Genomic DNA, 57,671 nt, shown 5'->3' on the forward strand with positions numbered 1-57,671 from the left:
GGGCGCATGAGCGAGCGGAGTGAGCGAGTCATCGAGGGGTGTGCGTTGCGCGAAGCGCCTGCCGAGCGTAGCGAGGTGGGCGCATGAGCGGCCTGCTGCCGGGTGACCCCGCCGCCGTCGTCGGCGGCGAGGCCACCGCCCGGGCGCTGTGCGTGCTGGCGCCGAACCCGTCGCCGATGACGCTGGACGGCACCAACACCTGGCTGCTCTCCGAGCCCGGCTCGGACCTGGCCGTGGTGATCGACCCCGGCCCGCTGCACGAGGAGCACCTGCGCCGGGTGATCGACCTGGCCGAGGAGCGCGGCAAGCGGATCGCGCTGACCCTGCTCACCCACGGCCACGCCGACCACTCCGAGGGTGCGGCCCGGTTCGCCGAACTCACCGGCACCGAGGTCCGGGCCCTGGACCCGGCGCACCGGCTGGGCTCCGAGGGCCTGGTCGGCGGCCAGCGCCTGGACGTCGGCGGCCTGGACCTGCGGGTGGTGGCCACCCCCGGCCACACCTCGGACTCCCTGACCTTCCACCTGCCGGCGGACGGCTCGATCCTCACCGGCGACACCGTGCTGGGCCGCGGCACCACGATGGTCGCCCACCCCGACGGGCGGCTCGGCGACTACCTGGACTCGCTGCGCCGGCTGCACACGATGGCCTCCCACCACGGCGTGCGGACCGTGCTGCCGGGCCACGGCCCGGTGCTCGCGGACGCGCTCGGCGCGGTCGACTACTACCTGGCGCACCGGGCCACCCGGCTCGCCCAGGTGGAGACCGCGGTCGAGTCGGGCTGCCGGACCGCCCCCGAGGTGGTGGCGCGGGTCTACGCCGACGTGGACCGGGCGCTCTGGCCGGCCGCGGAGCTGTCCGTCCGGGCCCAGCTGGACTACCTGGCGGAGCACGGGCTGATCCCGGACGGCGACTGATCCGGGCCGCCCTCCGCGACCGGGCCGCCCCCCCGCGACCGGGGGCGTCGACGCCGAAGGGCCCGTCCGTACGGACGGGCCCTTCGGCGTGGTGCGCGGTGCGGCCGCGCGGCGCGTCAGCGCGAGCGGCGGGACAGCCGCTCGACGTCCAGCAGGACCACCGCCCGCGCCTCCAGCTTCAGCCAGCCGCGGCCGGCGAAGTCGGCGAGCGCCTTGTTGACCGTCTCGCGGGAGGCGCCGACCAGCTGGGCCAGCTCCTCCTGGGTGAGGTCGTGGGCGACGTGGATGCCCTCCTCGGACTGCACGCCGAAGCGGCGGGAGAGGTCCAGCAGGGCCTTGGCGACGCGGCCGGGCACGTCGGAGAAGACCAGGTCGGACATCACGTCGTTGGTCCGGCGCAGGCGGCGGGCGATGGCCCGCAGCAGCGCGATGGAGACCTCGGGGCGGGCGTGCAGCCAGGGCTGCAGGTCGCCGTGGCCCAGGCCGAGCAGCTTGACCTCGGTCAGCGCGCTGGCGGTCGCGGTGCGCGGGCCCGGGTCGAACAGCGACAGCTCGCCGATCATCTCGCTGGGGCCGAGGACGGCCAGCATGTTCTCGCGGCCGTCCGGGGAGGCGCGGTGCAGCTTGACCTTGCCCTCCGCGACGACGTACAGCCGGTCGCCCGGGTCGCCCTCGTGGAACAGCGACTCCCCACGGGCGAGGGTGACCTCGGTCATGGAAGCGCGCAGCTCGCCGGCCTGTTCGTCGTCGAGTGCCGCGAAGAGTGCGGCGCGCCGCAGAACGTCGTCCACGTGCTTCCTCCTTCTCGGCCGTCCGGCGGGTGGGCCGTCCGGCGCAAGTTCCGTTCAGTGTTCTGCATCACCAAGCATGGCGCATGTCGCTCCGATCATATGAGGAGGGGGTGTGCCGAGGTGTGCCGTGCGGGGCCATTCGTACCGGCGGGTCATCGGGCGGGGCGCTCGCCGGGAGCCCCCGGGCAGGTCCTACTCGAACGGCTGTCCGTCCTGGTCGAACAGGGAATCGCCGACCGCCGTACGGGCGTGGACGACGGCGTGTCCCGCGCGGTGTGCGCTGGTCAGGCCCGCCGTGCGCAGGGCGGTGAGGTGCTGCGACACGCCGGCCGGGGACAGTCCGGTGCGGTGAGCCAGCTCGGTGGTGGAGCCGGGGGAGTCCAGCTCGGCCAGCAGCCGGGCGCGGGAGCGCCCGAGGACGCCGCCCAGCGCGTCGATCCGGTCCGTTGCGCCCGGCCGGCGCTCCCACAGGGTGGCCGTGCCGCGCGCCGGGTAGATCAGCTGCGGCGGATCGGGCGACAGCACCCGGGTGAGCACCTTCGGCCAGGCGAAGGCCGAGGGCAGGAGCAGCAGCCCGGCCCCGGCGGTCAGCCGGGTGACCGCGCAGTGCCGCTGCTCCAGCCGCAGCGCGGAGCCGTCCCAGCGGACGGTGTCGTGCAGCCCGTCCAGCATCCGCGCGGTGCCGTGCTCGGCGGCCTGCCGGGAGCGGTGCAGGACGTCCGCGGCGAGCAGCGCGCGGATCCGGGCCCAGTACGGGGCGAGCGCCGGCTCCCAGTAGGCCCGGAGGTCGGCGGCCAGCCGGGGCAGCTGCGCGGCCGGGTCGCGGTACAGCGGGTCGAGGACGGCCGGCAGCCGGCCGCCGGCCTCGGCGGCCAGGATGTCGAGGTCGGCCCGGACCTGATCGGCGCCGGTGGCGGTGATCGCGGCCAGCTCCTCGGTGAGGGTCGGGGCGAAGCCGGCCGGGGCGGGGTTGAGGAAGTCCGGCAGGTGGCCGGTGGGCGGCACCAGGGCGGTCAGCCGCTCCAGGGCCGGACCGGCGGCGGCCAGCCGCTCGCGGACCTGCCCGGCCCAGGGCCGGTGCAGCGCCGGGACGGGGGAGTGGGCCAGGGCGCGCAGGCTGGTCACCACCTCCTGCATCGGCGAGACGGCGAACCGGGTCAGCGCCAAGTCCTGGGTGGAGAAGTTCAGTTCGGTCCGCATCCGGCCCCCTCCGCGGAAGATTCGGCCTCAGCTTAATCACTGGTGGGGCGGCGGACCGGCGCGCAGGATGCCTGCGTCCCCACCGATCCGTACGAAAGCCGGTGACACCCATGTCCACCACTCCCGAGTCCCGTGCGCGGGCGCTGCGGCTGCGCGAGCTGGTCGCGGACGGCGTGCTCGTCCTGCCCAACGCCTGGGACGCGGGCAGCGCAGCCGTGATCGCCTCGGCCGGCGCCCCGGCGGTCGCCACCACCAGCGGCGGCGTCTCCTGGTCGCTCGGGCACGGGGACGGCCAGCGGCTCGACCGGGCGGCGGCGGTCGAGGCGGCCCGTCGGATCGTCGCGGCGGTGGATCTGCCGGTCACCGTCGACGCCGAGGGCGGCTACGGGCCGCTGCCCGCCGACGTGGCCGGGACGGTGACCGCCCTGGTCGGCGTCGGTGCGGCCGGCGTCAACCTGGAGGACTCCACGGCCGTCGGCGGTCCGCTGTTCCCGGTGGCCGAGCAGGCCGAGCGGCTGCGCGCGGCCCGTACCGCGGCGGACGCGGCCGGGCTGCCCGAGCTGGTGGTCAACGCCCGCACGGATGTCGTCCTGTTCGGGCTGGGCGGGCTGGACGAGGTCCTGGTCCGGGCCGAGGCCTACGCCGAGGCGGGTGCCGACGGCCTGTTCGTCCCCGGGCTGCTGGACCTCGACGCCCTCACCGAGCTGTGCGAGCGCTCGACGCTGCCGGTCAACGCGATGGCCGTCCCCGGCGGGCCGACCGTCGCCGAACTCGCCGCCACGGGGGTGCGGCGCGTCAGCATCGGCACCGGCCTCGCCCAGCTCGCGTACACCGCGGCCCGCCGCGCCGCCGCCGAGCTGCTCGGCGCCGGAACGCTGACGGAGCTCGACGGGGCGCTCGGCTACGGCGAGCTGGACGGGCTGTACCGGGGCTGACCGGCCGGCGAGGAGGCGCCCGTCAGCCCTGGAAGCCCACCTCGGCGAGGGCCCGCTCGATCCGCTCGCGGTGCTCCGCCTCCCACGCGTCCAGGCTCTGGGCGGCCTCCTTGGCCAGCTTCGCCCGGGCCGCCTCCAGCACCCGGTCGCGCTCGGCGGCGGGCACCACCACGACGCCCTCCTCGTCGGCCACCACGATGTCGCCGGCCGCCACCAGCACGCCGCCGCAGCGCACCACGGCGCCGTGCGTGCCCAGCGCCTTCTTCGCCCCGGGAATCGGGATCACCCCGCGGGCGAAGACCGGGAAGCCCAGCTCCCGCACCTCACCGAGGTCCCGGATCAGGCCGTCGGCCACGAAGGCCGCCACGCCCCGGCGCTGCGCCACGGCGCACACGTTGCCGCCGGCCAGCGCGTAGTCCAGGTCGCCGGACTCGACCACGATCACCGAGCCGGGCTCGGCCCGGTGGATCGCGGCGTGCAGCATCAGGTTGTCGCCGGGCGGGCACTGCACGGTGAACGCCGGGCCGGCCACCCGGGGCATCCCGGTCCAGAGCGGGCGCAGTCCGGTGTCCATGACCTGCGCCCGGCCCAGGACGTCGGCCAGGGTGGTGGTGGGAATGTCCGTGAAGTCCGTGTCCATGCTTCCTCGTTCTCCGTTCCTCCGTTCCCGGAAGACTAGGACTCGCCTTCGGCCTGCCCGCACCGGGGGAGTCAGGCGAAGAACGTCACCAGCTGCGGGACCAGCGCCTCGGCCGCCACGTCGTGGGTCTGGTCGGCCAGCGTCCGGTACTCGGCGCCCGGCACGGCCTCGGCCACCGCGGCGGAGGGCGCCCGCAGCAGCTCCGGGCTGGCGCCGCCGTCCAGCACCAGGGTCGGCACGGTGATCCCGGCCAGCAGGTCGACCGGGACGGGCGCGCCGGTCCGCGCGCCGAGCGCCGCCGCGTCGTACGCCAGGCTCGGCGCGACCGCCTCGAACAGCGGCCACACCGGGGCGGCGCGCATCCCGTCCACCGCCTCCGCGGGCATTCCGACGAAGGTCATGAAGGCCTCGACGGCGTCCCCGCGACGCCCTTCGGCGAGCGCCGCCTCCAACTCGGCGACGTACCCGACGAAGCGGGCGCGCTGCCCGTCCCCGGTGCTGAACGGCGGCTCGTAGACGGCGAGTCGGCTGATGTCGGTGCCCGCGGCGGCGGCCCGCAGCGCGAGCGCGGCGCCCGAGGAGATGCCGAAGACGGCGGCGGAGCCACCGGCGGCCGCGATCACGGCGGCCAGGTCCTCGATCTCGCGCTCCACCGCGAACGGCGCGGTGTCCCCGCTGCCGCCGCGGCCGCGCCGGTCGTAGGCCCACACGGTGTGGTGCGCCGAGAGCTGCTCGGCGATCGCGACGCCGGGGTCGAAGGCGCGGTGGGTGATCGCCCCGTCCACCAGGACGACCGCCGGGCCGGAGCCGGTCACGGTGCAGGCGAGGGTGGTGCCGTCGGTGGAGACCACGGTGCTCATGGGAGTTCCTTCTGTCGTCGGTCGGGCCGGTCACAGGGGTAGACCGGGGCCCGCCGCGGAACTCATCGCTCCCGTCGGGGATTTTTTCCACCGCACCGCCCGTGGATCACCCACGATCCCGCCGCGGGGCCGTGACCTCCGCCCGCTCGAACCGGATCACGAGGCGCGAGGAGCCCTCGACGACAAGGGGAGAGCGTGGACGTGGGAACGGATCCGACACATCGTCGCACCGCCTCTTGGCGCCGGACCGCCGTCATATTCCCGGTGCTCTGCGGAATTCTGCTCGGTGCGGCCCGGCCCGGTTCGGCCGCGACACGGGAGGATTCCGCGACGGCCGGACCGGCGCGGGAGCCGTCCGTCGAGGTGCCGTACAAGGCCGCGGAACTGTGGCAGCGCGGAATCACCGGAAAAGGCGTGAGGGTCGGCGTCCTGGTTTCCTTCGGAGATCCCGGACTGCCGGAATTCATCGAGCAGTACGACCGGGCCTACGGATTGCCGGCGGCGGACATCCGGACGTACGAGCCGCTGGGGAAGGCGTCGTCCTGCACGGACCCCGGCGTGAACGCCGAGCACTGCCGCGGGCCGGGGCGGCAGCGTTCGGTGCCGGGCGGCGGGCGGCGGGCGGCGGGCGGCGGGCGGCGGGCGGGGAGAGCGCGAGGGGCGGCGGCGGTGCGACGGGTGGCGGCCGGTCGATCCCCGACATCACCATGCAGGGCTCCCGCGGCAGCTCCCAGTCCGCGGCCCTGTTCGCGGGGGTGGCGGCCCTCGCGGTCCAGCGGCACGGCGGCCGGCTCGGCTCCCTCGACCCCGGCTGTACCGGATCGGTCCGCGCGGTGCGGCGGCCGGAATCACCGATGTCACGGAGGGCCGCAATGACTGCGGCGGAGTTCCCGGATGCGGCGCCGGTGTGGGATTCGACACGGCGAGTGGTTGGGGCACGGTGGATGTTCCCGCCTTCGTCCTGGACCTGGCCGAATCCGATCGCTGAACCGTGTCCGCGGCCGCTCCGGCGGATTGCCCGGCGAGGTGCAGTGCGCCGGGCAATTCCGCAAGTTCGGGAAATGGACGGCGATTGCGATCGGTCCGGTGGCGGTCGACGGGCGGGTGAACTCCACCGATTCCGGTCAATGACGGATTGTCAACGGAGGATTGCCGACGGGAACTATGCTCTGGATGAGGCGCACGGGGGTCGCGCCGCGTGCGCGTCGGCTCCCGCAGGCCGACGACGGGTCACATCGTCCACCGGGAGCTCACCTTGGGGCACAGCGCGTACCGACTCGACGGTGATCGTCACCCGTGGCGGCCGGGCGGGCTCCGGGCGCCCCTGGCGGGCGGCGACCCCCTGTCGAGACTCACCCGGGGCATCGTGGTCATGGTGGCCGTCGGCTTCTTCGTCGCCTCGGTGGTGGCCACCGTCCGCAACCACGACGGCCTGGCGTACCAACTGTCCGCCGTGGTCGTCCTGTTGCTGCTGCTCGGCTTCCAGATCGCGCACACCGTCGCGTGGCGGCCGGAGCGGCTCTGGTGGCCGTGGAGCCTGTACGCCCACGGGATGCTCACCTACCTGCCGTTCCTGGTGTTCGACGGCTCCTGGGTCGGCATCCCCGGGTCCTTCGCCGGGTCGGTGCTGCTGACCGTCGCCGCGCCCCGCTCCTGGATCCTCTTCGCCGTCCTGGTGGCGGGCCAGTGGCCGGTCTGCGCGGCCCTGGACGGGAACTTCGGCCAGTGCGTCAACGCCGTCGTCTCCGCCGCCGTGGGCGGCATCGTGGTGTACGGCGTGGCCCGACTCGCCGATCTGACCGCCGAGTTGCGGGCGGCCCGGACGGAGCTGGCGGAGCGAGCGGTGGACCAGGAGCGGCTGCGCTTCGCGCGCGACCTGCACGACCTGCTCGGCTACAGCCTCTCGGTGGCCGCGCTGAAGTGCCAACTGGCCGAGCGGCTGGCCCTGGAGGACCCGAAGCGGGCCCGCGCGGAGATCTCCGAGGTGCTGGTGATGGTGCGTCAGGCGATGTCGGACACCCGGTGGATCTCCAGCGGCGACCACCAGATGTCCCTGGCCCGGGAGTCCCGTTCGGCCGTTTCGGCGCTGCGGGCGGCCGGGATCAGCGCCGAGGTCGACCTGGACTGCGGGGTGCTCCGCCCGGAACTGGACACGGTGCTGGCCACCGTGGTGCGGGAGGCGGTCACCAACATGCTGCGGCACAGCGTGCCCCGGCACTGCGAGATCCGGGCCCGACGGGACGCCCTGGGCACGGTGAGCCTGGTGGTCTCCAACGACGGAGCCCCGGCGGAGGGCGAACAGCCCGCGCCGGACGGCGAAGCGGCCGCGGGTGGCGGCGAAGTGGCCGCGGGTGGCGGCCACGGCATCGAGAACCTCACCGAACGGCTGCTGGCCGTCGGCGGCCGCCTGACCGCGGAGCGGGACGGCTCCGGCTGGTTCCACCTCGCGGCGGTCGTCGAGGCCTCGGCCGCCCGGGGGGCGAAGGCCCGGGCGGCGCGGGTCGCGAGGGCCTCCAACGCCGCCTGAGGAGGCCCGACACCGTCGGGGCGCACGGCCCGCCCGCCGTCCCCGCTCCCCGCTACTCGCGCACCCCCATCGCCTCGACCGGTTCCCTGCGCAGCGCCAGCCGGGTGGTCAGCAGTACGGTGCCCACCCCCAGCAACGCCGCCCCGCCCAGCACCGCGGCCTCCCAACTCCCGGGCAGCGAGGGCCAGGCCGTGCCGGTGAGCGCCAGGCTGACCGGGACCAGCACGGCGGCGGTGACGGCCGCGCCGAGGGCGAGCGCCACGGCGACGGTGATCCCGCCCTCCCAGGCCATCATCCGCAGCACCTGCCGGTCGGTGGTGCCCACCAGCCGCAGCAGCGCGAACTCGCGCAGCCGCTCGCTGGTGGCCATCACCAGGGTGTTGACCACGGCGATGGCGGTGAACAGGCTGATCATGCCGAGCAGCAGCCGGCCGACCGCGGTGGCCGCCTCCTGCTGGTGCCGGCGGGCCTCGTCGTAGTCGGCCCGGGTGGCCGGGCGGGCCATCGGATAGGCCGCGGTGAGGCCCCGGAGCCCCTGGTCCACCTGCCGGGGGTCGGCGCCGGGGGCGGAGCGGACCAGCACGGTCGACGCGAGCGGGTCCGGTGCGTGGGCGGCGGCGAAGCCGGTGGGCAGCAGCGCGTCGGCGAACCGGGCGTCGCGGTCGTAGACGGCCGTGACCGTGGCGGTGCCCTCGCTGCCGTCCTCCCAGTGGATCCGGACGGTGGCGCCGACGTCGACCTTGAGGCGGGAGGCCGTCCGCTGCCCGAGCGCGATGCTCGCGCCCCGCAGCCGGTCCAGCGAGCCGGCCGTCACCCCGGGGTCGACCAGCCGCTCCAGACCCTGCGGGTCGACGATCCGGGCGTCCACCCCGTGCTCGCCGCCGGTGTCCGAGGAGCCGCCGGACACCGTGATGAAGCTGGACACCAGCGCGCCGGCCGCCTCGACACCCGGCAACTTCCGTACCGAGTCGGCGAATTCCGGCGGCAGGCCGATGCCGCGAGCCTGGACCACGTGGTCGGCCAGCAGCCGCCGGCCGTCCTCGGCCACGTTGGCCTGCGCCTTGACGACCGGGACGAACAGCACCGTGCCGGTGAAGGACACCGCCAGCACCAGCGGGGTGACGGCGGCGGCGAAGCGCCGGGGCTGGGCCCGCAGGGCGGCGGAGGCGAGGAACCCGGCGATCGGGAAGAGCCGCCCCACCGGCCCGCCGATCGCCGTACTGGCGACCCGGCCGATCAGCGGCCCGATCAGCGCGACCCCGAGCAGCAGCACCAACACCATGCCCTCGGCCGTACCGACCCCGCTGCGGCTGTCCGTCGAGCCGGCCAGCACCACGCCGCACACGGCGAGCGTCACCAGGCCGAGGCCGGTCCGGATCCACCCGATGCCGGGCGGCGGCGCGGCCGAGTCGCGCAGCGCCTGGGTGGGCTCGACCCGGGAGGCCCGGCGCGCGGCGGCCCAGACGGCCAGCTGTGCGGTGACGAGGACACCGCCGAGGACGATCAGCGGGGCGGTCGGTCCGATGTGCAGCGGTACGTCCGAGCTGACCACCCCGCGGTCCACCAGTGCCCCGCGCAGCACCGCCGCGAGGCCGATCCCGAGCGGGACGCCGACGACCGCCGCGGCGAGGGCCAGCACCAGCGTCTCGGCCGCGACCATCCGCCGCACCTGCCCGGTGGTGGCGCCGATCGCCCGCAGCAGGGCCATCTCGCGCATCCGTTGCTGGACGGAGAGCGCGAGCGCACCGGCCACCACGAAGACCGAGACGAACAGCGAGAGCACGCCCATCGTCCCGGCGAGTGAGGAGAGTCCGTCGCCGGGCCCGGGCGTGCCGGAGAACTCCAGCTCGCCGCGCTCGTCCCCGGTGCGCGCCCGGGGTCCGGACGCGTACTCCGCGCCGGTCTGCGGCCCGGCCGCGGCCAGCGCCTGCCGGGCCAGCTCGGCCGCCTCGCGGGGATCGGCCCCGTCCTTGAGGGTCAGGCCGACGGCGTCCGCGCCGGTCGCCGTCCCGGCGAGCCGGGCGGCCCGTTCGGGGCTGAAGAAGAGCGCGCTCTGGCGCGACGACTCCCGTGCCGGCGAGGCGAGTCCGGCCACGGTGTAGTCGCGCGGCGCCTCGGTGGTGGCCAGCCGGACGGTGCCCCCGGCCGTGACCCCGGCGCGGGCGGCGGTGGCGGCGTCCAGGACCACCTCGTCGGGACCGGCCGGGGCGCGGCCGGCGGTCAGCCGGAACGGCGCGAGCACCGCGCTCGCCCAGGAGTGCCCGAGCGAGGCGCCGCCCTGCGGGCCGGACAGGACCGTGCCGTCCGCGGTGATCACCGCCGCCGGGAAGGAGACCTCCGGGACGGCGGCCGCGACGCCGGGCAGCGCGGCGAGCCGGGTGACCAGCGGTCCGGCGTCGGCGATCCGGGTCGAGTCGCCGACCACGACCGGGGCCGCCGCGTAGCGCTCGGTGGGCGTGCCGGCGCGCAGGGCGGACTCCAGCAGGACCCCGCAGCCCACGGTCAGGACGAGGGCGAAGGCGAGCGCGGTGAAGGCTCCGGCGAAGCCCGCCTTCCGGGCGCGCACCGTCTGCCAGGCCAGCAGGAGCATGTCGTCAGCGCCTTCCCAGGAGGGTCATCCGCTCGGCGACCCGTTCGGGCGTGGGCCCGTCCAGGACCTCGGCGAAGCTGCCGTCGGCCAGGAAGTAGACCCGGTCCGCGTAGGAGGCGGCGACCGGGTCGTGGGTCACCATGATCACGGTCTGGCCCAGTCCGTCCACCACGTGTCGCAGCAGCCGCAGGACCTCGCTCCCGGTGGCGCTGTCCAGGGCGCCGGTGGGCTCGTCCGCGAAGACCACCTCGGGCCGGGTGACCAGGGCCCGGGCGATCGCCACCCGCTGCTGCTGGCCGCCGGACAGCTGGGTCGGCAGGTGCCGCACCCGCGTGGTCAGACCGGTCCGTTCGACGATCTCCGCCAGCCAGGCCTTGTCCGCCCGGCGCCCGGCCAACCGCAGCGGCAGGGTGATGTTCTGCTCGACCGTCAGCGAAGGCAGGAGGTTGAAGGCCTGGAAGACGAAGCCGATCCGCTGCCGGCGCAGGACCGTCAGCTCGTTCGGCTTCAGCCCCGCCAGGTCCCGGCCGGCCAGCCGGACCTGCCCGGAGCTCGGCCGGTCGAGTCCGGCGGCGCAGTGCAGGAAGGTGCTCTTCCCGGAGCCGGACGGCCCCATGACGGCGGTGAACCCGCCGCGCCGGAACTCCATCGACACCCCGCGCAGGGCGTGCACGGCGCCCGCCCCCTGCCCGTACACCTTGGTCACCCCGTCGAGCCGGACCGCCGGGTCCGGCTCGGAAACGGAATGGGCCTGTTCCGGATCGCCGGAATCCGCAGTCCGCGAGAAAACGGGAATCCCCTCCTCGATGCGCCGCCCTGCCCCTTATCGCCGGCCAGCCTAGCCAAATCCGCACACCGGCGTAACGGGCGAACGGCCGGGCGGGGCCGTCCGAGGGGGCCGGAGGCCTGCGGGATGGGCAATCCACGGTCGGACCCATGCGAATCGCATGGGGCATTCCATGGAGTACGGCGTGGCCAAAGTCCCGTTCGGGTGCAAGGATCGACCTTGTTCGAAGTAATCAAACACGGACCGCCGGGAGTTCGGGCCACCGAAATGCCCCGGTATCGGCGTCCGGCGTCGCACCGGCCCGTCCGATGGCTTCGGCCGAGGGTTCCGCCGATTCTTATTCCACGTCATTCTGATCCGTTCGACGTTGACGCGAAGAAGTCACGGGGGTGGCGAATGTCCAAGAATTACGACGTGTTCTGCATGGCCGATCCGACGTTCTTCGACTCGCCCGCCGGGCTGAAGGAGGAGGGCCTCGACTTCGCCCTCTCCGGCCGGCCGGTCCCCGAGGGCTGGAGCAGGATCCCGCACGGCGACTGGGTGGTGTACCGCCCCGAGGGCGGCGAGCCGCTGCCGAAGCAGGGCTGGAAGATCCACACCTCGGGCCGGCAGCAGAACGCCGACCGGATCCTCGACGCGGTGGCGGAGTACTGCCACGCCGAGCGCATCCCCTTCAAGCACCTCTCCGGCCGGCACATCCTGCAGACCCGGAACATGAAGTACGCGCACCGGGGCGCCAGCGGAAAGCTCGTCACGATCTACCCGCGCGACGAGGCCCAGCTGAAGGCCGCGCTGGACGCACTGGACGGGCGTATCGGCGGTGAGGCCGGTCCGTACATCCTGAGCGACCTGCGCTGGAACGAGGGACCGCTCTACGTGCGGTACGGCGGCTTCGCCGAGCGGCACACGGTCTCCGAGCAGGGCGCTCTGGTCCAGGCCATCGAGGCGCCGGACGGCACGCTGCTGCCGGACAAGCGCGAGCCGGTGTTCCACGTCCCGGAGTGGGTGGAGCTGCCGGAGTTCCTGGCCCCGCAGCTGGCCGCCCGCAAGCGGGAGACGGTGGAGAACCTGCCGTACCGGATCGAACGGGCGTTGCACTTCTCCAACGGCGGCGGCCTCTACACCGGTGTGGACACCCGCACCGGCGCGAAGATCGTGCTCAAGGAGGCCCGGGCCTACGCGGGACTGACCAACGACGGGAAGGACGCCGTCGAGCGGCTCCGGCACGAGCGGGTCATCCTCGAACGCCTCGCCGGGCTGAGCGTCGTGCCGAAGGTGATCGACTACTTCGTGGTCGGCGACCACCACTTCCTGGTCGAGGAGTTCCTGGACGGCCAGCCGCTGAACAAGTTCTTCGGCCGCCGCTACCCGTACAACGGCGCGCGGACGGACCGGGCCGAGATCGCCGGGTACACGGACTGGGCGCTCGGCATCTGCCGGGCCGTCGAGGAGGCGGTCGAGGCGGTGCACGGGCGGGGCGTCGTCTTCGGCGACCTGCACCCGTTCAACGTGATGGTCCGCCCGGACGGCAGCGTCGCGCTGATCGACTACGAGGTCGCCTCCCCGGTGGAGGAGCGGGCCAAGCCCGCGCTCGGCAACCCCGCCTACGCGGCGCCGCGCGACCGGACCGGCTTCGCCGTCGACCGCTACGCCCTGGGCTGCATCCGGCTGGCGATGTTCATGCCGCTGACCGCGATGCTGCGCCAGAGCCTCGGCAAGGCGCGGCACCTGGCCGACGAGATCGCCGAGCGCTTCCCGGTGCCGCGCGAGTTCCTCGACGCCGCGGTACGGGACATCCTCGGCCCGGCGGACGGGTCCGACCGGCCCGCCGTTCCCTCCACCGGGACCTCGGCGACGGTCTTCGACCCGGCGGCCCTGCCGCTGCCGACACCCGACCGCTCCGCCTGGACCGCCACCCGTGACTCGCTGGCCGGCGCCATCCTGGCGAGCGCCACCCCCGACCGCGACGACCGACTGTTCCCCGGCGACGTCGAGCAGTTCAGCACCGGCGGGCTCAACCTCGCCCACGGCGCCGCCGGAGTGCTCTACGCGCTGGAAGCGACCGGCGCCGGCCGCTACCCGCAGCACGAGCAGTGGCTGCTGGACCGCGCCCTGCGCAAGGACGCCCGGGCCCGGCTGGGCTTCTACGACGGCCTGCACGGCGTGGCGTACGTGCTCGACCGGCTCGGCCACCGCGCCGAGGCGCTGAAGGTCCTGGAGCTCTGCCTCGCCGAGGGCTGGGAGCGCCTGGGCACCGACCTGCAGAGCGGCCTGTCGGGCCTCGCGCTCAACCTCGCGCACTTCGCCGACGCCACCGGCGAGTCCACGCTGCACGAGGCCGCCGTCCGGGCCGCCGACCTGGTGGCCGGACAGCTCGGCGGCGCCGAGGACGTGGCCGGGACCAGCGGCGGGCGCCACCCGCACGCCGGGCTGATGCGGGGATCGGCCGGGCCGGCCCTGATGTTCGTCCGGCTGTACGAGCGGACCGGCGACCAGGCCTACCTGGACCTGGCCGCCACCGCCCTGCGGCAGGACCTGCGCCGCTGCGTGACCCGCGAGGACGGCGCGCTCCACGTCAACGAGGGCTGGCGCTCGATGCCCTACCTGGCGACCGGCAGTGCGGGCCTCGGGATCGTCCTGGAGCGCTACCTCGCGCACCGCGAGGACGAGCGGTTCCGGGTCGCCGCCGACGGCGTGCGGATCTCCTCGCAGTCCGAGCACTACGTGCTGTCCGGCCTGTTCAACGGCCGGGCGGGCATCCTGCAGCACCTCGTCGAGACCTCCCGGCACCCGCAGCCGGCCGACGACCCGGACGTGGTGGCGCAGATCAGGGCGTTCTCCCTGCACGCGCTCGCCTACCAGGGGCAACTCGCCTACCCCGGTGAGCAGTTGCTCCGGCTGTCGATGGACCTCGGCACCGGCTCGGCGGGCGTTCTGCTCGCCCTCGGCGCGGCGCTCGGCGACACCCCGGTCCACCTGCCGTTCCTCGGGCCGGCCCGGACCCCCTGAGCCCCGGACCCCCTGAGCCCGGACCTGCCGGGCCCGGACTCCCCGAGTCGTGCTCGCCTCCCCCGACCGGCGCACGGGCGCGCGCCGCCCGAACCGACGCACGCCCGTGCGCCCCCACAGACTGCCCCTCCGCTCCCGGAGGGGTGCCCGCCCGCGAGGGCGGAACCGGCACCAGTGGAAAGGAAGAGAACCATGGCGCTGCTTGACCTGCAGACGATGGAGCTGCCCGCCGAAGCCGAGGAGCTGGCCCCCATGGGTAGCGGCCAGAGCACCGACTGCTCGAACTCCAGCTGGCTGTGGTGCAACTGACCTGACCTCCAGGTCGGGTCGGTACACCCGCGCACGGCTGCACCGACCACCGCACGGCACACGAGAGAGAGGGGACAGGATCATGGCTCTGCTTGACCTGCAGGCGATGGAGCTTCCGGCCGAGGCCGAGGAGCTGGCTCCCATGGACAGCGGAAAGAGCACCGACTGCTCGAACTCCAGCTGGCTGTGGTGTAACTGACGCCGACTGAAGCACTAGGCGGCTAGGCCTTCCGGTCCTGGGCGGGATCCCGCCCAGGACTGGAAGGCCGGCGCGCTTCACGGCCCGCCCGTACGACCGCCCGACCGCGGAGCCCGCCCGGCGGCCCGGCACCCGCGCGGCACCCACAGTTCAACCCGCGACGACCCGGAGGGGGCAGAGTGACGACCGACTCCCCGGCGACCACCGGCTCCCCGGCACCGACCGGCCCCACCGAGTCGCCGCCCGGCCGCGCCGCAGCGGCCCCCGGCTCCCCGTCGGCCCCCGGCCGGTCCGCCGACCGCCTGCTGCTGCGCGCGGTCCTCCACGCCCGCGGCTGGGCCGTCCTGCTGGTGCTCGCCGCCCTCGGCAGCGTGCTGACCCAGGTGCTGCTGCCCGCGGTGGTCGGCTCCGCCGTGGACAGTGCGATGGCCGGCCGGGCGGACGACGGCCGGATCACCACCTGCGCGGCGGTGATCGCCGCCTTCGTCGTCTGCGAGGTGCTGTCCGACCTCGCCGCCGGCCGCGGCTCCGCCGCCGGCACGGCCTGGCTGCGCCGGGCCCAACTCGCCCACCTGCTCACCCTCGGAGGCCGGGCCGCGGCCCGCTTCGACCCCGGCGACCTCACCGCCCGGCTGATCGGCGGCGCCGCCGACGCGGGCGCCGCCGCGGAGGCCGCCGTCTGGGCGGCGCTCTCCGTGCTGCCGACCCTCACCAGCGTGGTCGCGCTCTGGCTGATCGACCCCTGGCTGGCCCTGACCTTCCTGATCGGCATGCCCGCGCTGATCCTGTTCCTGCGCTCGTACGCCCAGGACATGTCGGTCCTGATCGCCCGGTACCAGAAGGTCCAGGGCGCCATCGCCGCCGGCTTCGTCGAGGCCCTGGGCGGCATGCGCACCATCGCGGCGGCGGGCACCACCGACCGGGAGGCCGAGCGGGTGCTGCGCCCGCTGCCGGAGCTGAGCGGCCTCGGCCACGGCTTCTGGCGGGCGCAGACCAAGGTCGCGTCCCAGAGCGCCCTGCTGGCGCCGCTGTTGGACGTCGCCGTGCTCTCGGTGGCCGGCTTCGGGCTGGCCGCCGGCCGGGTCACCCCGGGCGAGATGCTGGCCGCCTCCCGGTACGCCGCCCTGGGCGCCGGGCTCGGCATGACCGCGATGCTCCTCGGCCGGCTCGCCCGGGCCCGGGCCGGCGCCGGACGCGTCCGGGAGGTGCTCGCGGAGCCCGCGATGGCGTACGGCACCGGGACGCTACCGGCCGGCCCCGGGCGCCTGGAGCTCCGCGGGGTCACCGTACGGGTGGACGGGCGGACGCTGCTCGACGACCTCGACCTGACGGTGCCGGGCGGGAGTTCGCTCGCGATCGTGGGCCGCTCCGGCACCGGCAAGTCCCTGCTGGCCTCGGTGGCGGGCCGGTTGGCGGACCCGCACGGCGGGACCGTCCTGCTCGACGGCGTCCCGCTGCCCGAGCTGTCGCACGAGGCGCTGCGCGGCGCGATCGGGTACGCCTTCGAACGCCCCGCCCTGCTGGGCGCCACCCTCGGGGAGGCGGTCCTCCTCGGCGAGGTGACGGCGGAGGACCGGCCGAGGCTCACCCGGGCCGCCGCGGCCGCCTGCATCGACATCTTCGTCGAGCGCCTCCCGGAGGGCTACCGGACCGACCCGCGGAGCGTGCCGATGTCCGGAGGCGAGGCCCAACGCCTCGGGTTGGCAAGGGCGTTCGCGCACCGGGGCCGGGTCCTGGTGCTCGACGACGCGACCTCCAGCCTGGACACCGTGACGGAGTTCGAGGTCAGCACCGCGCTCACCACCGACCTGGCCGGCCGCACCCGCCTGATCGTCGCCCACCGGGCCTCCACCGCCGCCCGGTGCGACCTGGTGGCCTGGTTGGACGGCGGCGGCATCCGGCGGATCGGCCCGCACGGCGAACTCTGGGCCCTGCCCGAGTACCGCGCCGTCTTCCGCCCCGAGGCGCCGCCCGCCGACGACCCGCCGCCCGCCGACGACCCGCCGCCCGCCGACGACCCGCCGGCCACCGACGACCCGCCGGCCACCGACGACCCGTCCGCCGACCACGACCCGCCCACCGCCGGGGCCCACCCTGCCGCCGCCCGCACCAGCCCTGCCGAGGTGGGCAGATGACCGCCACCCCCGAGGTCTCCCTGCGCACCGAACTCCTCGCCCCGCTCCGCCGACGCCCGCGCGTGGTCGCCCAGTTGGCGCTGTGGTCGGCGGTCGAGGCGCTGCCCGGCTTCGCGGCCGGCCGTCTGGTGGCCGGCTCGGTCGACTCCGGCTTCGGCGCCGGGCGCCCGGCGGTCGGCATGGCCTACCTGGCCCTGCTCGGCGCGGCCGTCTTCGTCGGCGCGTGGGCGACCCGCCAGGTCTACCCGCGGCTGGCGGTCCTGGTGGAGCCGCTGCGGGACGACCTGGTCCGCCGGGTGGTCACCGGCGGGCTGCACGCGGCGCGGACGGCCCCCGGCCGGCCCGACACCTCGGGCGTCGCCCGGCTGACCCAGCAGGTGGAGATGGTCCGCGAGGCCTACGCCGGGATCACCATGGTCGTCCGCCGGTTCGTCTTCAGCGTCGGCGGCGCCCTGCTGGGCATGTGCTTCCTGGAGCCGCTGGTGCTGGCCGTGGTCCTGCCGCCGCTGCTCGCCGCGGCGGGCCTGCTGGCGCTGATGCTCCGCCGCGCCACCGACGGCCAGCGCGAGCTGCTGCTCGCGGACGAGCGGCTCGCCGCCGAGGCGGGCGCCGTCATCGGCGGTCTGCGCGACGTGACCGCGGCCGGCGCCGAGCGCTGGACCGGCGACCGGCTGTCGGCGGCGGTCGAGCGGCAGGTCCGCGCGGCCGAGCGGGTCGCCCGGCTGACCGCCGGCCGGACCTTCGTGCTGGCCGTCGGCGGCTGGCTCCCGCTGGTCCTGCTGCTGTCCACGGCCTCCTGGCTGACCGGCCGGGGTGTGACGGCCGGCGCGCTGCTCGGCTCCGTCACCTACATCGTGCAGGGGCTCCAACCCGCCCTGCAGACCCTGGTCCAGGGCCTCGGCGGCAGCGGTGTACGGCTGGCGGTCACCCTGCGGCGCATCCTGGAGTCGGCGCCCCCTCGACCCGCCGCCCCGACGCCCGCCGCGCTGCCCACCCCCGCCGCCCCGACGCCCGCCACCCCGTACGGGCCGCGCCCGCCCGGCCCGTACGGCGTCGAGCTCAGCGGAGTCGGTTTCGCCTACGGCCCCGGCTCCGAGCCGGTGGTCCGCGACCTCGACCTGACGATCGCTCCCGGGGAGCACCTGGTGGTGGTCGGGCCCAGCGGGATCGGCAAGTCGACCCTGGCCGGCCTGGTCACCGGAGTGCTCCGGCCGACCGCCGGGCAGGTGCGCCTGGGCGGGCGCCCGCTGCCCGAGGACCCCGTCGAACTCGCCCGGCACCGCGTCCTGATCCCGCAGGAGGCCTACGTCCTCACCGGCACCCTGGACGAGAACCTGCGCTACCTCAACCCCGGGGCCGCCCCCGAGCAGGTGGACCGGGCGGTGGTCGCCATCGGCCTGGAGGGGCTGGTCGAGCGGCTCGGCGGCTACCGGGCGCAGGTCGTCCCGGCGGAGCTCTCGGCGGGCGAGCGCCAGCAGATCGCGCTGGCCCGCGCTTACCTGTCCCCGGCCGCGCTGGTCGTCCTGGACGAGGCGACCTGCCACCTGGACCCGGCCGCCGAGGCCCGGGCCGAGGAGGCGTTCGTCCGCCGCCCGGGATCCCTGCTGGTGATCGCCCACCGGATGAGCTCGGCGCTGCGGGCCGACCGGGTCCTGGTGATGGACGGGACGGACGCCGTCGCGGGCAGCCACGAGGAGTTGTTGACGCGCTCCGGCCTCTACCGCGACCTCACCGGCCACTGGCGGCGCCCCGCCGGGACCCGCTGAGGCGGTGGGGCGTACGCGGGGCGTAGCCCGGGCCGCCCGCGGGTCGTCAGGGCCGGGGCCCGACCGACAGCCAGCCCATCTCCTCGGCGATCCGGATCGCGTCCACCCGGCTGCGTCCGCCGGTCTTGGACACCGCGGCGGCCAGGTGGTTGCGGGCGGTGCCCGAGGAGATGAACAGCCGGGCGGCGATCTCGGTGACGGAGGCGCCCTCCGCCGCGAGCCGCAGGGTGTCCAGTTCCCTGGGCGTGAGCGGGTTCTCGCGGGCCCCCAGCGCGGCCACGGCCAGCTCCGGGTCGATGGCGCGCTCGCCGGCGGCCACCTTCCGGATCGCGGCGGCCAGTTCCTCCGCCGGGGCGTCCTTCCCGAGGAAGCCGAGCACCTGGGCGGAGAGCGCGCTGCGCAGGTGCGCGGGCCGTGCCAACCCGGTGAGCACCAGCGTGCCGCACTCGGGGAGCTTCTCGTGCAGTTCGGCCGCCGCCCGCAGGCCGTCCAGCCCGGGCATGTCGATGTCGAGCACCGCGACGTCCGGCCGCACCTCCAGCGCGGTGGGCACCACCAGGTCCCCGCGGTCCACGTCGGCGACGACCTCCAGGTCGTCCTCGTAGGCGAGGAGCGCCATCAACGCACTGCGCACCATGCTCATGTCCTCGGCCAACAGGACCCTGATCACCGGCACTCCCCCTGTCAGGTAACCGCCACACCCAGGCCACGCCCAGGCTTCATTAGACAACACCCCCTGGCCGGGCCCGCTTCCGCGCTTGATCGCCCCCAACCGGTGGTCCGGTCGGCGTAGCCTTCGTGCATGGCAGAGAGCAAGGTCCGGAAAGCGGCGGCGCCGAAGGCCGAACCGGCGGCGAAGCAGGCGGCGGTGAGCAAGCCGGCGGTGAAGCCCGCGGTGAGGTCCGCCGCGAAGCCCGCGGTGGAGAAGCCGGCGGAGAAGCCCGCCGCGAAGCCCGCGGTGAAGCCGAGGAAGCCCGAGTCGCACCTGGCGATGGTGCGGCGGGCCCGGCGGATCAACCGCGAGCTGGCGGAGCTGTACCCGTACGCGCATCCGGAGTTGGACTTCGAGAACCCCTTCCAGCTGCTGGTGGCCACCGTGCTGTCGGCGCAGACCACTGACCTGCGGGTGAACCAGACGACCCCCGCGCTGTTCGCCAAGTACCCGACGCCGGAGGACATGGCGGCGGCGAACCCGGAGGAGCTGGAGGAGATCATCCGCCCGACCGGCTTCTTCCGGAACAAGGCGAAGGCGCTGATCGGCCTCTCGATCGCGCTGCGCGACGAGTTCGACGGCGAGGTCCCGGGCCGCCTGGCCGATCTGGTGACCCTGCCGGGCGTCGGCCGCAAGACCGCCAACGTCGTCCTGGGCAACGCCTTCGGGGTGCCGGGGATCACCGTCGACACCCACTTCGGCCGGCTGGCCCGCCGGTTCGGCTGGACCACCGAGGAGGACCCGGTGAAGGTCGAGGCGGTGGTCGCCGAGATCTTCCCGAAGTCGGAGTGGACGATGCTGTCGCACCGGGTGGTCTTCCACGGCCGCCGGATCTGCCACTCCCAGAAGCCCGCCTGCGGCGCCTGCCCGATCGCGCCGCTCTGCCCGGCGTACGGCGAGGGCGTGACCGATCCGGAGAAGGCGCGCAAGCTGCTCAAGTACGAGATGGGCGGGCAGCCCGGGCAGCGGCTGAAGCCCCCGGCGGACTTCCCCGGCGAGGCGGCCGCCCGCGCGGACGCCGACGCCCACCACGGGCGGGTCGCGGACCTGGCGGTGGCGGAGTGATCGCCCGGGGGATCGAGCGCGAGTCCCTGCCGGCCTGGCTGGAGCCGGTGCGGGAGGCGGCCGAGAGGGTGCTGCCGGAGCAGCTGAGCCGCTTCCTGCCGCCCCCCGACGGCGGCCGTGCGGCGGCCGTGCTGATGCTGTTCGGCGAGGGCCCGGAGGGGCCGGACCTGCTGCTGATCGAGCGGGCCCGCTCGCTGCGCTCGCACGCCGGCCAGCCGTCCTTCCCGGGCGGCGCGCTGGACCCTGAGGACGGCGATCCGGACGGCCCGGGCCCGATCGCGGCGGCGCTGCGCGAGGCCTGGGAGGAGACCGGCCTGGACCCGGCGGGGGTGCAGGTGTTCGCGGAGCTGCCGCGGCTGTACATCCCGGTGAGCCGCTTCGTGGTGACCCCGGTGCTCGGCTGGTGGCGCGAGGAGTCGCCGGTGCGCCCGGTGGACCGGGGCGAGACCGGCGCGGTGTTCCGGGTGCCGATCGCCGACCTGGCGGACCCGGCGAACCGGGTGCGGCTGCGCCACCCGTCCGGGCACGTCGGTCCGGCCTTCGCGGTCGCCGGCCGGCTGGTCTGGGGCTTCACCGCCGGGGTGATCGACCGGGTACTGCACCACAGCGGCCTGGAGCTGCCCTGGGACCCGTCCCGGATCGTCGACCTCTCGGACGACGCGCTGGCGCTGGTCCAGGGCGACCTCGAACACTCCCGCGCGCTGCCGGGCGGCGACGCCGGCGCCTCGTGACCGGCCGACCGCCGGTCCGGTCGCCGGAGCGTGGGAGGGTGTCGGAGTGAACGTCCTGGATGTCCTGCTGATCGCCGCTGCCGTGGGATTCGCCGTGTCGGGCTACCGGCAGGGCTTCGTGGTCGGTGTCCTGTCGCTGGTCGGCTTCCTCGGCGGCGGTCTGGTGGCCGTCGAACTGCTGCCGCTGCTGCTCGACCACCTGAGCCCCGGCACCACGGCCTCGGTGGTGGCCGTCGTGGTGGTGATCGTCTTCGCGGCGATCGGCCAGGCGGTCACCGCGCACTTCGGCTGGAAGCTTCGCGGCCACATCGACCGCCGCCCGGCCCGGGTGCTGGACGCGGCAGGCGGCGCGGTGGTGAACGTGGTCTCGATGCTGCTGGTGGCCTGGCTGATCGGCTCGGCGCTGGCCGGAGCCTCGCTGCCGACGGTCTCCAAGCAGGTCCGCTCCTCGGCGATCCTCGGCGGGGTGCAGGACGCGCTGCCCTCGGACGCGCCGAACTGGTTCTCGGACTTCTCCAAGGTGCTCGCCCGCAACGGCTTCCCGCAGGTCTTCAACCCCTTCGAACACGAGCCGATCACCCAGGTCGACACCCCGGACCCGGCGCTGGCCGCCAGCCCGGCGGTGGCGCGGGCCAAGCAGAGCCTGGTCAAGGTGGTCGGCACCGCGACCTCCTGCGGCAAGACCCTGGAGGGCAGCGGCTTCGTCTTCGCCCCGCACCGGGTGATGACCAACGCCCACGTGGTCGGCGGGGTGAGCGAGCCGACCGTGCAGATCGGCGGCGTCGGCCAGCTGTACGACGCGACGGTGGTCCGCTACGACTGGCAGCGCGACATCGCGGTCCTGGACGTGCCCAAGCTGAACGCGCCCGCGCTGACCTTCGCGGGCGAGGCGAAGACCAACGACAGCGCGATCGTGGCCGGCTTCCCGGAGAACGGCGCCTTCAACGTCCAGCCGGCCCGCATCCGCGGCCGGATCCAGGCCAACGGCCCGGACATCTACCACCGCGGCCAGGTGGTGCGCGACGTCTACTCGGTGCGCTCGATGGTCCGCCAGGGCAACAGCGGCGGCCCGCTGCTCACCCCGGACGGCCAGGTGTACGGCGTGGTCTTCGCCAAGTCGCTGGACAGCGCCGACACCGGCTACGTGCTGACCGCGGCCGAGGTGCGCGAGGACGTGCAGCAGGGCGGCGCCGCGACCGCCCGGGTGGACACCCAGGGCTGCGCGCTCTGATCGGGGGCACCCCGGCGCGCTCCGCCGCGGGCACTCCGGCGCGCCCCGGGGGCACCCCGGCGCGCTGCGCCGGAGACGCTCCGTGCGAGATCCGTCGTACCGTCAGTCCGCCCTGGTAGCCTCGGCCGCGCTCACCCGTTCGGCTCAACCGGGCGCCGTCCCGGAGTGGGCCCGACGGGAGGTCGTGGCAGTCCGATGATGGGTCATTCGCACGCGGTGAGCGGGGCGATGCTGTACGCGGCGTCGGCCCCCTTCCTGCCCCCGCTGCTGCTGCACACCACGCTGCAGCCGGCGGACATACTGATGGGCACGGTGCTGTGCGCGGGCGCGGCCCTGCTGCCGGACCTCGACCACCACGACGGCTCGATCGCCAACTTCCTCGGCCCGCTCTCCAAGGCGCTCTGCCGTGTCGTGGCCTGGGCCTCCGGCGGTCACCGGCACGCGACCCACTCGCTGCTGTTCGTCGCGCTGATGGGCGCCGGCACCTGGGCCGGCGTCACCTTCCTGGGCCGCGGCTTCACGCTCGCGCTGACCTTCTTCCTGCTGGCGCTGGCGATCCGGGCGCTGCGGCTGTGCCCGCCCGGAGACGGTCCGCAGACCTGGATCACCATCGTCGGGCTGTCCGCGCTGGGCACCTTCGGGATGAACACCTGGATGCCCAACTCGCCCGGCTGGCTGCCGTACGCGGTGGCGCTGGGTACGCTGGCGCACCTGCTGGGCGACTGCCTGACCAAGAAGGGCGCGCCGCTGCTCTGGCCGCACAAGGAGCGCTACGAGGTCGTGCTGATCAAGCGCAGCGGGAACAGCGTCGAGACCAAGGTGCTGGTGCCGATCATGTCGGTGGCGACCTTCGTCCTGCTCTGGTTCACCGCGCTGTCGCCGATCACCAATTGAGCGGTGCGCCGGGCAGCCACCGACCGGCCGCCCGGCACCACCGGGCCCCCGCGGCGCGAGGCCTCAGGTCTCGCGCCGCAGGCGTGCGCCCACCCAGCGGGCGCGCCGGCCGAGGATGCGGGGGATGCCGAGCTGTCGCCGCTCCGCGCGCTGACGGCCGTCGAGGCCGTCGAAGCCGAGGTCGTCCGCCCGGTCGGGGCGGTGGGCGGAACGTTGCGGGCTGTTCTGGCGTCGGCCGCGCGGGGCGGCGCCGCGATCGGGCATCCAACTCATACCGGTATGGATGCCCCTGGGCCGGTGGAGGTAACCGCCCTGGGGTGTGTCGATCTTGTCCTATGCGTTTGTCATATGAGCGCAACGTCAGGGAAATTGGGATCGAAGGCCCTTCGGTGACACCGCCCGCCCGGACCTCCCCGAGTCAGTCCTTGTGCCGCCCGATCCAGTCCAGCAGCTCGGCGGTGAACTCCTCCGGCGCCTCCTCGTGCGGGAAGTGCCCCACCCCCGGCAGCAGCCGCCAGCGGTACGGCGCCGCCACGTACTCGCCGCCGCCGAGTGCGGTGTGCGACAGCAGCACCGGGTCCGCCGCCCCCTGGACGTGCAGGGTCGGTGCGGTGATCGGCTTCTTCATCCGCCGGGCGAACTGGATGCCGTCCGGCCGGGCCATCGACCGCATCAGCCAGCGGTACGGCTCGATCGAGCAGTGCGCGGTGCTGGGGATCTGGATCGCCTGCCGGTACGCGTGCACCGCGGCCTCGTCCAGGCCGTTCGGTCCGGTCCAGGAGGTCAGGTAGCGGCCGACCAGCTCGGCGTCGTCGGCCACCAGACGGCGTTCCGGTATCCACGGCCGCTGGAACCCCAGCACGTGCTCGAAGGCGGCGAACTGCTTGCGGTCGGTCAGCAGCGCCCGGCGCAGGTCCCTCGGGTGCGCGGCGGAGACCACGGTCAGGCTCTGGATGACGGACGGCCGCATCACCGCCGCCACCCAGGCCAGGGTGCCGCCGGAGGCGTGCCCGACCAGGTGCGCCCGGCGCTCGCCGAGCGAGCGGATCACCCCGGTGATGTCCAGGGCGAGGTTGCCCGGGTCGTACCCGCGCGGGGTGCGGTCGCTGCCGCCGATGCCCCGCAGGTCGAGCGCCACGGCCCGGTAGCCGGCCTCGGCGAGCGCGGTCAGCTGGTGGCGCCAGGCCCACCAGTACTCGGGCCAGCCGTGCACCAGCAGCACCAGCGGGCCCGAGCCCAGCTCGGCGATGTGGAAGCGGGCACCGTTGGCCGCGAGGTCCCGGTGCGTCCACGGACCGGCCTGCCGGATGCTCCACGCCTCGGCCTCCGCCGCCGGAGCGGCACCGGGGACCGCCTCGGCGGTCTCCCGGGCGGCGGCCGGGCCGCCGCCCTCGGGGGCGGGGCCGGGGGCGGAGTCGGGTCCGGATGCGGCGGACGGCTGCGCGGGCACGGGCTTCTGGTCAAGCGGCATACCGAGAGCGTGTCACATCCGCGCGCCGGACACGTGCCCGGCACTCACTGTCGGTGGGTTCGCCCACGGGTCCGTTGACGCCTCCGCCGACCCGCCCTCCGGGGCGTCCGCAGGGCGGTCCGTCGACCGGGTCCGGTTACGGGATGCGGCCCAGGGCCCGGTCGATCTCCTCCTTGGTGGCCGGGCGCGGCCGGGCGTTCTTCAGGACGTCGGCGGTCTTCTGGGCGCCCTCGATGGTGCGGTGCGGCGGCTCGATCTTCTTGAACGAGCGGTACGCCAGCATCCCGAGCAGCGCCGCGAGCACCAGGTAGGCGCCGGCCACGATGAGGAAGGACCAGCCCAGGGACAGACCCAGCGCGTGGATGCCGAAGGCGGCGGCGGCGCTCAGCATCGGGATGGAGAACAGCGCCACCACGCCGGCGACCGTCAGCGAGACGCCGCCGGACACGCCGCGCTTGACGTCCGCCCGGATCTCGGCCTTGGCGAGCGCGATCTCGTCGTGGACGAGCGCGGACAGGTCGGCGGTGGCCGCCGCGAACAGCTGCCCCACCGAACGCTCGCCCTCGTAGGGCGCCCGGCCGTTGCTGGACGGGTCTGCGGCTCCTGCGGGCATCAGCGGTTCTCCTCTGCGGCTGTGCGGCGTGACGCCACCGCGGATCTGCGGTTCCGGGGGCCGGCGGGGGTCCGGAGGCGTCAGTGGATTGTCGACAGCTCAGAATCATGCCCCTACCGGTCAGTCGCACACCACTCCGGGGCCCCACGGGAGGGACGTGTCCCGCCCGCGGACGGCCTCCGGGCCTGCCCGAGGGGTCTCCCGACGGGACCTCCCGGACGGGGCCTTCCTGACGGACTTCCCTGACGGCCTCCGGAAGGGCCGTCAGCGGCCCGTCGCCGCCCCGCCCGTTCCGGACCCGTCGGCCCCGGCGTCCCGGGCCCGCTCCGAGACCCGCGCCCGCCAGGCCGGGTCGTCCTGCTGGTAGACGTCCGGGACGCCGTCCCCGTCCACGTCCCGGTCCTCCTCCTCGCACAGCGCGCGGTAGTGCCGGTTGCGCAGCTTCAGCAGCACGGTGGCGACCACCGCGCAGAGCAGCGAGCCGAGCAGCACGGCCGTCTTGGCCCGGGCGGCGAGCGCCGGGTCGTCCGGGAAGGCCAGCTCGCTGATGAGCAGCGAGACGGTGAAGCCGATGCCCGCGAGCACCGAGACGGCGACCATGTCGGCCCACCTGAGCTGCGGGTTGAGCTCGGCCCGGGTGAACCTGGCGGCCAGCCAGGTACCGCCGAATATGCCCACCGACTTGCCGACCAGCAGGCCGACCACGATGCCGATCGGGGCAGCCTGGGTGAACACCTCGCGCAGTGCCGGGCCGGAGATCGTCACCCCGGCGGAGAACAGCGCGAACACCGGGACGGCCAGCCCGGCCGAGAGCGGGCGGACCAGGTGCTCGATGTGCTCGCCGGGGGACTGCCGCTCGTCGCCCTCCCGGTGGCAGCGCAGCATCAGACCCATCGCGACGCCGGCCACCGTGGCGTGGACACCGCTCTCGTGCATCAGTGCCCAGGTCACCACGGCCAGCGGGACGAACAGGTACCAGCCGTGCACCCCGCGCCGGTGCAGGAACCAGAACAGCACCAGCCCGGCGAGGGCCAGTCCGAGCGCCCAGAACTTGATGCCGGAGCTGTAGAAGACCGCGATGATCAGGATCGCGATCAGGTCGTCGACGACGGCCAGGGTGAGCAGGAAGGCGCGCAGCGCCGAGGGCAGGTGGGAGCCGACCACGGCCAGCACGCCGAGGGCGAAGGCGATGTCGGTGGCGGTCGGGATCGCCCAGCCGCCGGGGTGCCCGCCGCTGCCGGAGTTCACCACGGCGTACAGCACGGCGGGCAGCGCGACGCCGCAGACGGCGGCGATGACGGGCAGCACCGCCGCGCTCGGGGTGCGCAGCTCGCCGGCCACGAACTCGCGCTTGAGTTCGATCCCGGCGACGAAGAAGAAGATCGTCAGCAGCCCGTCCTTGGCCCAGGTGGCCAGCGAGAGGTCCAGGTGCAGCGGGGCGGAGGGGCCGACGGTGTGGTCGAGCACGCTCGTGTACGCGTCCGGCCAGACGTTGGCCCAGATCAGGGCGATGACGGCGGCACCCAGCAGCAGCACGCCGCCGACCGTCTCGGTGCGCAGGGCGTCGGTGATGAAGGTGCGCTCGGGCAGTGACAGCCGGCCGAGGAACTGCCGGCGGCTGGTCGTCGGCTCGTGGACGGGCGGCTGGTCGGTCACGGGGGACCTCCTGGGCTGGGAGCGGCAACGGATGCACGGGTGGTGCAGTTGCCGACCAGACTTCCCGGCGCGCCCTGTGACGCCCGGATCCCCGGCGGGGGATCTTGATGCGTCCTTAACAGTCTAACGGGAGGGTGGGCGACATTCGGATTGTCCTGTTAAAGGACTTAAGCCCTGCGGACCGGTTCTGCACCCTGGAGGAGGAGCCCTCCGGCACCCGAATGGCCCGGGCCGCATGCAGGTGGGTGAACGGGTTCCTATCGTCGTTCGCAGGCGCCGCCCGGTCCGGGCCGGCGCGGAACCCCGGTGGTTCCCCCTTTCCCACGATCCGCCCGCTGGAGGCACTCCCATGCCCGCTGGCACGACCATGCCCGGTCTGCCCCTGTTATCCGCCGTGCCCGCGGCCCCCGCGGCCCCCGCAGCCCCCGCCGGGGCCGCCGTCGCCGCCGCTGCCGACGCCGCCGCCGATTCCGCCGACGACCCCGCCTATGCCACCGTCGAGGTCCCCCCGGACCTCGACCGCTTGCTCCGGCCGCTGTTCCTCACGGCCGGTCAGGGCGGGGGCGTCGCCGTCGCGGTGATCCGCGGCGAGGAGCGTGCGGTGGCCTGCCGGGGGCACTCCGACCGCTCCACCGAGCTCCCGATCCGGGCCGACACCCGCTTCGAACTCGGCTCCGTCACCAAGACCTTCACCGGACTGCTGCTCGCCGAGATGGCCGCCCGCGGAGAGGTCCGGTACGACGACCCGATCGACCGCTACCTCCCGGCGGACGCCCTCCCCGGCTACCCGCACGAGCGGCCGATCACCCTGCTCCACCTGGCCACCCACACCTCGGGCCTGCCCCGGCTGCCGGTCGGACTGCCTCCGGCGGCGGGCCCCCGGTGGTTCACCCGCCCGTACGCCACCTTCGGCCCGGCGCACCTGCTGGGGGCACTGCCGAGGACCCCGGTCCGGGGCACCCCGGGCACCCGGGTGCGCTACTCCGACCTCGGCTGCGGACTGCTCGGACTGCTGCTGGCCAACGCGGCCGGGCAGCGCTACGACGACCTGCTGGCCGCCCGGGTCTGCGGGCCGCTCGGCCTGCTGGACACCTCCTGCGGCCCCGGCTGGGACGACGCCGGCGGGTACCGGCGCGGCCGCCGGGTGCCGTCCTTCCGGCTGCCCGCCCTGCCGGGCGCCGCCGCCCTGCGCTCGACCGCCGACGACATGCTCCGCTACCTGCAGGCGCACCTGTCGCTGGACGCCGTCCCGCTCCCCGAGCGTGCCGACGCGGCGGCCCTGCGGACGGCGCTCGGCGACGTCCGCCGCCCGCTGATCGGACGGCGCCGGGGCAGCGGCACCCGGCTCTGCCTGGGCTGGAACCAGCGTCTGCTGGCCGGGAGCAGGCGCGGCCCCGGGACCGACCGCCGGCCCGGGTTCGAGCCCGGCGGCGGGCCCGAGCCCGGGTGCGACGAGGAGGTCGTGTTCCACACCGGGGCGACCCGGGGGTGCCGCACCTTCGTCGGGTTCAGCCCGCAGGCCCAGGTGGGTCTGGCGGTGTTGGCCGGAGCGCGGTCGCTGCGCGGTCGGGGCTTCGTCCAGAGCTCCTACGAGACCCTGCGCGCCTTGGTCGCGCAGCGCACGGCGCCCGGCACGACGGCGGGGTGACGCCGTTTCCGCCGCGCGGCCCGTGCGGCGACGCCCTGGTGTCGCCGTCTCCGTGGACGCCCTCGTGACGACGTCTCCGTGACGTCGTCTCCGTGCCGACGGAACGGCTGTGCCCCGGACGGTGACCACCGCCCGGGGCACAGCCGCTGCCTCAGTCCGTTCAGCCGTTGCTGCCGGCCTTGTCCGACGGGGGCAGCTGGGCCTGGATCTGGCTCATCACCGAGCTGTCGGCGAGGGTGGTGGTGTCGCCGACCTCGCGGCCCTCGGCGATGTCGCGCAGCAGGCGGCGCATGATCTTGCCGGAGCGGGTCTTGGGGAGCTCGCCGACGACCTTGATCTGCTTGGGCTTGGCGATCGGGCCCAGGGTGCGGCCGACGTGGGCGCGCAGTTCCTCGACCAGTTCCGGGCTCTCGGTGGCGCCGCCGCGCAGGATGACGAAGGCGACGATGGCCTGGCCGGTGGTGGCGTCGGTGGCGCCGACCACGGCGGACTCGGCCACGGAGGGGTGGCCGACCAGGGCCGACTCGACCTCGGTGGTGGAGATGTTGTGGCCGGAGACGAGCATGACGTCGTCGACCCGGCCGAGCAGCCAGATGTCGCCGTCCTCGTCCTTCTTCGCGCCGTCACCGGCGAAGTAGCGGCCCTCGAAGCGGGACCAGTAGGTGTCGATGTAGCGCTGGTCGTCGCCCCAGATGGTGCGGAGCATGGAGGGCCAGGGCTCGGTGAGGACGAGGTAGCCGCCGGAGCCGTCGGGGACCTCGGTGCCGTTGTCGTCGACGACCGTGGCGGCGATGCCGGGCAGGGCGCGCTGGGCGGAGCCGGGCTTGGTCTCGGTGACGCCGGGCAGCGGGCTGATCATCATGGCGCCGGTCTCGGTCTGCCACCAGGTGTCCACGATCGGGGCCTTGCCGGCGCCGATGTGCTCGCGGTACCAGACCCAGGCCTCGGGGTTGATCGGCTCCCCGACGCTGCCCAGCACCCGCAGGCTGGACAGGTCGAACTTGGCGGGGATGTCGTCGCCCCACTTCATGAAGGTGCGGATCGCGGTGGGCGCGGTGTAGAGGATGGTCACGCCGTACTTCTGGACGATCTCCCAGAACCGGCCCTGGTGCGGGGTGTCGGGGGTGCCCTCGTAGATGACCTGGGTGGCACCGTTGGCCAGCGGCCCGTACACGATGTACGAGTGACCGGTGACCCAGCCGATGTCGGCGGTGCACCAGTACACGTCGGTCTCCGGCTTGAGGTCGAAGACGGCGTGGTGGGTGTAGGCGGCCTGGGTCAGGTAGCCGCCGGAGGTGTGCAGGATGCCCTTGGGCTTCCCGGTGGTGCCGGAGGTGTAGAGGATGAACAGCGGGTGTTCGGCGTCGTGCGCCTCGGGGGTGTGCTCCGCGGACTGGCGGTCGGTGATCTCGTGCCACCAGACGTCGCGGCCCTCGGTCCAGGGGATGTCCTGGCCGGTGCGGCGGATGACCAGGACGTGCTCGACGCCGTCGGCCTTGGTGAGGGCCTCGTCGATGGCGGGCTTGAGGGCGGAGGGCTTGCCGCGGCGGTAGCCGCCGTCGGCGGTGATGACGAGCTTGGCCCGGGCGTCCTGGATGCGGGAGGCGACGGCGTCGGCGGAGAAGCCGCCGAAGACGACGGAGTGGGTGGCGCCGATGCGGGCGCAGGCCAGCATCGCGACGACGGCCTCGGCGATCATCGGCAGGTAGACGGCGACGCGGTCGCCCTTGCGGATGCCGAGTTCCAGCAGGGCGTTGGCGGCGCGGGAGACCTCGTCCTTGAGCTGGGCGTAGGTCAGGGAGCGGCTGTCGCCGGGCTCGCCCTCGAAGTGGATGGCGACGCGGTCACCCAGGCCGTTCTCGACGTGGCGGTCGACGCAGTTGTAGGCCACGTTGAGCTTGCCGTCGGCGAACCACTTGGCGAAGGGCGGGTTGGACCAGTCGAGCGTCTCGGTGGGCTCGACGGCCCAGCTCAGGCGGCGGGCCTGCTCGGCCCAGAAGCCCAGACGGTCCTCGGAGGCCTGCGCGTACGCGGCCGCCGTGACGTTGGCGGCTGCGGCCAGCTCTGCCGGCGGGGCGAAGCGCCGCTCCTCCTTGAGCAGGTTGGCCAGGCTCTCGTTGCTCAACACGCACTCCTCATCGAGTCATGATCGGGGACGATCCCGTGCGTGGGGATTGTCCCGTGTGTCCCAGCGCACAGCTCACCAGGCGAACGGGTCACTTGACAAGAGGCTCCCGGTAATTGGTGTAGACCTTTGGCCGAGGATCGGACAACTGCCCGTACGGTCCGCCGCGCGGGAGCGGAAGACCGTACGGGCTGGTGGGTCCGTGCCCCGGCCCGCCCGGCGGGGACACGGACCCGGCTCTCAGGCGGCCAGTCGGGCGCCCTCCTCGCCGCCGCCGGCCGTGACCCGGCCGTCCGTTGTCACCCGTTCGGCCGATGTCCGGTCGTGCTGCCCCCCGGCCCGGGCCTCGACCGGACTGAACGTCCCGGCGGCGCGGTCCAGGACGTACGCCTGGGCGGTCGCGAAGTCGAAGTACATCCCGACCAGCCGCAGGGTGCCCTCCTCGACCCGGCGCTCCACCGCCGGATTCGCCATCAGCTGGTCCAACTGCTGGACCACGTTGGTGATGCAGAGCTGCTCCACGGGATCCGCCACCGGCCGGCTGGTGAACTCGGCGGGCACCCGGCGGAGCCGGTCCAGCGAGCCGCGGCCGTTGCGCAGCCAGCGGGCCAGCGGGGTGGGCGGACCGGGGAGCTCGTGCACGCCGTCCAGCAGGGCCTTCATCGCACCGCAGCCGGAGTGGCCGCAGACCGTGATCGAGCGCACCTCCAGCACCTCGACCGCGTACTGCACCGCGGCGGCCACCGAGTCGTCGGCCGCGCCGGGTTCGAAGGGGGCCGGCACCAGGTTGCCCACGTTGCGGACGGTGAAGAGGTCGCCCGGGCCGCTGTTGGTGATCATGCTGGTGACCATCCGCGAGTCCGCGCAGGTCAGGAAGAGCTGCGAGGGGGTCTGCCCCTCCCGGGCCAGCCGGGCGAGTTCGGGCCTGATCAGCGGAGCGGTGTGCAGCTGGAACATCTGGACCCCGTCCAGCAGCCGGCCGTGCGGGTCCTCCTGCTGTTCGATGCAGTGGTGGCCGACCCAGGGCGTCCAGGCCCGGCAGCGGTGCGGTCCGGGTGAACTGCCCGTGCGGACGGTGCCGTCGGGATCGAGCACCTCGTCGTCCTGGCGCCGCGTCACCATCGAGACCCGGCCGCCCGCGTCCTGGTGCCCGGTGCGCCAGCTGTGCAGCGTCTCGTAGGCGGCGTGGTCGAGGAAGGAACCGTCGTGGACCACGGTGACCTCGGCCCCGGCCGGGACTCCGGCCAGCGCCCGGCTGAGCCGGGGGACGGCGGTGAAGGTCAGCGGGCCGTGCGTCTGGACGGTGACCGAGCCGTCGGGCCCGGTCTCCACGTCCACGTGGGCGCGGGTCAGCCGGTAGAGCGCGAGCAGGACGGCGGTGCCGGCCCCGATCGCGACGCCCCACAGCACACCGGCCGCCACCACGGCGACCACGGTGGTGAGGTAGACCGGGAACTCCCGGTGCCGGTGCACGTTGCGGATGTGCGCGAAGCTCACCATCTGCAGCCCGACCACCAGCACCAGCGCGGCGAGCGCGGCCAGCGGGATCCGGCGCAGCCCGCCGGTCAGCGCCAGCGCGGCGGCCAGCACCCAGACGCCGTGCAGCACCGAGGCCCACCTGGTCCGTGCGCCGGCCTGCACGTTGGCGGTGCTGCGCACCGCGCCGCCGGCGATCGGCAGTCCGCCGATCAGGCCGCTCACCAGGTTGGCGAGGCCCTGGCCGCGCAGCTCCCGGTCGAGGTCCCCGGTGCGGCGGGACATCCGGTCGATCGCGACGGCGGACAGCAGCGACTCCACGCTGGCGACGGCGGTGACGGTGAGGACGGCGGCGACCAGTTCCAGGACCGGACCGTGCGGCAGGGCGGGCACGAAGGAGTGCGGCTGCCAGGCGGGCAGTTCGATGTGCGCGAGCCGCAGGCCCAGGGCGAGCGCCAGCCCGGTGGCCAGGGCGACGGCCGCCAGCGGGCCCGGCACCTTGGCCAGCCGGGCGCCCAACCGGCCCGCGGGGCCCGGGAGTCGGCCTAGACGGGGCCAGCCGAGCAGGACGGCCACGGTGACCGTGCCGACCAGCAGCGCGGGTGGGTGCGGACCTGCCAACTGCCCTGGCAGGGCCAGGAGGTTGGCGATCGCGGAGCTCTGCGGTGAGCCGCCGAGCACGACGTGCAGCTGGGCGATGGCGATGGTGAGGCCGACCCCGGCCAGCATGCCGTGCACGATCGCGGGCGAGACGGCGAGCGCCGTCCGGGCCACCCGGCGTACGCCGAGCAGCAGTTGGAGCAGTCCGGCGGCGAGGGTGACGGCGCAGGTGGCCTGCCAGCCGTACCGGGCGATCAGCCCGGCGGTGATCACGGTCAGCGCTGCTGAGGGACCGCTGACCATGAGCGCGGTGCCGCCGAACAGCCCGACCACGATGCCGCCGACGGCCGCGGCGGCCAGGCCCGCGGTGAGCGGGGCGCCGGTGGCCAGCGCGATGCCGAGTGAGAAGGGCACGGCGATCAGGAAGACCACCAGCGAGGCGGAGAGGTCCTGCGCCCAGCGGACCCGGGCGTCGGGGCCCGGTGGTGCGTGGTCGGTGGTGTCGGAGGCGATGGGTGCACTGGAGATGTCGAGGGTCATTGTCTTCCCGTCTGTCCGGGGGAACGAACGCAGTCAGGTCCGGCGGTGAGTCCGGGGTGGGGCTCCGGGCGGATCGGCTGTCGTGGGTCGCGACGGTGTGGCGGGATGGCGTGGGCACGGCGGGGAGTGCGGGTGTCACCGGCCGGCGTTGACCATCAGGCCCGCCGGTGGACCGGGCGAGCTGCGGGACGTCTCGCCGAGGACCGTCGGGTCGGACCATCAAGACTCGGTAAACCGAGGGTAATGAAAGCTTTGCACAGCGTCGTCGCGGGAGGGAAGCGGAAAACCCCCTGGTTCACCCCAATGGGTGGTGTTCGAATCGGCGGGATTCTGCTGGTGGCGGGGCCGGAGCGTCCGAACGCGCGGGGCGCGGCCAACGGGCGGACACGACGAACGGGCGGATACGACGAACGGGCCGCGGCCTCCCCGGGGTCGGGGAGGCCGCGGCCCGTTCGGGCGCGGTGGCGCGGGCGTCAGACGCGGGCGCCCGCCGGGGCCGGCCGCTCGCCGCCGTCCGCGAACTCGCCCAGCACGAAGCCCTCGTCCACCTGGGCCGCCAGGTCGACGCCGACCTTGGCGTTCCCCCAACTCTCCGCGTTGCGGCGGTGGAAGAGCGCGGCCTGCTCGCTGTAGCGGCGCGCGTCGCGCCGCCCGTACGCCGCTCCGGCCTCCGTCCGCAGCCGCTCCAGCACGGCCCGGTTGGCCGGCTCCAGCGCCTTCAGCGGCGGCTCGGCGCCCTGCTCCAGGCGGCGCACCCAGTCCGACTGTCCGAAGGTGGTGAGCAGGTCGTCCCCGACCTCCCGGCGCAGGAACGCCAGGTCGTCCGGGCCCTGCACCTTGTTGCCGACCACCCGCAGCTGGACGCCGAAGTCCCGGGCGTAGTCCCGGTACTGGCGGTAGACGGAGACGCCCTTGCGGGTGGGCTCGGCGACCAGGAAGGTCAGGTCGAAGCGGGTGAACAGGCCGGAGGCGAAGGAGTCCGAGCCCGCCGTCATGTCGGTGACCAGGTACTCGTCGGGGCCGTCCACCAGGTGGTTGAGCAGCAGCTCCACCGCGCCGACCTTGGAGTGGTAGCAGGCCACCCCGAGGTCCTCCTCGGTGAAGGCGCCGGTCGCCAGCAGGCGGACGGAGCCCTCGTCCAGTGCGATCGGCCGGGCGCAGGCGGCGTAGACCGGGTTCTCCTCGACGATCCGCAGCAGCCGCGAACCGCGGCCGGGCGGCGTGGTCTTGATCATCTCCTCGGCCGAGCGGATCAGCGGGTTGCCGCCGCGCAGGTACTCCTTGATCTCCGGCAGGTGCGCCCCGAGCGACGGCAGCTCCGCCGCCTGAGCGTCCGTCAGCCCCAGGGCCGGGCCCAGGTGCTGGTTGATGTCGGCGTCCACGGCGATGACCGGTCGGCCCGCGGCGGCCAGGTGGCGGATGAACAGTGCGGACAGCGTGGTCTTCCCGCTGCCGCCCTTGCCGACGAAGGCGATCTTCATCTGGGGACTCCGGCTCTCGCTCAGGGCCCTCGCTCCGGGGCCGCCTGCCCGGGGGCGGCGCACGACGGCCGCGCCCCTAGTTGGAAATAGTTATCGTCTCCGATAGTGGTCATGCTAGCCGGGGTTTGGGTCCCGCCGGGGGAGGGAAGTGAGGATTGCCTCTAACGGGTGATGCGGGGTTGCTGTTCCGGGAGGGGCGGCCCGTTCATTACTCTCGGGTAGGTGAGCACTGGAACAGATCCCCTCGCCCCGCTGGCCCAGCTCCCCGGGGTGCCCGACGCGGTGGCCGAGGTGCGCAAGGCCGTCGACCGGCTCTACGGCCACCGGGTGATGCGCCGCCGCGCGGCCGAGGTCACCTCCGAGTCCGCCCTGCGCGGCGCCCGCGCCTCGGCGGCCCTGGCCGGGGCCGACTGGCCGCTGGAGGAGGTCCGCCGTCGCACCGACTTCGGTGCCGACCCCGACGCCCGTACGGTCGGCGCGTCCCTGCGGATCGCCGCAGAGGCCGGCCAGCTGCTCAGCATCTGGCGGCACTCGCCGCTCCAGGTGCTGGCCCGCCTGCACCTGCTCGCGGTCGGCGACGGCGATCCGGCCGCCGGGCGCCCGCGCCGGGCGGGGGAGGGTGCCGAGGAGCTGTTCCCGCTGGACCTGGAGCCGGTGGAGAGCGTCCGGGTCGAGCTCGCGGACGGGCCGCTGCCCGAGCTGCCGCCCGCCCCGGGCGCGGAGGAGGTCGCGGCCCGGCTCGACCAGCTCTCCCGGCTGCTGGTGGCGCGCGCGGAGGGCCAGGGCGTGGGCACGCCGGCCCTCGTGGTGGCTTCGGTGGTGCACGGCGAACTGCTCGCGCTGCGCCCGTTCGGCGCGTACAACGGCGTGATCGCGCGGGCCGCCCAGCGGATCGTGCTGATCGCCGAGGGCCTCGACCCGAAGGCGATCTGCCCGGCCGAGGTCGGCCTGGCGGAACTCGGCACCGGCACCTACCGCCGGGCCCTCGCGGGCTACCTTGCGGGCACGCCCGAGGGGATGGCGGCCTGGATCGCGCACTGCGGCGCTGCGCTGCGGCTCGGCGTGCGGGAGAGCACGGCGGTCTGCGAGGCGATGCAGCGCGGAATGGCCTGAGCGGGGGCGCGGGCACGAAGATGCGGCGGCACCTGATCCTGCTGGGTGCCGCCGCTGGTGCAGATACCGGGTGACCATGCATGCACCGGAAGTGCCGATCAGACGGGGATCCTGCCCGTTCGTCTGGTCCGGCGGCCCGACAGCGGGTCGGCTGCATGTGGGTGCTCGGATATCTGTACGCGCGGTCCGTGGGGCCTGAACTGCGTTGTCGGTTTGACCTCTTCGGTCCTGACCGGGTCTCGCGGGCCGTGCTTCATTTGTATCGCGTTTCGGGCGAAAGGGGAACCCGAAACGAGAAGTCTGTGTCGATTGCCCGTTTTGTCCAGGAAGGGCCCGGTGCGGGCCTCAGGCGAGCGGGCGCCGCCGGCGGGCCAGGTACCAGATCACCCCGGCCGTCACGGCGGCCGCCGCGACCGCGACCGCGGTCAGCACCGAACCGCTCGGAGCGGAGAACTCCGGCAGCCGCCGCCGCAGTTCCACCGGCTTGTCGAAGACCAGCACCGGCCACTCCCGGGCCTGCGCCTCCTTGCGCAGCGCGCGGTCGGGGTTGACGGCCGACGGGTGGCCGACCGCCTCCAGCAGCGGCAGGTCGGTGGAGGAGTCGCTGTAGGCGTAGGAAGCGGCGAGGTCGTAGCCCTCGACCGCGGCCAACTCCCGGATGGCGGCGGCCTTGTTCTCGGCGTAGGCGTAGTACTCGATCTCGCCGGTGTAGCAGCCGTCCTCGACCTTCAACCGGGTGGCGATCACGTGGTCCGCGCCGAGCAGCGCACCGATCGGCTCGACCACTTCGGAGCCGGAGCTGCTGACGATCACCACGTCCCGGCCGGCCGCGTGGTGCTGCTCGATCAGTGAGGCGGCCTCGTCGTAGATGATCGGGTCGATCAGGTTGTGCAGGGTCTCGGCGACGATCTCGCGGACCTGCTGGACGTTCCAGCCCCGGGTGAGCGCGGAGAGGTACTCGCGCATCTTCTCCATCTGGTCGTGGTCCGCGCCGCCGACCAGGAAGACGAACTGGGCGTACGCACTGCGCAGTACGGCCCGACGGTTGATCAGGCCGCCCTGGTAGAAGGGGCGGCTGAAGGCCAGCGCGCTCGATTTGGCGATGATCGTCTTGTCGAGGTCGAAGAAGGCCGCCGTGCGCAGCCCGCCCGGCCGGGGGCGGACGGGCGCGCGGAGCTCTCCGGGCCCGGTGGTGCCGCCCTGGGACTCGTCGGCGTGGTCGTCGGCGTTCTCGGTGGTGTCCACGGGAACCGAGGATAGAGGGAACCACAAAACACCCCGCCATTCGGCGTACTCGTGGGCGTGCGGGTTTGTGTTTCTGGCCGCTCGGGTACACCATGGAAGTCACGGATCGTTCGCGACCGTGCTAACCCGGTCCGGCTCCTCCCCCCCGAGTCGGGCTGTGGATAGACGACCCCCGCTCTCCCCCCCGGCGGGGGTCGTCGCACGTCCGGGGCCATTTTCAGGGCCTGAAAGCCCTTCGCGGCGCGATCGCCGCGGGTCCCGTCGACGGTGTACGGGGGGTGTCGACACCCGGGTCCGTCGTCCCCCTTTCGTCACTCTGCGTCGTTGTTTGCTCATGACTGCCGAGGAGCGAACGGCCGGTTCCGATCGGCGGCTCGGGGCCGTCCGCAGGGGGGCGGGACAGCGGCCGGCAGGTCGGCGGGAGATCAGCGGGAGATCCGCCGATCACCGTACGGCGGGCCGTCGGTTCATCTCGGCGACTCCTTTCGTCAATTCTTCGCCGAATAACCCCCCGCCCGGGTGAACGTTTTCATCCACAGCCCACGAGTTATCCACAGGCAATCGGAACGTGGATGACGGAATCCGGATCTCCCCCCACCGTGATGGTCGGCGGCGGTCGCCGGACTGGGCCTCATCCCCCTTCCTCTCCGAGGTCTGTCGGGCGGCCGTCCGCCGGAACCGTCCGACGTGCGCCGCGGCCGCCCCCGGTGGCCGCGGCGCGGAGGGGAGACCACCATGTCGACGCCGATCGCCGACCACGTCACCGCCGAGGGCCCCGGGGCCGGCGGGCCGCTCGTCGTCACCGAGGACCACGGCCTGGCCGAGCACCTGCTGCGGCTCTGCGCCGCGGCGGGCACCGAACCGCGGTTGATCCGCGGCGCGCCGCCGACGCGGGAGCTCTGGGAGGGCGCCCCGCTCGTCCTGGTCGGGGACGACCAGGCCGTCCGGTGCGCCGAGTTGGGCCGGCGGGGCGGGGTGCTGCTGCTCGGGCTGGACCTGGACGACCCCGGTGTGTGGGCCAGGGCCGTGCGCCTCGGCGCCGAGCACGTGCTGTTCCTGCCGGACGCCGAGGCCTGGCTGCTCGACCGGATCGCCGACGCGGCCGAGGGCGGCGGGCCGCCGGCGGTGACCGTCGCGGTGCTCGGCGGCCGGGGCGGGGCGGGTGCCTCGACGCTGGCCTGTGCCCTGGCGGTCACCTCCGCGCGGTCGGGCCGCCGGACGATGCTCATCGACGGCGATCCGCTGGGCGGCGGTCTCGACGTCCTGCTCGGCGGCGAGATGGCCCGCGGGCTGCGCTGGCCCGACCTGGCCGGCTCGCGCGGGCGGGTCAGCGGGGCCGAGCTGGCCCGGGCGCTGCCGGCACTCAAACGGCTCTCCGCGCTGGCGTGCCTGTCCTGGGACCGCAGCGACACCCTGACGGTGCCGCCGGAGGCGATGCGCAGCGTGCTGGCCGCCTCCCGGCGGCGCGGCGGGCTGGTGGTGGTCGACGTGCCCCGCCACCTCGACGCGGCGGCCGGGCAGGCGCTGGAGCAGTCCGACCTGGCGCTGCTGGTGGTGCCGGCCGAACTGCGGGCGGTGGCCGCCGCCGACCGGGTCGCGGCGGCGGCCCGGATGCGGCTCGGCGACGTCCGGGCCGTGGTGCGGCCGGTCCGGCCCGGCGGGCTCCCGGCCCAGCGGATCGCCCGCGGGCTGCGGCTGCCGCTGGCGGGGGAGTTGGAGCCGGAGCCGGGCCTGGCCCAGGACGTCGAGAAGGGCGTCCCGCCCGGGATCCGGGAGGGCGGCCCCCTCGCGCGCTTCAGCGCGAGCTTCCTGACCGAGGTGCTGCCGCCGGTGCCGGCGGTCGGAGGAGGTGTCTACTGATGGTCCGTCTGCGCAGAGCAGGCCTCCGCGGTGGCGAGCCCGGTCCGGGCGCCGGTGCGCGGGAGCACCGGCCGCTGCGGAGCGTGCCGCCGCCCGGTGAGCGGCCGCAGGCCGGGCACGGCCCCTGCCCGTACGGCCGGACGGCCCGCGAGCAGCGGTCCGCGGCCCTGGTGGACGCGGTGCGGCTGCGGCTGGCCGAGTCGGGTGCGGCCCCGACTGCGGGTTCGGTCGCGGCCGCGCTGCGGGCCACCCGCCCGCCGCTCGGCGGGGACGAGGTCCTGGACACCGTGCGCTCGCTGCGCGCCGAACTGGTGGGTGCGGGCCCGCTGGACCGGCTGCTGGCGGCGCCCGACGTCACGGACGTCCTGGTGAACGGTCCGGACGAGGTGTGGGTCGACCGTGGCGGCGGCCTGCACCGGGCCACCGGAGTCCGGTTCACCGACGCCGAGGCGGTGCGGCGGCTGGCCCACCGGCTGGCCACCGCGGCCGGGCGGCGGCTGGACGACGCCCGGCCCTGGGTGGACGCCCGGCTGCCGGACGGCACCCGGCTGCACGCCGTGCTGCCCCCGATCGCGGCCGGCTGCACGCACATCTCGCTGCGGGTCTGCCGGCCCCGGCCGTTCACGCTCGACGAACTGGTCGCGGGCGGGGCGCTGCCACCGGAGGGCGCCGCGCTGCTGGCCGGCATCGTCCGGGCACGGCTGTCGCTGCTCGTCTCGGGCGGGACGGGCTCGGGCAAGACCACGCTGCTCGCGGCGCTGCTCGGCCTGGTCGGGCCGCAGGAGCGGATCGTGGTCGCCGAGGACTCCGCCGAGCTGCGGCCCGCCCACCCGCACGTGGTCCGGCTGCAGAGCCGGCCGCCCAACCAGGAGGGGCTGGGCGAGCTGACCCTCCGGGACCTCGTACGCCAGGCGCTGCGGATGCGTCCGGACCGGCTGGTGATCGGCGAGGTGCGCGGGGCCGAGGTGTCGGACCTGCTGGCCGCGCTGAACACCGGGCACGAAGGCGGCTGCGGCACGGTCCACGCCAATACGGCGGCGGACGTGCCGGTGCGGCTGGAGGCCCTGGGCTCGCTCGCCGGGCTGGACCGCCCGGCGCTGCACAGCCAACTGCGGGCCGCACTGGAGGTGGTGGTGCACCTGGTCCGGGAGCCGGGGTCGGGGCGGCGCCGGGTGGCGGAGATCCACACCCTGTCCGGGGACCGCGACGGCCTGGCCGTGACCACCCCCGCGGTGGCCTTCCCGGCGGAGGGCGGCCTGGTCCCCGGGGCGGGCTGGGAGCGGCTGGTCGGGCTGCTGGCGGCGCGCGGGGTGTCGTCCGGAAGCGGGCGCGAGCCCGGACCGGCGGGGCCGTCGTGAGGGCCGCGGTGGTGGTGGCGGCCGGGCTCGCGGGCGCGCACGTGCGGGCGGCGGAACTCGCCTTCGTCCTGCTGCTCGGCGGGTGCGCCGCGGGCGCGCTGGCCCTGCTCGGCGGCCGGAGCGGGAAGGAGCGATGACGGATGACGGCGGAGGTCAGTGGCATGACGCAGGGTCGGTTCGATCTCTGCTGGGCGGTGGTGCTGTGCCTGGCCACCCTCGCCGGGTGGCGCACGCTGCAGGGGTGGCTGCCGGGCGGGCGGCGTTCCGGGCTGGTGCTCGCGGGCATCGGGCCTCCCGCCCGACTGCCCGATCCGGGGCCCGCGGTGCGGGGCCGGAGCCGACTGTCGGAGGTCCTGGGGCCTGAACTCCTCTCCCTGCCGGTGGGGTTGGCCGCCGGGCAGGCCGCCGCCTCACCGGTGCCGGTGCTCGCGGCCGCCCTGGCCGTCCTGCCGCTGCGCCGGTGGCGGTTGCGGCGGCGGCTGGCGGCGCGGGCCGGGCGGCGGGCAGCCGCCGTGGTGGAGCTCTGCGCCGGGCTGGCCGGGGAGTTGCGCGGCGGGGCGACGCCGGAGCAGGCGCTGCACCTGGTCACGACCCGGATCGCCGCCGATCCGGACGGGCGGCGCGGGCTCGGCGAGGAGCCGCTGGCTCGGCTGGCGGCGGGCCGTTACGGCGGAGACGTGCCCGCCGCGTTCCACCTGCTGGCCGAACTGCCGGGCGGCAGTGGGGCGGCGGCCATCGCGGCCTGCTGGCGGGTCGCCGCGGACAGCGGGGCGGGGCTGGCCGCCGCGCTGGACCGGGTCGCGGAGGCGCTGCGCGGGGAGCGGGCCCTGGCGGAGGAGATCGCCGGGGAACTGGCCGGGCCGCGGACGACGATCGCCGTCCTGGCCGCGCTGCCGGGCGCCGGGCTGCTCCTCGGCGCGGCGCTGGGGGCCCGCCCGGTGGCCGTCCTGCTGCACACGCCGGCCGGGCTGGGCTGTCTCGTGGCCGGGGCCCTCCTGGAGGGGCTGGGCGTGCTCTGGACGGCGAGCATCGTCCGGTCGGCGGCCCGGGGCGCGCTGGAGGCTCCTCGGGGGCGTGGCGAGCCCCGGCGAGCGCCCGGCGGTCCGCCGCGCGCTCCGCGGACGGGCGAACGGATCTGCGGGCTGTCGCGGAGGCGGGCACTCGGTGCGGGGACGGGGGCCGGGTGATGCGGGGTGTCGAGTGGGCGGCGGCCGGACTCCCGGTCGTGGCGGCCGCCGCGGTGCGGACGAGGACGCTGCTGCGGGGGCGGCTGCGGCGTCGGCAGGCCCTCGCCGGGGTCCATGGCGCGCCGGGGGCTCCTCGGAGGCGTGCGGCGCCGCCGGACCGGCGTGCCGAACGTCGGCGGCGGGCGGCCTCGGCCGTCGTCGCGGGGCTGGCGGTGGCCCTGCTGCTGGGCGGAGGTCCCGGGCTGGTCGTCGGGGTGCTGGCGGCGCTGGGTGTCCATCGGTGGTCGGCCGGGGCGCGATCGCCGGCGGACCGCCGGGCCGCTCTGGAGGAGGAGCTGCTGACCCGCCAACTCCCCCTGAGCGCCGAACTGTTGGCGGCCTGCCTCGGGTCGGCGGCGCTGCCCTCCGAGGCGGTGTCGGCGGTCGGCCGGAGCGTGGACGCGCCGATGGGGCCCCGGCTGGTGGCGATCGGGGCCGAACTGGCCCTCGGCGCACCGCCGGAGCTGTGCTGGAACCGATTGGGGGAGCGGCACCCGTCGCTGGCGCCGTTGGCGCGCTGCCTGGCGCGGACGAGCCTGAGCGGCACCCCGGCGGCCGGGCCGCTGGTCGGCCTGGCCCAGGGCCAGCGGACGGCGGCCGCCCGCGCGGCCCACACCAGGGTCCGCCGGGCCGCGGTGCTCGCCACCGCGCCGCTCGGGCTCTGCTTCCTGCCGGCCTTCGTCCTGATCGGCGTCGTGCCGGTGGTCGTCGGCCTCGCCGGCGGCTTCGCCCGGGCGATGTGACCGCGGGCGACGCGAAATGAGAACAACCGAGAGACACGAGAGACAGGAGAGTTCCATGACCGCAGTGATCGCGCTCAGGCCCGCCGACGGGCGACCGCTCCGGCGACTGCTCGGGGCGTGGCGGCGCAGGAGCCGCTGGGCGGCCTGCCGGGTGCGCGGGGTGGCCCGCGGGCGGGCCCGGTCGGACGCCGGGATGACCACGGCCGAGTACGCCGTCGGCACGCTGGGCGCCTGCGCCCTCGCGGCCGGGCTGTACAAGGTGGTGACCAGCGAGGCCATCACCGGCGCACTGACCGACATGCTCCAACGGGCGCTCCATGCGACCTGATCGTGTGGGGCGCGCCCGCCGGGCGTGCCCGTGGCGGCCGGGGCGGCGTGGTGACGGCGGCTTCGTCACGGCGGAGACGGCGGTGGTCCTGCCCGCGCTCGTCCTGCTCGCGGCGATGCTGATCTGGGGCGTGCTGGCGGCGGCCGCGCAGATCCGCTGCGTGGACGCCGCCCGGGTCGGGGCCAGGGCGGCCGCGCGCGGGGACACGGACGCCGCCGAACTCGCCCGCGCGGCTGCCCCGGTGGGTGCGCGGGTCCGGGTCGAACCGGCGGCCGACACGGTGCGGGTGGACGTCGAGGCGCCGTGCGCGGCGCCCGGCCGGCTCGGCGGCCTCCTCGCGGTACGGGTCGGCGCGGCGGCCGTGGCGGCACGGGAGGACGTGCTGGGGGGAACGGCGGAGAGAGGTGGCGGGCGATGGCCCTCCTGACCCGCTGGACCCGCCGGACCCTCCGGACGGGTGTGGAGCGGCTGCGGTCGGCGGCCGAGCGGGTGGCCCGGGTCCGTACCGGACGGGCGGCCGCGGTGGGGCGGGGGCCGGACGCCGGGTCCGCGACGGTCTGGCTGCTCGCCCTCGCGGCGCTGGGTACGGCGGTGTTCGCCGCGACGCTCGCGGTCGGCTCGGTGGTCGCCGCCCGCCACCGCGCCGAGTCCGCCGCCGACCTCGCGGCCCTCGCGGCGGCGGACCGGCTGTTGCTGGATCCGGACGGCGGCTGCGCCCGGGCCGCGGGGATCGCCGCCGCGCAGGGCGCCCGCCTGGTGTCCTGCGCGGCGGACCGGTCGGCGGACGCCGTCGAGGTGGTGGCCGAGGTGGGGGTCTCCGGGCTCCCGGTACGGCTGCCGGTCGGCCCGGCGCGGGGGCGGGCGCGGGCCGGGCCGCTGCGGGCCCCGGTCACCGTCGCCGAGGACGGCCTCGACGGTGCCCCGGGCGGCACGGGGGCGGCCTCATGAACCGCCCGGTGCCCCACCGTCGGGCGCCCCGCCGTCGGGGCCCGCGCCGGGGCCCGCGCCGGGGCCCTCCGCCACCCCGGTCTCCGGCGCTTCGGTCTCCGGTGCCTCTGTCTCCGGCGCCTCGGGCTCCGTCGTCGCGGCTCCCGGCGCGCCGGCCAGCAGGACGTCCAGGAGCCGGACTGCGGCCGCCTTGTCCAGCGGGTCGTTCCCGTTGCCGCACTTGGGCGACTGGACGCAGGAGGGGCAGCCGCGTTCGCACTCGCAGGAGGCGATCGCCGAGCGGGTGGCCGTGAGCCACTCGACCGCCCGCTGGAAGCCGCGTTCGGCGAAGCCGGCCCCGCCCGGGTGGCCGTCGTAGACGAACACGGTCGGCAGTCCGGTGTCCGGGTGCAGCGGCACGGAGACGCCGCCGATGTCCCACCGGTCGCAGGTGGCGAACAGCGGCAGCAGGCCGATCGAGGCGTGCTCGGCGGCGTGGGCGGCTCCGGGCAGCTGGTCGGGCGGGATCTCCGCGTCCAGCAGCTGGTCCTCGGTGACGGTCCACCAGACCGCCCGGGTGCGCAGGGTGCGGGGCGGCAGGTCGAGTTTGGTCTCGCCCATGATCTCCCCGGTGGAGATCCGCTTCCGGAGGTAGCCGACCACCTGGTTGACCACCTCCACCGAGCCGAAGCTGAGCCGGCCCTCGCCCCAGTCGACCGTGGTGTCGGTGTCCAGGACGGAGATGGAGGTGATGTCGCGGGCGGCGGTGGTGTACGGCGGATCGGCCGGTTCGACCAGGGCGACCGAGTTCTCCAGGTCGAGCTCCCGGACCAGGTAGGTGCGGCCCTGGTGGAGGTGGACGGCCCCGGTGTGGACGGTGGTGTGCGAGGCCGCGGCGTCGACCGTGCCGAGCAGCCGCCCGGTGTCGGCCTCGACGATCTGCACCGGACTGCCGCCGCTGCCGCGCAGGTCCACGGCGTCCGCCGCCCGCTCGCGGCGGGTCCAGTACCAGCCGTCGCCGCGCCGGCGCAGCAGGCCGCGCCGTTCCAGGACCGGCAGCAGCGGGGCGGTGGAGGGTCCGAACAGCTCCAGGTCGGCGTCGGTGAGCGGGAGTTCCGCGGCGGCCGCGCACAGGTGCGGGGCGAGCACGTGCGGATTGTCGGGGTCGAGCACGGTGGCCTCGACGGGCGCCGCGAAGAGCGCCTCCGGGTGGTGCACCAGATAGGTGTCCAGCGGGTCGTCCCGGGCGATCAGGACGGCCAGTGCGCCCTGGGCCTCGCGGCCCGCCCGGCCCGCCTGCTGCCAGAGCGAGGCCCGGGTGCCGGGGTAACCGGCCATCAGGACGGCGTCGAGGCCGGAGACGTCGACGCCGAGTTCGAGGGCGGAGGTGGAGGCGAGGCCGAGCAGCCGGCCGGTGTGCAGGGCGCGTTCCAGGGCTCGGCGTTCGTCGGCCAGGTAGCCGCCGCGGTAGGCGGCCACCCGGTCGGCGAGCGGACGGCCGAGCTGGTCCTGGGTCTGGAGGGCGACGAGTTCGGCCGCGCGGCGGGAGCGGACGAAGACGACGGTGCGGGTCTTCCGCTCGACCAGGTCGGTGAGCAGGTGCGCCGCCTCGGCGGTGGCGGTGCGGCGCACGGGCGCGCCGTGCTCGCCGACGTTCTCGGTCAGCGGCGGCTCCCAGAGGCCGAAGACCATCGGGCCGCGCGGCGAGGCGTCCTCGGTGACGGCCACCGACGGCAGGCCGGTGAGGCGCTCGGCGGTCGCGGCCGGGTCGGCCGTGGTGGCGGAGGCCAGCAGGAAGGCGGGTGACGAACCGTAACGGGCGCAGACGCGGCGCAGCCGGCGCAGCACCTGGGCGACGTGCGAGCCGAACACGCCCCGGTAGCTGTGGCACTCGTCGACGACCACGTAGCGCAAGGCCTTGAGGAAGGAGGACCAGCGGGCGTGGCCGGGCAGGATGCCCCGGTGCAGCATGTCGGGGTTGGTGAGCACGTAGGACGCGTACTGGCGGACCCACTCGCGTTCCTCGGGCGGGGTGTCGCCGTCGTACAGGGCGGCGCGGACCCTCGGCGGGGCGAGTTCGGCGGCCCGGCGGCGCTGGTCGGCGGCGAGGGCCTTGGTCGGCGCCAGGTAGAGCGCGGTGGCGCCGCGGCCGTTGCGGGCCTCGGTGCCGTCCAGCAGGTCGCTGAGCACCGGCGCCAGGTACCCCAGCGACTTGCCCGAGGCGGTGCCTGTGGCGATCACCACGGTCTGACCGCTTTTGGCCAGGTTCATCGCTTCTGCCTGGTGCGTCCAGGGCTGTTCCACCCCGACCTCGCGGGCCGCCGCGACGATCTCCGGACGGATCGATCCGGGCCACGGTGAATAACGCGCAGGTCGGGCGGGAAGGTGCTCCGTATGGGTGAGCCGGTCGGACCGCCCCCGAGCAGTGGTCAGAGTCGTGAGCAGTGCCTCGGGCGGGCTGTGTCGGGGCGGCATGAGGACCCAGTGTGTCACCGGCGTGACGGAGAATCGTCGTAAGCCATCGTGCGGGCATGGTCGCAGGTGGTTGAATGTGGCCGTGACGGCCGTACGGCCGTGGGTCGCAGCGCTGAGGCTTGCCACGCGTTGGCTGGGCGCGTCCGGGCTCGCGACCATGCGGTGGCGGCCGTCCGGCCGAGGATCGCACATGACGTAGCAAGGCAAGGTGCTGGAGGTTCCGTGGACCTGTCCCTGTCGACCCGTTCAGTCGGCGATCGCACGGTCGTCGAGGTTGGCGGCGAGATCGATGTGTACACCGCCCCGAAGCTGCGGGAGCAGCTGGTCGAGCTCGTCAACGACGGCAAGTACCACCTCGTCGTCGACATGGAAGGCGTCGACTTCCTCGACTCGACCGGCCTGGGTGTGCTGGTGGGCGGTCTGAAGCGGGTGCGCGCCCACGAGGGCTCGCTGCGCCTCGTCTGCAACCAGGAGCGCATCCTGAAGATCTTCCGCATCACCGGCCTGACCAAGGTCTTCCCGATTCACACCTCGGTGGACGACGCGGTCCAGGCGACCGACTGACGCGGCCGGGCCGGCCCCCGTGGCCGGCCCCGCCCCGTTCCTCGCGTCCGGGGTGCCCGGAGCCCGCGCGGCCCGGCGCGTCCCGGGCGCCTCTGGCCGGTCCACCGGCCCGCAGGGGCCGTACGTCCGGCCCCGGTCGGAGCACCCCGAGGGGGAGAGATGGCAACCGTCGAACTTCGATTCAGCGCGCTTCCCGAGCACGTGCGGACGGCCCGGTTGGTCGCCGCGGCCGTCGCCAGACGGGCCGGGGTCGACGAGTCGGTGCTCGACGAGGTACGGCTCGCGGTCGGTGAGGCGTGCTCGCGCGCGGTCGGCCTGCACCAGCGGGGCGGCATCGGCGGCACGGTCCGGGTCGCGCTGACCGATCAGGAGAAGCGTTTCCTCATCGAGGTCGAGGACGAGGCCGGCCCTGCCGCCGTCCCGGCCTCGGGCGCCGCCGAGGGCGGCGAGCCGGAGGAGGACACCCTGGGGCTCGCCGTGATCACCGGCCTGGTCGAGGACCTGGAGGTCACCGACGGTACGGGTGGTGGCCTGATCCGGATGAGCTGGCCGGTTTCCGTCGCCTCCGTCGCGGTTTGAGGACCCCGCCGGGTGATTCGGTGCGGGCGGCAGGTCCGCCCCTCGGGCGCGCGTTGACAAACTGTTGAGCGTGGCGGTTCGCTGCTTCCGGCACGACCGGGTCCGATCGCTGATCGGATCCCGTCGCGGAAGAGGAAGTCCATGCGGATTCGCATTCTGTGGCCGGCCGGGCAGGCGACCGCCACGCTGACCACCACTCCCACCACCGAGGCGCTCTGGGCGGAGCTGCCGATCAGCTCGTCGGCGAGCACCTGGGGCGAGGAGGTCTACTTCGGCACGCCCGTCAGCGTGCCGCGCGAGGACGGCGCCCGACAGGTCGTCGAGCCGGGCACGGTCGCCTTCTGGACCGACGGCGACAGCCTCGCGCTGCCGTACGGGCCGACGCCGATCTCGCGTGACGGCGAGTGCCGGCTGGCCGGCCCCTGCAACATCCTGGGCGCGCTGGACGGGGACGCCGGGGTGCTGCGCACCGTCCGGCCGGGCGATCCGATCCGGGTCGAGCGGGCCTGAGCCGGCGCCGGGACGGGCCCGGGGCCGGGTGGGCGGGCGCGGCGGGAGCCGGGTGCGGGCCGGAGGCCGGAGGCGGGATCCGGGAACCGTCGGGCGGACGACGGCCGTGTAGGTTCGACGACCGATGACGACCGAACCGAAAGGCTCCTCCCGGTGAACAAGCGACTGCTGGCCGTACCCGCCCTCGGCGTGCTGCTGGCGTTCGGCGCCGTCGGCTGCGGCGGCGACGACAACAGCAAGCAGCTGGAGTCCTGGGCGTCGAGCGTCTGCGGCGCGGCCAAGGACCCGATCGCCCAGGCCCAGACCGCGCTCGCCGACACCGCCCAGGTGAAGACCGGCGAGACCCCGGCCGACCTGCAGAAGCGGCTCTCCACGGACATCGGACGGCTGGTCAAGACCAACCAGGACATCGCGACCGCCATCGACGCGGCCGGTGCGCCCAAGGTGAAGGACGGCGCGGCCCTGCAGAAGGACACCGTCGACGAGCTGAAGAAGGCGGCCGACGGCTACCAGGAGGTCCAGAAGAAGCTGGACGCGCTGCCCACCACCGACCAGTCGAAGTTCGCCGACGCGCTGCGCAGCGTCGGGGACCAGCTGCAGCAGCTGTCCTCGCTCTCCACCCAGGCGCAGAGCAAGCTGCAGCACGGCGACCTCGGAGCCGCGATGGCCAAGCAGGAGGGCTGCAAGCCCTCGCCGGCCTCCGCCCCGGCCGCCGCCCCGACCACCGCCCCGAGCGGAGGCGCGACCGGGGGCGCGACCCCCGGCGCGAGCGGAGCCCCGGCGCCCGCCGGCGCGACGGGCACCCCGGGTGCCCCCGCCACCACCCCCGCGCCCGGCGCGACCGACACCGCGAACCCGGCCGCCGGCGCCACCACTCCGGCCGCTCCGGGCACCACCCCCGCCACCCCGGCGCCCAGCGCGAGCTGACCGGCCCGGCGCACCGCCGTAGGACGCGTCCGGCACATCGCGTCGGATCGGCGCGCGGCGTCGGGGTGCGTGCATCGCAAGGCGGAGGAGGGAGCCACTGCGCCCGGCGGGAATCGTCGGACACGCCGTAGGGGGCCCGAACGTTCACCACCGGGCGCGCGGGGCCCGACGGGGGCGTGCAGGCCGGTTCGGGTCCCGCCGGAGGCTCCTGGTCGGCGGGCCCGGCCGGAGGCGGGCGGTGGGGACCGGCGGGGGACAATGGCGGGGTGATCAGTAGCCCCGTTCTCGACCCGACCCGCCTCGCCAAGCTGCGCGAGGCGCTGCTCGCCGCCTCGTTCACCGCCGACGGGTGCCTGGACCTGCTCGGGCCCGCCGGATACTCGGCGCTGGCTCGTAGCGAGGTGGTCCCGGCCCTGCGCGCGACGCGCGGCGGCAGCCCGCTGGAGACGCTGGTGCGGCTGTTCCTGCTGCAGCAGCCGGTGCCGTACCGGGCGGCCGCCGCCGCGCTGCCGGTGGAGGACTGCCTGGCGGACGGCTGGCTGCGCCCGGACGGGGACCTGGTGCGCGCCACCGTCGACGTCCGGCCGTACGCCAACGAGGTCGCCGGGATGCCCGGTTCGGACGCCTGGGTGGTCTCCGACCTGGGCTGCGCGGTGGGTGGCGCGGGCGGCATCGGCTCCGGTGAGACCGCGCACGGGGTGGACCGCAAGGACCTGGTGCTGGGCGTCGGCGGCGCCTCCACCACGCTCGCCAACATCACCGTGCGCCGACCGGTCCGGGCCGCGCTGGACCTCGGCGCGGGCTCCGGCGTGCAGGCGCTGCACGCGGCCCGGCACGCGGGCACCGTCACCGCCACCGACCTCAACCCGCGCGCGCTGCGCTTCACCGAACTGACCCTGGCACTGTCCGGGTTCGACCACACCGAGGTGCTCGCCGGCAGCCTCTTCGAGCCGGTCGGGGAGCGCAGGTTCGACCTGATCGTCTCCAACCCGCCGTTCGTCATCTCGCCGGCCGGCCGGTTCACCTACCGCGACGGCGGCATGGCCGGCGACGACCTGTGCCGCAACCTGGTCCGCTCGGCCGCCGACCACCTGGAGCCCGGCGGCTACTGCCAGCTGCTCGCCAACTGGCAGCACGTCAAGGGCGAGGACTGGCGGGAACGGCTGGCCGGCTGGGTCGCCGGCACCGGCCTGGACGCCTGGGTCGTCCAGCGCGAGGTCCAGGACGTCGCCCAGTACGCCGAGTTGTGGCTGCGCGACGGCGGTGACCACCGTGGCCCCGGCGGCGACTACCAGGCCCGCTACGGCGAGTGGCTGGACGCTTTCGAGGCGGGCGGGGTCGAGGGCGTCGGCATGGGGTGGATCACCCTGCGGGCGAGCGGCGCCGAGCGCCCGACCGTCCGGGTCGAGGAGTGGCCGCACCCGGTGGAGCAGCCGCTCGGGCCGCACATCGAGGCCTGGTTCGACCGGCAGGACTTCCTCCGCTCGCACGACGACGCGGGCCTGCTCGCCGCCCGCTACGTGCTGGCCGACGAGGTGGTCCAGGAGCAGGTCGGCGCGCCCGGCGCGGAGGACCCGGAGCACGTGATCCTGCGTCACAACCGCGGCATGCGGCGGGCCACCAAGGTGGACACGGTGGGTGCCGGCTTCGTCGGCGTCTGCGACGGGACGCTGTCGGCGGGCGACATCGTGGACGCCATCGCGCAGCTGCTCGGTGAGGACCGGGTGGTCCTGCGGGACCGGGTGCCGGAGTCGCTGCGGCTGCTGACCGAGCAGGGGTTCATCGAGCCGGTCCGCTGACGGCCGGGGTGCCGGGCCCGCGGAGCCCGGGCGCCGGGCGGTCCGGTCGGGCCCGGTTCACCCGCCCGTACCCCCTGGTTCGTCCGGCCGTCTCCGAACGGCTGCCCCCCGTTGGCCCTCCGCTGTGAGGCTCTGTCCACAGGCTGTGGACAGGGCTGGGGAGCCGGGGGCAGGGGTGGACACGACGACGGCGACCGTGAGCGGGCTGGTGCTCGCCCTCTTCGGTGGCGTGCTGCTGCTCTGGTGCGCCGCCGAAGTGCGCCTTCGCCACCGGGTGCGCCGTCGCGGGGTGGCGGCCGTGGCCACGGTGGTCGCCGAGGACGACGCGCACGGTCAGCTGGACAGCGCGCCGCTGCTCTCCTTCTCGGTGCCGCCCTCGGTCGGCGGCGCCGGGGCGTGCGGGATCGCCGGGCCGGTCCTCGCCCGACCGCGCGGGCACACCCCGCTGCGCCGTCCGGGCCGTTTCGCGCCCGGGGCGTCGGTGCGGATCTGCTACGACCCGCGGCGCCCGGGCCGGGTGGTCCTGGCGGCCGGGGAGATCGCCCGGCCGGCCGTCACCGACCTGCTGTGGAGCACCCTCGGGGCGGCCTGCCTGGCGGCGGGTGCCGGGCTGCTGGCCGCGGTCGGCCGCTGAGCGGTCGGTCCGCGCACGGCCCCGGCCGCCACGGCGGACTCCGGCGGGGGCCGTCGATTTTCCGTTGACAGATCTTGAAATCCGTCATTCCATCCTCCGGAACCTGCCGAAGGCCGCCCTCCACGGGGCGCGAACCTCCGTCATCGGGTTACCGTTCGAGTGGCGTCGGTGAGCCCGGCAAGTGAAAACGCGGGATCCGTCCGTTTGACAAGGGTGGCCGGGGTACGGTCACACTCCGCTGGTGGGGTGTCGTGCAGCGGCGACCCCGGGACGGTGGAGGGGTCGGGCGGAGCGCAGCCCGTGCTGCCGCGCCGACCAGCCACATAAGGACCGGGAGAGAAGAGCGAAGGTGTCCCCGAGCAGCGAGACCGCGCACGGACAGCGACTCGTCATTGTCGAGTCGCCGGCCAAGGCGAAGACGATCAAGGGCTACCTGGGCCCCGGCTACATCGTCGAGGCGAGCGTCGGGCACATCCGCGACCTCCCGAGCACCGCGGCCGAGGTGCCGGACAAGTACACCGGCGAGGTGCGCCGCCTCGGGGTGGACGTCGACCACGACTTCGCGCCCATCTACGTGGTGAACGCGGACAAGAAGTCCCAGGTCAGCAAGTTGAAGTCGCTGCTCGCGGAGTCCGACGAGCTCTTCCTCGCCACCGATGAGGACCGCGAGGGCGAGGCCATCGCGTGGCACCTGCAGCAGGTGCTCAAGCCCAAGGTGCCGGTGCACCGGATGGTGTTCCACGAGATCACCAAGTCCGCGATCCAGGAGGCCGTGGCCAACCCGCGCGAGCTGAACCAGCGTCTGGTCGACGCCCAGGAGACCCGGCGCATCCTCGACCGCCTCTACGGCTTCGAGGTCTCGCCGGTGCTGTGGAAGAAGGTCATGCCGAAGCTGTCGGCGGGCCGCGTGCAGTCCGTGGCCACCCGGCTGGTGGTCGAGCGCGAGCGCGAGCGGATGGCCTTCCGCACCGCCTCGTACTGGGACCTGGTCGGTACCTTCGGCACCGGCCGCACCCCGGCCGATGCCGCCAACCCGGAGACCTTCGGCGCCCGGCTCGCCTCGGTCGACGGCAAGCGGATCGCCAGCGGCCGCGACTTCGGCTCCGACGGGCAGCTGAAGGCCGGCAGCACCAACACCCTGCACCTGGACGAGCAGGCCGCCCGGCAGCTGGCCGCCGCCCTGGAGCAGGCCGCGTTCAGCGTCCGCAGCGTCGAGTCCAAGCCCTACCGCCGCTCGCCGTACGCGCCGTTCCGCACCACCACGCTCCAGCAGGAGGCCAGCCGCAAGCTGGGCTTCGGCGCCAAACGGACCATGCAGGTGGCCCAGAAGCTGTACGAGAACGGCTTCATCACCTATATGCGCACCGACTCCACGACGCTGTCGGACACCGCGGTCGCGGCCGCCCGCGCCCAGGTCACCCAGCTGTACGGCGCCGACTACCTGCCGGACGCCCCGCGCACCTACGCCAGCAAGGTCAAGAACGCGCAGGAGGCGCACGAGGCCGTCCGCCCCTCCGGCGACCGCTTCCGCACCCCCGCCGAGACCGGCCTGACCGGCGACGACTTCCGGCTGTACGAGCTGATCTGGATGCGCACCGTCGCCTCCCAGATGAAGGACGCCGTCGGCCAGTCCGTCACCGTCCGGGTCGGTGGCACCTCGGCCGACGGCCGGGACGTCGAGTTCTCCGCCTCTGGCAAGATCATCACCTTCCACGGCTTCCTCAAGGCCTACGTCGAGGGCGCCGACGACCCGAACGCCGAGCTCGACGACCGCGAGCGCCGGCTGCCGCAGGTCGCCCAGGGCGACCCGCTGGCCGCCGAGCGGATCACCCCGGAGGGCCACGCCACCAAGCCGCCGGCCCGCTACACCGAGGCCTCGCTGGTCAAGGAGCTGGAGGACCGGGAGATCGGCCGCCCCTCCACCTACGCGTCGATCATCGACACGATCATCCAGCGCCGGTACGTGTTCAAGAAGGGGACGGCGCTCGTCCCCTCCTTCCTCTCCTTCGCCGTGGTCAACCTGCTGGAGAAGCACTTCGGCCGGCTGGTCGACTACGACTTCACCGCCAAGATGGAGGACGACCTCGACCGGATCGCCGCCGGTGAGGCGCAGTCCGTGCCGTGGCTGAAGCGCTTCTACTTCGGCGAGGGCGAGGGCCACGCCACCGGCGGCGCCGCCGAGGCCGGCAACGGCGACGGCGACCACCTGGGCGGCCTGAAGGAACTGGTCACCGACCTCGGCGCGATCGACGCCCGGGAGATCAGCTCGTTCCGGATCAGCGACGACCTCACCCTGCGGGTCGGCCGCTACGGCCCGTACGTCGAGCGCGCCTCCGCCGTCGAGGGAGAGCCCGGCCGGCGCGCCGACATCCCGGACGACCTGCCGCCGGACGAGCTCACCGTCGAGCTGGCCGAGGAACTGCTGGCCAAGCCCAGCGGCGACTTCGAGCTCGGGCCGGACCCGGTCAGCGGCAACATGCTGGTGGCCAAGGACGGGCGCTACGGCCCGTACGTGACCGAGATCCTGCCCGAGGGCACGCCCAAGACCGGCAAGAACGCGGTGAAGCCGCGCACCGCCTCGCTGTTCAAGACGATGTCGCTGGACACCGTCACCCTGGAGGACGCGCTGCGGCTGCTCTCGCTGCCGCGCGTGGTCGGCACGGACCCCGAGGGCGCCGAGATCACCGCGCAGAACGGCCGCTACGGCCCGTACCTCAAGCGCGGCACCGACTCCCGCTCGCTCACCAGCGAGGACCAGCTCTTCACGATCACCCTCGACGAGGCGCTGGCGATCTACGCCCAGCCCAAGCAGCGCGGCCGGGCCGCCGCCGCCCCGCCGCTCAAGGAGCTGGGCACCGACCCGGTCAGCGAGCGTCCGGTGGTGGTCAAGGACGGCCGATTCGGCCCGTACGTGACCGACGGCGAGACCAACGCGACGCTCCGCAAGGACGACGACGTCGAGACCATCACGCCGGAGCGCGGCTACGAGCTGCTCGCCGAGAAGCGGGCGCGCGGGCCGGTGAAGAAGGCGGCGAAGAAGGCCCCGGCGAAGAAGACGGCGGCCAAGAAGGCGACGGCGACCAAGTCGGCGGCGACCAAGACCGCGGCCGCGAAGAAGACCGCCGCCAAGAAGACCACCACCAAGACGGCGGCGGCGAAGAAGACGGCGGCCAAGAAGACGGCCGCGAGCAAGACCACGGCCACCGACGAGGGCTGATCCTCCGACGGTGGCAGCGGGCCCGCACTCCCGAGGGGGTGCGGGCCCGCGGTTCCTCCGGGGGCGGCCGGGGGCCGTCGGGGGCGGCCGGGGGTGGCCGGGGGTGGCCGGGGGTGGCCGGGGTGGGATCGGCGGCGGGTCCCGGCCTGCGCTGGGGGCGGCGCGGGGAGGCGTGCGGGGATCCGCGCGCGGATCTGTGCGGGGAACGTCACAACCCGGTGATGAGCCGGATCCGGAACCCCGTTCGCCACAATCCGGCCATGGCCCGACCGCTACGCTGACCGTATGACGAGCGAGGAGCAGCCCACCCCCAGCGCCGCCCCGGCCGCCAGAGCCGCCATGCCCGACCTGCCCGAGGTCGCGCCCGCCGGGACCCCGGCGGACCGGGCCCGGGCGCTGCTGCGGACACGTGCGTACCGGCGGCTGTGGACCACCCAGCTGATCGGCGGCGCCGCCGACCGGCTCGGCCTGCTGGTGCTGCTCGCGCTCACCGTGATCGCCGCCGCCCAGGGCGGCCGGTTCGGCGACCTGCCGCGCAGTCTCGCCTTCGCCGTCGCCGCGGTCCTCGCCGTCCGGGTGGTGGCCACCGGCCTGGTCGGCGTGGCGCTCCTCGGCCCGGTGCACCGGCTGGTCGCGGGCACGCTGGACCGGCGCTGGACGATGTTCGGCGCCGACGTGCTGCGCGTCCTGCTGATCGGCCTCGCACCCTGGTGGAGCGTCTGGCTGGGCTCCGGCTCGAAGCCCTCCGGTGCCGCGACCTACGTCCTGCTCGCCACCGTGTTCGTCACCGGTGCCGCCGAGCGGGTCTGGGGGATCGCCAAGGCCGCCGCCGTCCCCGGTCTGCTGCCGCCCGCGAACCCCTACGCCCCGGCCGCCGAGCAGCGGCCCGCCGCGGCCAACCTGGAGACCGTCCGGGTCATCGACCGCTTCACGGGCTGGGTCACCCTGCCGCTGGCGGCCGTCGGCCTGGTCGGCTTCACGCTGCTCAACAACATCGGCGCGGCGAGCGGCTCGAACTGGCTGCGCGCCCACCAGCTCACCTTCGCGGCCCTCGGCGCGGCCGGGCTGTTCGCCGCCTCGGCGACCCGCGGCTACCTCCAGCAGCTGCCCGGCGGCCCGGTGGCCGTCGCCCCGGTCTCCCCGCTGCAGGGCCTGCGCGCCCCGACCGACGCGACCCCCGGGCCCGCCCTCGGCAAGGGCCGCACCGGCAGCGCCCCCTACTTCACCTTCGCCGTCGCGGCCGGCTTCGCCTCGATGGCGGGCGTCGCCGCGCTCGCGCTGCTCACCGCCGTCGAGCACCGGGCCGGGCCGATCGGCTACGGCCTGATCGTGCTCGCCGCCACCGGGACCCCCGCCCTCGGCGCCAGGCTCACCCGGGCCACCCTGCCCTCGCTCTCCCGCCGCCGGCTGCTGGCGCTGGCGCTGCTCACCGAGGGCGTCGCGCTGATCCTGGCCGGGCTGGTGCTGGACTACGTCCTCGTCCTGCTGCTCACCGTGCTGGCCGCGCTGGCCGCCGGGATCGTCATCTCGACCGGCCGGACCCTGCTCGGCCAGGAGGTCGAGGAGGCCCGGCTGCCGAAGGTCACCGAGCACCTGTTCGCGGTGCTGCGGACCGTGGTCGCCGCCGCGCTGGTCGTCGTCCCGCTGATCGCCGCCGCCTACGGGGACGTCGAGTACGGCACCGTCGAGCCCGGCTCCTTCACCTTCATCCACGGCGGCGCGGCGCTGGCCGTCGCCACCGCGGGGCTGCTCACGCTGGTGCTCGCCGCCGTCGTGCTGCTGCGCACCGACGACCGCCGCGGCACGGTGCCGTTCGGCCGGGACCTGGTGGACGCGGTGCGCGGCGCCGCCGGCCCGGTGCCGCACCGGGGCGCGGGCACCGGCTTCTTCATCGCCCTGGAGGGCGGCGACGGCGCCGGCAAGTCCACCCAGGCCCAGGCGCTCGCCGAGTGGATCCGCGGCAAGGGGCACGAGGTCGTGCTCACCCGCGAGCCCGGCGGCAGCCCGGTCGGCCAGCGGCTGCGCGGTCTCGTCCTGGACGTCGGCAACACCGGCCTGTCGCACCGCGCCGAGGCGCTGATCTACGCCGCCGACCGCGCCGAGCACGTCGAGAACGTCATCCGTCCGGCCCTCGCCCGCGGCGCCGTGGTGATCACCGACCGGTACATGGACTCCTCCATCGCCTACCAGGGCGCCGGACGCGACCTGGCCGCGACCGAGGTCGCCCGGATCTCCCGCTGGGCCACCGGCGGACTGCTGCCCGACCTGACCGTCGTCCTGGACGTCGACCCCACCCGGGCGCGGGAGCGGTTCACCGAGGCGCTGGACCGGCTGGAGTCCGAGCCCACCGAGTTCCACCAGCGGGTCCGGGCCGGCTTCCTCGCCCTCGCGGCCGCCGACCCGGCGCGCTACCTGGTCGTCGACGGCAGCCAGGCCCCCGGCTTCGTCACCACCGCCATCCGGCACCGGCTCGACCGCGAGCTGCCGCTCTCCGAGCAGGAGAAGGCCGCCCGCGCCGAGCAGGAGCGCCTCGCCCGCGAGGAGGCCGAGCGCCGCGCCGCCGAGGAGGCCCGCAAGAGGGCCGAGGAGGAGGCCGCCGAGCGCAAGCGGCAGGAGCTGCTGGCGCAGCTGCGCGCCGAGCAGGCGGAGAAGGAGCGGCTGGCCAAGGAGGAGGCCGAGCGGGCCGCCGCCGAGGCCCGGCGCAAGGCCGAGGAGGAGGCCCGCCGCCGGGCGGCGGAAGAGGCCGAGCGCCGCGCCGCCGAGGAGGCCGAGCTGCGCGCCGCCGAGGAGGCGCGGCTGGCGGCCGAGGCCGCCGAGCGCAAGCGGATCGCCGACGAGGCGGCCGCCCAGGCGGAGCTGCAGCGGCAGCGCGAGCTCGCCCGCGAGGAGCAGCGCCGCCGGGCGGAGGAGGCGCTGCAGCGGGCCGAGGAGGCCCGGCTGGCGCAGGCCGCCGCGCTGGCGGCCGCGGCTGCGGCGGCCGAGACGGCGGCGGACCGGGCCGGCGGGCGACCGGCGGCCGGGGACGACGTGACCACGGAGCTGCGGGCGGTCCGGGAGACCCCGAAGGGCGCTCCTGGGCAGGGCACGGCTGGGCAGGGCCCGTCGGCTCAGGCATCGCCAGGGCAGGACGCTCCGCGGGATTCGGCGGAGGGGCTCGGGGACGAGGCGACCCGCGAGTTGTCGCTGCGCGACCGGCAGTCCGCCGCCCGGGCGGCGGGGACCGCGGAGGCGCGCGAGGCGGCCGGGGCCGCGGGCGCG

46 protein-coding genes (1 of these 46 only partly in view) are annotated in these 57,671 nt (G+C 75.0%); 30 read left to right on the forward strand and 16 right to left on the reverse strand.

Annotated elements, in window-relative coordinates; translation table 11 throughout:
• Positions 1-83: 83 nt before the first annotated feature.
• The gene (locus ACIRD3_RS24290) at positions 84-917 is read left to right on the forward strand and encodes an MBL fold metallo-hydrolase (protein WP_402220242.1); all 834 of its coding nucleotides are present in this window, start codon (positions 84-86) and stop codon (positions 915-917) included.
• A gap of 116 nt (positions 918-1,033) precedes the next feature.
• On the opposite strand, the gene ACIRD3_RS24295 is transcribed toward ACIRD3_RS24290, so the two are convergent.
• Together ACIRD3_RS24295 and ACIRD3_RS24300 are read right to left on the reverse strand one after the other, a co-directional pair.
• Positions 1,034-1,708: a Crp/Fnr family transcriptional regulator gene (locus ACIRD3_RS24295; protein WP_030288117.1), complete on the reverse strand. Its 675-nt coding sequence runs from the start codon at positions 1,706-1,708 to the stop codon at positions 1,034-1,036.
• Positions 1,709-1,900: 192 nt separating this feature from the next.
• Entirely contained in the window at positions 1,901-2,908 is a 1,008-nt protein-coding gene (locus ACIRD3_RS24300) for a winged helix-turn-helix domain-containing protein (RefSeq protein WP_402220244.1), read from the reverse strand.
• A 110-nt stretch (positions 2,909-3,018) separates the two neighbouring features.
• Here ACIRD3_RS24300 and ACIRD3_RS24305 point away from each other — a divergent pair, with 110 nt between their 5' ends.
• Entirely contained in the window at positions 3,019-3,843 is an 825-nt protein-coding gene (locus ACIRD3_RS24305) for an isocitrate lyase/phosphoenolpyruvate mutase family protein (protein WP_402220246.1), read from the forward strand.
• 22 nt (positions 3,844-3,865) lie between these two features.
• On the opposite strand, the gene ACIRD3_RS24310 is transcribed toward ACIRD3_RS24305, so the two are convergent.
• Together ACIRD3_RS24310 and ACIRD3_RS24315 are read right to left on the reverse strand one after the other, a co-directional pair.
• Complete coding sequence (locus ACIRD3_RS24310) at positions 3,866-4,483, reverse strand: RraA family protein (protein ID WP_402220249.1); 618 nt, start codon at positions 4,481-4,483, stop codon at positions 3,866-3,868.
• A gap of 71 nt (positions 4,484-4,554) precedes the next feature.
• Entirely contained in the window at positions 4,555-5,343 is a 789-nt protein-coding gene (locus tag ACIRD3_RS24315) for an alpha/beta fold hydrolase (protein WP_402220251.1), read from the reverse strand.
• A gap of 1,255 nt (positions 5,344-6,598) precedes the next feature.
• On the opposite strand from ACIRD3_RS24315, the gene ACIRD3_RS24320 reads away from it, so the two are divergent.
• Positions 6,599-7,870: a histidine kinase gene (locus ACIRD3_RS24320; protein ID WP_402220254.1), complete on the forward strand. Its 1,272-nt coding sequence runs from the start codon at positions 6,599-6,601 to the stop codon at positions 7,868-7,870.
• A gap of 52 nt (positions 7,871-7,922) precedes the next feature.
• Here the strand turns inward: ACIRD3_RS24320 and ACIRD3_RS24325 are convergent, their stop codons facing one another.
• Together ACIRD3_RS24325 and ACIRD3_RS24330 are read right to left on the reverse strand one after the other, a co-directional pair.
• Positions 7,923-10,460, reverse strand: a complete 2,538-nt coding sequence (locus ACIRD3_RS24325) for an FtsX-like permease family protein (RefSeq protein WP_402220257.1) — start codon at positions 10,458-10,460, stop codon at positions 7,923-7,925.
• A 4-nt stretch (positions 10,461-10,464) separates the two neighbouring features.
• Positions 10,465-11,166 carry an ABC transporter ATP-binding protein gene (locus ACIRD3_RS24330; RefSeq protein ID WP_402220259.1) on the reverse strand — a complete coding sequence of 234 codons (702 nt, stop codon included), beginning with the start codon at positions 11,164-11,166 and terminating at the stop codon, positions 10,465-10,467.
• Positions 11,167-11,643: 477 nt separating this feature from the next.
• Here ACIRD3_RS24330 and lanKC point away from each other — a divergent pair, with 477 nt between their 5' ends.
• The 5 genes from lanKC to ACIRD3_RS24355 all read left to right on the forward strand — a co-directional run bounded on the left by lanKC (position 11,644) and on the right by ACIRD3_RS24355 (position 18,665).
• Positions 11,644-14,256 (forward strand): class III lanthionine synthetase LanKC, encoded by a 2,613-nt coding sequence (gene lanKC / locus ACIRD3_RS24335; protein WP_402220261.1) that lies wholly within the window; start codon positions 11,644-11,646, stop codon positions 14,254-14,256.
• Positions 14,257-14,448: 192 nt separating this feature from the next.
• Entirely contained in the window at positions 14,449-14,565 is a 117-nt protein-coding gene (locus ACIRD3_RS24340) for a SapB/AmfS family lanthipeptide (RefSeq protein ID WP_189913033.1), read from the forward strand.
• 82 nt (positions 14,566-14,647) lie between these two features.
• Positions 14,648-14,764, forward strand: coding sequence for a SapB/AmfS family lanthipeptide (locus tag ACIRD3_RS24345; protein WP_402220264.1), 117 nt, complete (start codon positions 14,648-14,650; stop codon positions 14,762-14,764).
• A 179-nt stretch (positions 14,765-14,943) separates the two neighbouring features.
• Positions 14,944-16,899, forward strand: a complete 1,956-nt coding sequence (locus ACIRD3_RS24350; protein WP_402220267.1) for an ABC transporter ATP-binding protein — start codon at positions 14,944-14,946, stop codon at positions 16,897-16,899.
• On the forward strand, positions 16,896-18,665 hold the full coding sequence (locus tag ACIRD3_RS24355; RefSeq protein WP_402220269.1) for an ATP-binding cassette domain-containing protein: 1,770 nt from the start codon (positions 16,896-16,898) through the stop codon (positions 18,663-18,665). Before ACIRD3_RS24350 ends, ACIRD3_RS24355 begins: the two co-directional genes overlap by 4 nt.
• Positions 18,666-18,711: 46 nt before the next feature.
• Here the strand turns inward: ACIRD3_RS24355 and ACIRD3_RS24360 are convergent, their stop codons facing one another.
• Complete coding sequence (locus tag ACIRD3_RS24360) at positions 18,712-19,335, reverse strand: response regulator (protein ID WP_402220272.1); 624 nt, start codon at positions 19,333-19,335, stop codon at positions 18,712-18,714.
• A gap of 132 nt (positions 19,336-19,467) precedes the next feature.
• Between ACIRD3_RS24360 and nth the strand changes: the two genes are divergently transcribed.
• From nth to ACIRD3_RS24380, 4 genes are all read left to right on the forward strand, one after another.
• Positions 19,468-20,442 (forward strand): endonuclease III, encoded by a 975-nt coding sequence (gene nth, locus ACIRD3_RS24365; protein ID WP_402220275.1) that lies wholly within the window; start codon positions 19,468-19,470, stop codon positions 20,440-20,442.
• Positions 20,439-21,173: an NUDIX hydrolase gene (locus ACIRD3_RS24370; RefSeq protein ID WP_402220278.1), complete on the forward strand. Its 735-nt coding sequence runs from the start codon at positions 20,439-20,441 to the stop codon at positions 21,171-21,173. The genes nth and ACIRD3_RS24370 overlap by 4 nt, the downstream gene beginning before the upstream one ends.
• A 46-nt stretch (positions 21,174-21,219) precedes the next feature.
• Positions 21,220-22,404 carry a MarP family serine protease gene (locus ACIRD3_RS24375; protein WP_402220280.1) on the forward strand — a complete coding sequence of 395 codons (1,185 nt, stop codon included), beginning with the start codon at positions 21,220-21,222 and terminating at the stop codon, positions 22,402-22,404.
• A 195-nt stretch (positions 22,405-22,599) separates the two neighbouring features.
• Positions 22,600-23,298 (forward strand): metal-dependent hydrolase, encoded by a 699-nt coding sequence (locus ACIRD3_RS24380; RefSeq protein WP_402220283.1) that lies wholly within the window; start codon positions 22,600-22,602, stop codon positions 23,296-23,298.
• A 63-nt stretch (positions 23,299-23,361) separates the two neighbouring features.
• Here the strand turns inward: ACIRD3_RS24380 and ACIRD3_RS24385 are convergent, their stop codons facing one another.
• The 4 genes from ACIRD3_RS24385 to nhaA form a co-directional block, all read right to left on the reverse strand.
• Positions 23,362-23,571, reverse strand: a complete 210-nt coding sequence (locus ACIRD3_RS24385; protein WP_402220286.1) for a hypothetical protein — start codon at positions 23,569-23,571, stop codon at positions 23,362-23,364.
• A gap of 145 nt (positions 23,572-23,716) precedes the next feature.
• On the reverse strand, positions 23,717-24,769 hold the full coding sequence (locus tag ACIRD3_RS24390) for an alpha/beta fold hydrolase (protein ID WP_402220289.1): 1,053 nt from the start codon (positions 24,767-24,769) through the stop codon (positions 23,717-23,719).
• 136 nt (positions 24,770-24,905) lie between these two features.
• Positions 24,906-25,382, reverse strand: a complete 477-nt coding sequence (locus ACIRD3_RS24395; RefSeq protein WP_402220291.1) for a phage holin family protein — start codon at positions 25,380-25,382, stop codon at positions 24,906-24,908.
• A gap of 264 nt (positions 25,383-25,646) precedes the next feature.
• The gene (nhaA, locus tag ACIRD3_RS24400) at positions 25,647-27,038 is read right to left on the reverse strand and encodes a Na+/H+ antiporter NhaA (protein WP_402220294.1); all 1,392 of its coding nucleotides are present in this window, start codon (positions 27,036-27,038) and stop codon (positions 25,647-25,649) included.
• Between the two features lie 349 nt (positions 27,039-27,387).
• Here nhaA and ACIRD3_RS24405 point away from each other — a divergent pair, with 349 nt between their 5' ends.
• The gene (locus ACIRD3_RS24405) at positions 27,388-28,686 is read left to right on the forward strand and encodes a serine hydrolase domain-containing protein (protein WP_402220297.1); all 1,299 of its coding nucleotides are present in this window, start codon (positions 27,388-27,390) and stop codon (positions 28,684-28,686) included.
• A 160-nt stretch (positions 28,687-28,846) separates the two neighbouring features.
• Here the strand turns inward: ACIRD3_RS24405 and acs are convergent, their stop codons facing one another.
• The 3 genes from acs to ACIRD3_RS24420 all read right to left on the reverse strand — a co-directional run bounded on the left by acs (position 28,847) and on the right by ACIRD3_RS24420 (position 34,908).
• Positions 28,847-30,811, reverse strand: a complete 1,965-nt coding sequence (acs, locus tag ACIRD3_RS24410) for an acetate--CoA ligase (protein WP_402220300.1) — start codon at positions 30,809-30,811, stop codon at positions 28,847-28,849.
• 240 nt (positions 30,812-31,051) lie between these two features.
• Positions 31,052-33,427, reverse strand: coding sequence for a SulP family inorganic anion transporter (locus ACIRD3_RS24415; RefSeq protein ID WP_402220302.1), 2,376 nt, complete (start codon positions 33,425-33,427; stop codon positions 31,052-31,054).
• Positions 33,428-33,900: 473 nt separating this feature from the next.
• Positions 33,901-34,908, reverse strand: a complete 1,008-nt coding sequence (locus ACIRD3_RS24420; RefSeq protein WP_402220305.1) for an ATP-binding protein — start codon at positions 34,906-34,908, stop codon at positions 33,901-33,903.
• Between the two features lie 222 nt (positions 34,909-35,130).
• Between ACIRD3_RS24420 and ACIRD3_RS24425 the strand changes: the two genes are divergently transcribed.
• Positions 35,131-36,021 carry an oxidoreductase gene (locus tag ACIRD3_RS24425; protein ID WP_402220307.1) on the forward strand — a complete coding sequence of 297 codons (891 nt, stop codon included), beginning with the start codon at positions 35,131-35,133 and terminating at the stop codon, positions 36,019-36,021.
• Positions 36,022-36,366: 345 nt separating this feature from the next.
• Here the strand turns inward: ACIRD3_RS24425 and ACIRD3_RS24430 are convergent, their stop codons facing one another.
• Entirely contained in the window at positions 36,367-37,164 is a 798-nt protein-coding gene (locus ACIRD3_RS24430) for an HAD family hydrolase (RefSeq protein ID WP_402220410.1), read from the reverse strand.
• Between the two features lie 837 nt (positions 37,165-38,001).
• On the opposite strand from ACIRD3_RS24430, the gene ssd reads away from it, so the two are divergent.
• Genes ssd through ACIRD3_RS24470 form a run of 8 tightly spaced genes read left to right on the forward strand, consistent with a single transcriptional unit; the run spans position 38,002 to position 43,729 of the window.
• Complete coding sequence (gene ssd / locus ACIRD3_RS24435; protein WP_402220309.1) at positions 38,002-39,126, forward strand: septum site-determining protein Ssd; 1,125 nt, start codon at positions 38,002-38,004, stop codon at positions 39,124-39,126.
• Positions 39,126-40,484, forward strand: coding sequence for a TadA family conjugal transfer-associated ATPase (locus tag ACIRD3_RS24440; protein ID WP_402220312.1), 1,359 nt, complete (start codon positions 39,126-39,128; stop codon positions 40,482-40,484). The genes ssd and ACIRD3_RS24440 overlap by 1 nt, the downstream gene beginning before the upstream one ends.
• Positions 40,481-40,621, forward strand: coding sequence for a hypothetical protein (locus ACIRD3_RS24445; RefSeq protein WP_402220314.1), 141 nt, complete (start codon positions 40,481-40,483; stop codon positions 40,619-40,621). The genes ACIRD3_RS24440 and ACIRD3_RS24445 overlap by 4 nt, the downstream gene beginning before the upstream one ends.
• A gap of 24 nt (positions 40,622-40,645) precedes the next feature.
• Positions 40,646-41,671, forward strand: a complete 1,026-nt coding sequence (locus ACIRD3_RS24450) for a type II secretion system F family protein (RefSeq protein ID WP_402220317.1) — start codon at positions 40,646-40,648, stop codon at positions 41,669-41,671.
• On the forward strand, positions 41,671-42,453 hold the full coding sequence (locus ACIRD3_RS24455; protein WP_402220319.1) for a type II secretion system F family protein: 783 nt from the start codon (positions 41,671-41,673) through the stop codon (positions 42,451-42,453). Before ACIRD3_RS24450 ends, ACIRD3_RS24455 begins: the two co-directional genes overlap by 1 nt.
• Positions 42,454-42,508: 55 nt before the next feature.
• The gene (locus ACIRD3_RS24460; RefSeq protein WP_402220322.1) at positions 42,509-42,781 is read left to right on the forward strand and encodes a DUF4244 domain-containing protein; all 273 of its coding nucleotides are present in this window, start codon (positions 42,509-42,511) and stop codon (positions 42,779-42,781) included.
• A complete protein-coding gene (locus ACIRD3_RS24465; RefSeq protein ID WP_402220324.1) occupies positions 42,771-43,208 on the forward strand; it encodes a TadE family type IV pilus minor pilin in 438 nt (145 codons plus the stop codon). Before ACIRD3_RS24460 ends, ACIRD3_RS24465 begins: the two co-directional genes overlap by 11 nt.
• Positions 43,196-43,729, forward strand: a complete 534-nt coding sequence (locus ACIRD3_RS24470; protein ID WP_402220327.1) for an Rv3654c family TadE-like protein — start codon at positions 43,196-43,198, stop codon at positions 43,727-43,729. Before ACIRD3_RS24465 ends, ACIRD3_RS24470 begins: the two co-directional genes overlap by 13 nt.
• On the opposite strand, the gene ACIRD3_RS24475 is transcribed toward ACIRD3_RS24470, so the two are convergent.
• Positions 43,724-46,183 carry a DEAD/DEAH box helicase gene (locus tag ACIRD3_RS24475; RefSeq protein ID WP_402220330.1) on the reverse strand — a complete coding sequence of 820 codons (2,460 nt, stop codon included), beginning with the start codon at positions 46,181-46,183 and terminating at the stop codon, positions 43,724-43,726. The two genes, ACIRD3_RS24470 and ACIRD3_RS24475, sit on opposite strands and share 6 nt — an antisense overlap.
• Before the next feature lie 222 nt (positions 46,184-46,405).
• Here ACIRD3_RS24475 and bldG point away from each other — a divergent pair, with 222 nt between their 5' ends.
• The 8 genes from bldG to tmk form a co-directional block, all read left to right on the forward strand.
• Positions 46,406-46,747, forward strand: coding sequence for an anti-sigma factor antagonist BldG (gene bldG, locus ACIRD3_RS24480; RefSeq protein ID WP_316522720.1), 342 nt, complete (start codon positions 46,406-46,408; stop codon positions 46,745-46,747).
• A gap of 159 nt (positions 46,748-46,906) precedes the next feature.
• Positions 46,907-47,326, forward strand: coding sequence for an ATP-binding protein (locus tag ACIRD3_RS24485; RefSeq protein WP_402220333.1), 420 nt, complete (start codon positions 46,907-46,909; stop codon positions 47,324-47,326).
• A gap of 141 nt (positions 47,327-47,467) precedes the next feature.
• The gene (locus ACIRD3_RS24490; RefSeq protein ID WP_402220335.1) at positions 47,468-47,836 is read left to right on the forward strand and encodes a cyclophilin-like fold protein; all 369 of its coding nucleotides are present in this window, start codon (positions 47,468-47,470) and stop codon (positions 47,834-47,836) included.
• Positions 47,837-47,989: 153 nt separating this feature from the next.
• Positions 47,990-48,763 carry a hypothetical protein gene (locus ACIRD3_RS24495; RefSeq protein ID WP_402220338.1) on the forward strand — a complete coding sequence of 258 codons (774 nt, stop codon included), beginning with the start codon at positions 47,990-47,992 and terminating at the stop codon, positions 48,761-48,763.
• 266 nt (positions 48,764-49,029) lie between these two features.
• Positions 49,030-50,562 (forward strand): methyltransferase, encoded by a 1,533-nt coding sequence (locus ACIRD3_RS24500; RefSeq protein ID WP_402220341.1) that lies wholly within the window; start codon positions 49,030-49,032, stop codon positions 50,560-50,562.
• Between the two features lie 175 nt (positions 50,563-50,737).
• Positions 50,738-51,196 carry a DUF3592 domain-containing protein gene (locus tag ACIRD3_RS24505; RefSeq protein WP_402220344.1) on the forward strand — a complete coding sequence of 153 codons (459 nt, stop codon included), beginning with the start codon at positions 50,738-50,740 and terminating at the stop codon, positions 51,194-51,196.
• A gap of 349 nt (positions 51,197-51,545) precedes the next feature.
• Entirely contained in the window at positions 51,546-54,413 is a 2,868-nt protein-coding gene (gene topA / locus ACIRD3_RS24510; protein WP_402220346.1) for a type I DNA topoisomerase, read from the forward strand.
• A gap of 285 nt (positions 54,414-54,698) precedes the next feature.
• Positions 54,699-57,671 carry the 5' portion of a dTMP kinase gene (gene tmk / locus ACIRD3_RS24515; protein ID WP_402220349.1) on the forward strand. It continues 549 nt past the right edge of the window, so the window shows 2,973 of its 3,522 coding nt (coding positions 1-2,973); its start codon is at positions 54,699-54,701; the stop codon falls past the right edge of the window.

Source organism: Kitasatospora sp. NPDC093550 (assembly GCF_044764985.1).
GTDB lineage: Bacteria > Actinomycetota > Actinomycetes > Streptomycetales > Streptomycetaceae > Kitasatospora.

Bases quoted from the DNA above. Each gene is read 5' to 3' on its own strand.
- ACIRD3_RS24290 (WP_402220242.1), top strand. From the start codon at position 84: ATGAGCGGCCTGCTGCCGGGTGACCCCGCCGCCGTCGTCGGCGGCGAG.
- ACIRD3_RS24300 (WP_402220244.1), bottom strand. From the start codon at position 2,908: ATGCGGACCGAACTGAACTTCTCCACCCAGGACTTGGCGCTGACCCGG.
- ACIRD3_RS24305 (WP_402220246.1), top strand. From the start codon at position 3,019: ATGTCCACCACTCCCGAGTCCCGTGCGCGGGCGCTGCGGCTGCGCGAG.
- ACIRD3_RS24310 (WP_402220249.1), bottom strand. From the start codon at position 4,483: ATGGACACGGACTTCACGGACATTCCCACCACCACCCTGGCCGACGTC.
- ACIRD3_RS24315 (WP_402220251.1), bottom strand. From the start codon at position 5,343: ATGAGCACCGTGGTCTCCACCGACGGCACCACCCTCGCCTGCACCGTG.
- ACIRD3_RS24325 (WP_402220257.1), bottom strand. From the start codon at position 10,460: ATGCTCCTGCTGGCCTGGCAGACGGTGCGCGCCCGGAAGGCGGGCTTC.
- lanKC (WP_402220261.1), top strand. From the start codon at position 11,644: ATGTCCAAGAATTACGACGTGTTCTGCATGGCCGATCCGACGTTCTTC.
- ACIRD3_RS24340 (WP_189913033.1), top strand. From the start codon at position 14,449: ATGGCGCTGCTTGACCTGCAGACGATGGAGCTGCCCGCCGAAGCCGAG.
- ACIRD3_RS24345 (WP_402220264.1), top strand. From the start codon at position 14,648: ATGGCTCTGCTTGACCTGCAGGCGATGGAGCTTCCGGCCGAGGCCGAG.
- ACIRD3_RS24355 (WP_402220269.1), top strand. From the start codon at position 16,896: ATGACCGCCACCCCCGAGGTCTCCCTGCGCACCGAACTCCTCGCCCCG.
- nth (WP_402220275.1), top strand. From the start codon at position 19,468: ATGGCAGAGAGCAAGGTCCGGAAAGCGGCGGCGCCGAAGGCCGAACCG.
- ACIRD3_RS24380 (WP_402220283.1), top strand. From the start codon at position 22,600: ATGATGGGTCATTCGCACGCGGTGAGCGGGGCGATGCTGTACGCGGCG.
- ACIRD3_RS24385 (WP_402220286.1), bottom strand. From the start codon at position 23,571: ATGAGTTGGATGCCCGATCGCGGCGCCGCCCCGCGCGGCCGACGCCAG.
- ACIRD3_RS24390 (WP_402220289.1), bottom strand. From the start codon at position 24,769: ATGCCGCTTGACCAGAAGCCCGTGCCCGCGCAGCCGTCCGCCGCATCC.
- ACIRD3_RS24395 (WP_402220291.1), bottom strand. From the start codon at position 25,382: ATGCCCGCAGGAGCCGCAGACCCGTCCAGCAACGGCCGGGCGCCCTAC.
- ACIRD3_RS24405 (WP_402220297.1), top strand. From the start codon at position 27,388: ATGCCCGCTGGCACGACCATGCCCGGTCTGCCCCTGTTATCCGCCGTG.
- ACIRD3_RS24415 (WP_402220302.1), bottom strand. From the start codon at position 33,427: ATGACCCTCGACATCTCCAGTGCACCCATCGCCTCCGACACCACCGAC.
- ACIRD3_RS24420 (WP_402220305.1), bottom strand. From the start codon at position 34,908: ATGAAGATCGCCTTCGTCGGCAAGGGCGGCAGCGGGAAGACCACGCTG.
- ssd (WP_402220309.1), top strand. From the start codon at position 38,002: ATGTCGACGCCGATCGCCGACCACGTCACCGCCGAGGGCCCCGGGGCC.
- ACIRD3_RS24440 (WP_402220312.1), top strand. From the start codon at position 39,126: ATGGTCCGTCTGCGCAGAGCAGGCCTCCGCGGTGGCGAGCCCGGTCCG.
- ACIRD3_RS24450 (WP_402220317.1), top strand. From the start codon at position 40,646: ATGACGCAGGGTCGGTTCGATCTCTGCTGGGCGGTGGTGCTGTGCCTG.
- ACIRD3_RS24455 (WP_402220319.1), top strand. From the start codon at position 41,671: ATGCGGGGTGTCGAGTGGGCGGCGGCCGGACTCCCGGTCGTGGCGGCC.
- ACIRD3_RS24460 (WP_402220322.1), top strand. From the start codon at position 42,509: ATGACCGCAGTGATCGCGCTCAGGCCCGCCGACGGGCGACCGCTCCGG.
- ACIRD3_RS24465 (WP_402220324.1), top strand. From the start codon at position 42,771: ATGCGACCTGATCGTGTGGGGCGCGCCCGCCGGGCGTGCCCGTGGCGG.
- ACIRD3_RS24470 (WP_402220327.1), top strand. From the start codon at position 43,196: ATGGCCCTCCTGACCCGCTGGACCCGCCGGACCCTCCGGACGGGTGTG.
- ACIRD3_RS24475 (WP_402220330.1), bottom strand. From the start codon at position 46,183: ATGCCGCCCCGACACAGCCCGCCCGAGGCACTGCTCACGACTCTGACC.
- ACIRD3_RS24485 (WP_402220333.1), top strand. From the start codon at position 46,907: ATGGCAACCGTCGAACTTCGATTCAGCGCGCTTCCCGAGCACGTGCGG.
- ACIRD3_RS24490 (WP_402220335.1), top strand. From the start codon at position 47,468: ATGCGGATTCGCATTCTGTGGCCGGCCGGGCAGGCGACCGCCACGCTG.